The 57,671-nt window shown below is 43.9% G+C and carries 50 protein-coding genes, 1 other RNA gene and 2 pseudogenes (1 of these 53 only partly in view); 23 read left to right on the forward strand and 30 right to left on the reverse strand.

The window, feature by feature from the left end:
* The first annotated feature begins 139 nt into the window (after positions 1-139).
* The 6 genes from CLIN57ABFB40_RS10995 (at position 140) to CLIN57ABFB40_RS11020 (ending at position 10,381) form a co-directional block, all read left to right on the forward strand.
* Entirely contained in the window at positions 140-703 is a 564-nt protein-coding gene (locus CLIN57ABFB40_RS10995) for an RNA polymerase sigma-70 factor (protein WP_175630082.1), read from the forward strand.
* A gap of 78 nt (positions 704-781) precedes the next feature.
* Positions 782-1,786, forward strand: a complete 1,005-nt coding sequence (locus CLIN57ABFB40_RS11000) for a FecR family protein (RefSeq protein WP_175630083.1) — start codon at positions 782-784, stop codon at positions 1,784-1,786.
* Between the two features lie 118 nt (positions 1,787-1,904).
* Complete coding sequence (locus CLIN57ABFB40_RS11005; RefSeq protein ID WP_175630084.1) at positions 1,905-5,348, forward strand: TonB-dependent receptor; 3,444 nt, start codon at positions 1,905-1,907, stop codon at positions 5,346-5,348.
* 13 nt (positions 5,349-5,361) lie between these two features.
* Positions 5,362-7,218 (forward strand): RagB/SusD family nutrient uptake outer membrane protein, encoded by a 1,857-nt coding sequence (locus tag CLIN57ABFB40_RS11010; protein WP_175630085.1) that lies wholly within the window; start codon positions 5,362-5,364, stop codon positions 7,216-7,218.
* 100 nt (positions 7,219-7,318) lie between these two features.
* Positions 7,319-8,878, forward strand: coding sequence for a beta-N-acetylhexosaminidase (locus CLIN57ABFB40_RS11015; RefSeq protein ID WP_175630086.1), 1,560 nt, complete (start codon positions 7,319-7,321; stop codon positions 8,876-8,878).
* 12 nt (positions 8,879-8,890) lie between these two features.
* Complete coding sequence (locus CLIN57ABFB40_RS11020; protein WP_175630087.1) at positions 8,891-10,381, forward strand: arylsulfatase; 1,491 nt, start codon at positions 8,891-8,893, stop codon at positions 10,379-10,381.
* Between the two features lie 88 nt (positions 10,382-10,469).
* Here the strand turns inward: CLIN57ABFB40_RS11020 and CLIN57ABFB40_RS11025 are convergent, their stop codons facing one another.
* From CLIN57ABFB40_RS11025 to CLIN57ABFB40_RS11060, 8 genes are all read right to left on the reverse strand, one after another.
* The gene (locus CLIN57ABFB40_RS11025; protein WP_175630088.1) at positions 10,470-11,342 is read right to left on the reverse strand and encodes a pyridoxamine kinase; all 873 of its coding nucleotides are present in this window, start codon (positions 11,340-11,342) and stop codon (positions 10,470-10,472) included.
* Between the two features lie 33 nt (positions 11,343-11,375).
* Positions 11,376-12,623, reverse strand: a complete 1,248-nt coding sequence (locus tag CLIN57ABFB40_RS11030) for a tetratricopeptide repeat protein (RefSeq protein WP_175630089.1) — start codon at positions 12,621-12,623, stop codon at positions 11,376-11,378.
* On the reverse strand, positions 12,613-13,425 hold the full coding sequence (locus tag CLIN57ABFB40_RS11035) for a hypothetical protein (protein ID WP_175630090.1): 813 nt from the start codon (positions 13,423-13,425) through the stop codon (positions 12,613-12,615). The genes CLIN57ABFB40_RS11030 and CLIN57ABFB40_RS11035 overlap by 11 nt, the downstream gene beginning before the upstream one ends.
* Positions 13,426-13,498: 73 nt before the next feature.
* Entirely contained in the window at positions 13,499-14,128 is a 630-nt protein-coding gene (locus CLIN57ABFB40_RS11040; RefSeq protein ID WP_175630091.1) for a lactate utilization protein C, read from the reverse strand.
* Positions 14,125-15,510 carry a lactate utilization protein B gene (locus CLIN57ABFB40_RS11045; protein ID WP_175630092.1) on the reverse strand — a complete coding sequence of 462 codons (1,386 nt, stop codon included), beginning with the start codon at positions 15,508-15,510 and terminating at the stop codon, positions 14,125-14,127. Before CLIN57ABFB40_RS11045 ends, CLIN57ABFB40_RS11040 begins: the two co-directional genes overlap by 4 nt.
* Positions 15,507-16,247: a (Fe-S)-binding protein gene (locus CLIN57ABFB40_RS11050; RefSeq protein WP_175630093.1), complete on the reverse strand. Its 741-nt coding sequence runs from the start codon at positions 16,245-16,247 to the stop codon at positions 15,507-15,509. Before CLIN57ABFB40_RS11050 ends, CLIN57ABFB40_RS11045 begins: the two co-directional genes overlap by 4 nt.
* A gap of 51 nt (positions 16,248-16,298) precedes the next feature.
* Positions 16,299-16,844 carry a 7-carboxy-7-deazaguanine synthase QueE gene (locus tag CLIN57ABFB40_RS11055; RefSeq protein WP_175630094.1) on the reverse strand — a complete coding sequence of 182 codons (546 nt, stop codon included), beginning with the start codon at positions 16,842-16,844 and terminating at the stop codon, positions 16,299-16,301.
* Between the two features lie 20 nt (positions 16,845-16,864).
* Positions 16,865-17,221 carry a 6-pyruvoyl trahydropterin synthase family protein gene (locus CLIN57ABFB40_RS11060; protein WP_175630095.1) on the reverse strand — a complete coding sequence of 119 codons (357 nt, stop codon included), beginning with the start codon at positions 17,219-17,221 and terminating at the stop codon, positions 16,865-16,867.
* A 127-nt stretch (positions 17,222-17,348) separates the two neighbouring features.
* Here CLIN57ABFB40_RS11060 and CLIN57ABFB40_RS11065 point away from each other — a divergent pair, with 127 nt between their 5' ends.
* The gene (locus CLIN57ABFB40_RS11065) at positions 17,349-17,708 is read left to right on the forward strand and encodes a YbaN family protein (RefSeq protein ID WP_175630096.1); all 360 of its coding nucleotides are present in this window, start codon (positions 17,349-17,351) and stop codon (positions 17,706-17,708) included.
* Here CLIN57ABFB40_RS11065 and CLIN57ABFB40_RS11070 read toward each other — a convergent pair.
* Positions 17,678-18,244 carry a nucleosidase gene (locus CLIN57ABFB40_RS11070; RefSeq protein WP_175630097.1) on the reverse strand — a complete coding sequence of 189 codons (567 nt, stop codon included), beginning with the start codon at positions 18,242-18,244 and terminating at the stop codon, positions 17,678-17,680. The two genes, CLIN57ABFB40_RS11065 and CLIN57ABFB40_RS11070, sit on opposite strands and share 31 nt — an antisense overlap.
* Before the next feature lie 198 nt (positions 18,245-18,442).
* On the opposite strand from CLIN57ABFB40_RS11070, the gene CLIN57ABFB40_RS11075 reads away from it, so the two are divergent.
* The 4 genes from CLIN57ABFB40_RS11075 to CLIN57ABFB40_RS11090 all read left to right on the forward strand — a co-directional run bounded on the left by CLIN57ABFB40_RS11075 (position 18,443) and on the right by CLIN57ABFB40_RS11090 (position 21,568).
* Positions 18,443-18,736: a hypothetical protein gene (locus CLIN57ABFB40_RS11075; RefSeq protein ID WP_128824435.1), complete on the forward strand. Its 294-nt coding sequence runs from the start codon at positions 18,443-18,445 to the stop codon at positions 18,734-18,736.
* Positions 18,737-18,747: 11 nt separating this feature from the next.
* On the forward strand, positions 18,748-19,038 hold the full coding sequence (locus CLIN57ABFB40_RS11080; RefSeq protein ID WP_175630098.1) for a cell division protein ZapA: 291 nt from the start codon (positions 18,748-18,750) through the stop codon (positions 19,036-19,038).
* 118 nt (positions 19,039-19,156) lie between these two features.
* Positions 19,157-20,692: a ribonuclease Y gene (gene rny, locus CLIN57ABFB40_RS11085; RefSeq protein WP_175630099.1), complete on the forward strand. Its 1,536-nt coding sequence runs from the start codon at positions 19,157-19,159 to the stop codon at positions 20,690-20,692.
* 126 nt (positions 20,693-20,818) lie between these two features.
* Positions 20,819-21,568, forward strand: a complete 750-nt coding sequence (locus CLIN57ABFB40_RS11090; RefSeq protein WP_175630100.1) for a copper homeostasis protein CutC — start codon at positions 20,819-20,821, stop codon at positions 21,566-21,568.
* Positions 21,569-21,581: 13 nt separating this feature from the next.
* Here CLIN57ABFB40_RS11090 and CLIN57ABFB40_RS11095 read toward each other — a convergent pair whose 3' ends face one another.
* From CLIN57ABFB40_RS11095 to CLIN57ABFB40_RS11110, 4 genes are all read right to left on the reverse strand, one after another.
* Positions 21,582-22,796: a sodium ion-translocating decarboxylase subunit beta gene (locus CLIN57ABFB40_RS11095; protein WP_175630101.1), complete on the reverse strand. Its 1,215-nt coding sequence runs from the start codon at positions 22,794-22,796 to the stop codon at positions 21,582-21,584.
* Positions 22,797-22,813: 17 nt separating this feature from the next.
* Entirely contained in the window at positions 22,814-23,242 is a 429-nt protein-coding gene (locus tag CLIN57ABFB40_RS11100) for a LapA family protein (protein WP_175630102.1), read from the reverse strand.
* A 126-nt stretch (positions 23,243-23,368) separates the two neighbouring features.
* A complete protein-coding gene (locus CLIN57ABFB40_RS11105) occupies positions 23,369-23,746 on the reverse strand; it encodes a hypothetical protein (RefSeq protein ID WP_254871741.1) in 378 nt (125 codons plus the stop codon).
* A gap of 121 nt (positions 23,747-23,867) precedes the next feature.
* On the reverse strand, positions 23,868-26,627 hold the full coding sequence (locus CLIN57ABFB40_RS11110) for a transglutaminase-like domain-containing protein (protein ID WP_175630103.1): 2,760 nt from the start codon (positions 26,625-26,627) through the stop codon (positions 23,868-23,870).
* Positions 26,628-26,927: 300 nt separating this feature from the next.
* On the opposite strand from CLIN57ABFB40_RS11110, the gene CLIN57ABFB40_RS11115 reads away from it, so the two are divergent.
* Both CLIN57ABFB40_RS11115 and CLIN57ABFB40_RS11120 read left to right on the forward strand, forming a co-directional pair.
* Positions 26,928-27,065, forward strand: a complete 138-nt coding sequence (locus CLIN57ABFB40_RS11115) for a hypothetical protein (protein ID WP_004301914.1) — start codon at positions 26,928-26,930, stop codon at positions 27,063-27,065.
* 97 nt (positions 27,066-27,162) lie between these two features.
* Positions 27,163-28,341, forward strand: a complete 1,179-nt coding sequence (locus CLIN57ABFB40_RS11120) for an aminopeptidase C (protein WP_175630104.1) — start codon at positions 27,163-27,165, stop codon at positions 28,339-28,341.
* Positions 28,342-28,431: 90 nt separating this feature from the next.
* Here CLIN57ABFB40_RS11120 and CLIN57ABFB40_RS11125 read toward each other — a convergent pair whose 3' ends face one another.
* The 3 genes from CLIN57ABFB40_RS11125 to dinB all read right to left on the reverse strand — a co-directional run bounded on the left by CLIN57ABFB40_RS11125 (position 28,432) and on the right by dinB (position 32,321).
* Positions 28,432-29,133, reverse strand: coding sequence for a DUF4627 domain-containing protein (locus tag CLIN57ABFB40_RS11125; RefSeq protein WP_175630105.1), 702 nt, complete (start codon positions 29,131-29,133; stop codon positions 28,432-28,434).
* A 54-nt stretch (positions 29,134-29,187) separates the two neighbouring features.
* Complete coding sequence (locus tag CLIN57ABFB40_RS11130; RefSeq protein WP_175630106.1) at positions 29,188-31,122, reverse strand: heparinase II/III family protein; 1,935 nt, start codon at positions 31,120-31,122, stop codon at positions 29,188-29,190.
* A 110-nt stretch (positions 31,123-31,232) separates the two neighbouring features.
* Entirely contained in the window at positions 31,233-32,321 is a 1,089-nt protein-coding gene (dinB, locus tag CLIN57ABFB40_RS11135) for a DNA polymerase IV (protein WP_175630107.1), read from the reverse strand.
* A 144-nt stretch (positions 32,322-32,465) separates the two neighbouring features.
* Between dinB and CLIN57ABFB40_RS11140 the strand changes: the two genes are divergently transcribed.
* From CLIN57ABFB40_RS11140 to CLIN57ABFB40_RS11150, 3 genes are all read left to right on the forward strand, one after another.
* Complete coding sequence (locus tag CLIN57ABFB40_RS11140; RefSeq protein WP_175630108.1) at positions 32,466-33,344, forward strand: Rpn family recombination-promoting nuclease/putative transposase; 879 nt, start codon at positions 32,466-32,468, stop codon at positions 33,342-33,344.
* Between the two features lie 451 nt (positions 33,345-33,795).
* Positions 33,796-33,993: a hypothetical protein gene (locus CLIN57ABFB40_RS11145; protein ID WP_175630109.1), complete on the forward strand. Its 198-nt coding sequence runs from the start codon at positions 33,796-33,798 to the stop codon at positions 33,991-33,993.
* Positions 33,994-34,024: 31 nt separating this feature from the next.
* A complete protein-coding gene (locus CLIN57ABFB40_RS11150) occupies positions 34,025-36,247 on the forward strand; it encodes a RagB/SusD family nutrient uptake outer membrane protein (RefSeq protein WP_254871742.1) in 2,223 nt (740 codons plus the stop codon).
* A gap of 219 nt (positions 36,248-36,466) precedes the next feature.
* Here the strand turns inward: CLIN57ABFB40_RS11150 and CLIN57ABFB40_RS11155 are convergent.
* Both CLIN57ABFB40_RS11155 and CLIN57ABFB40_RS11160 read right to left on the reverse strand, forming a co-directional pair.
* Positions 36,467-36,775, reverse strand: a pseudogene (locus tag CLIN57ABFB40_RS11155) (transposase); the annotation flags it as partial.
* Between the two features lie 38 nt (positions 36,776-36,813).
* Positions 36,814-37,131 (reverse strand): annotated as a pseudogene (locus CLIN57ABFB40_RS11160) (DNA polymerase IV); the annotation flags it as partial.
* A 144-nt stretch (positions 37,132-37,275) separates the two neighbouring features.
* Here CLIN57ABFB40_RS11160 and CLIN57ABFB40_RS11165 point away from each other — a divergent pair.
* Complete coding sequence (locus CLIN57ABFB40_RS11165) at positions 37,276-38,178, forward strand: PD-(D/E)XK nuclease family transposase (RefSeq protein WP_024988478.1); 903 nt, start codon at positions 37,276-37,278, stop codon at positions 38,176-38,178.
* A gap of 345 nt (positions 38,179-38,523) precedes the next feature.
* Here the strand turns inward: CLIN57ABFB40_RS11165 and ssrA are convergent.
* Positions 38,524-38,920: a transfer-messenger RNA gene (gene ssrA, locus CLIN57ABFB40_RS11170) on the reverse strand.
* 254 nt (positions 38,921-39,174) lie between these two features.
* Between ssrA and CLIN57ABFB40_RS11175 the strand changes: the two genes are divergently transcribed.
* From CLIN57ABFB40_RS11175 to CLIN57ABFB40_RS11185, 3 genes are all read left to right on the forward strand, one after another.
* The gene (locus CLIN57ABFB40_RS11175) at positions 39,175-39,615 is read left to right on the forward strand and encodes a DUF6078 family protein (protein WP_175630111.1); all 441 of its coding nucleotides are present in this window, start codon (positions 39,175-39,177) and stop codon (positions 39,613-39,615) included.
* A 396-nt stretch (positions 39,616-40,011) separates the two neighbouring features.
* The gene (locus CLIN57ABFB40_RS11180) at positions 40,012-42,852 is read left to right on the forward strand and encodes a beta-glucosidase (RefSeq protein WP_175630112.1); all 2,841 of its coding nucleotides are present in this window, start codon (positions 40,012-40,014) and stop codon (positions 42,850-42,852) included.
* Positions 42,853-42,875: 23 nt separating this feature from the next.
* Positions 42,876-44,027, forward strand: a complete 1,152-nt coding sequence (locus tag CLIN57ABFB40_RS11185; RefSeq protein ID WP_175630113.1) for a lactonase family protein — start codon at positions 42,876-42,878, stop codon at positions 44,025-44,027.
* Between the two features lie 399 nt (positions 44,028-44,426).
* Here CLIN57ABFB40_RS11185 and CLIN57ABFB40_RS11190 read toward each other — a convergent pair whose 3' ends face one another.
* The 6 genes from CLIN57ABFB40_RS11190 to hpt all read right to left on the reverse strand — a co-directional run bounded on the left by CLIN57ABFB40_RS11190 (position 44,427) and on the right by hpt (position 50,644).
* On the reverse strand, positions 44,427-46,652 hold the full coding sequence (locus CLIN57ABFB40_RS11190) for a beta-N-acetylglucosaminidase (RefSeq protein ID WP_175630114.1): 2,226 nt from the start codon (positions 46,650-46,652) through the stop codon (positions 44,427-44,429).
* Between the two features lie 40 nt (positions 46,653-46,692).
* On the reverse strand, positions 46,693-47,358 hold the full coding sequence (locus CLIN57ABFB40_RS11195) for a B3/4 domain-containing protein (RefSeq protein ID WP_175630115.1): 666 nt from the start codon (positions 47,356-47,358) through the stop codon (positions 46,693-46,695).
* 56 nt (positions 47,359-47,414) lie between these two features.
* Positions 47,415-48,227: a peptidoglycan editing factor PgeF gene (gene pgeF / locus CLIN57ABFB40_RS11200; protein WP_175630116.1), complete on the reverse strand. Its 813-nt coding sequence runs from the start codon at positions 48,225-48,227 to the stop codon at positions 47,415-47,417.
* Positions 48,224-49,390 carry a GTPase ObgE gene (gene obgE / locus CLIN57ABFB40_RS11205; protein ID WP_175630117.1) on the reverse strand — a complete coding sequence of 389 codons (1,167 nt, stop codon included), beginning with the start codon at positions 49,388-49,390 and terminating at the stop codon, positions 48,224-48,226. Before obgE ends, pgeF begins: the two co-directional genes overlap by 4 nt.
* Before the next feature lie 115 nt (positions 49,391-49,505).
* The gene (locus CLIN57ABFB40_RS11210) at positions 49,506-50,075 is read right to left on the reverse strand and encodes an adenylate kinase (RefSeq protein ID WP_175630118.1); all 570 of its coding nucleotides are present in this window, start codon (positions 50,073-50,075) and stop codon (positions 49,506-49,508) included.
* Between the two features lie 32 nt (positions 50,076-50,107).
* A complete protein-coding gene (gene hpt, locus CLIN57ABFB40_RS11215; RefSeq protein WP_175630119.1) occupies positions 50,108-50,644 on the reverse strand; it encodes a hypoxanthine phosphoribosyltransferase in 537 nt (178 codons plus the stop codon).
* Positions 50,645-51,082: 438 nt separating this feature from the next.
* On the opposite strand from hpt, the gene CLIN57ABFB40_RS11220 reads away from it, so the two are divergent.
* The 3 genes from CLIN57ABFB40_RS11220 to CLIN57ABFB40_RS11230 all read left to right on the forward strand — a co-directional run bounded on the left by CLIN57ABFB40_RS11220 (position 51,083) and on the right by CLIN57ABFB40_RS11230 (position 54,043).
* Positions 51,083-52,594 (forward strand): NAD(P)H-hydrate dehydratase, encoded by a 1,512-nt coding sequence (locus tag CLIN57ABFB40_RS11220; RefSeq protein ID WP_175630120.1) that lies wholly within the window; start codon positions 51,083-51,085, stop codon positions 52,592-52,594.
* 73 nt (positions 52,595-52,667) lie between these two features.
* Positions 52,668-53,735, forward strand: a complete 1,068-nt coding sequence (locus CLIN57ABFB40_RS11225) for a DUF4831 family protein (RefSeq protein WP_175630121.1) — start codon at positions 52,668-52,670, stop codon at positions 53,733-53,735.
* 23 nt (positions 53,736-53,758) lie between these two features.
* A complete protein-coding gene (locus CLIN57ABFB40_RS11230; RefSeq protein ID WP_175630122.1) occupies positions 53,759-54,043 on the forward strand; it encodes a hypothetical protein in 285 nt (94 codons plus the stop codon).
* Positions 54,044-54,052: 9 nt separating this feature from the next.
* On the opposite strand, the gene CLIN57ABFB40_RS11235 is transcribed toward CLIN57ABFB40_RS11230, so the two are convergent.
* The 5 genes from CLIN57ABFB40_RS11235 to lptE form a co-directional block, all read right to left on the reverse strand.
* Complete coding sequence (locus CLIN57ABFB40_RS11235; protein ID WP_175630123.1) at positions 54,053-54,403, reverse strand: PqqD family protein; 351 nt, start codon at positions 54,401-54,403, stop codon at positions 54,053-54,055.
* Between the two features lie 7 nt (positions 54,404-54,410).
* Positions 54,411-55,799 carry an MFS transporter gene (locus CLIN57ABFB40_RS11240; RefSeq protein ID WP_175630124.1) on the reverse strand — a complete coding sequence of 463 codons (1,389 nt, stop codon included), beginning with the start codon at positions 55,797-55,799 and terminating at the stop codon, positions 54,411-54,413.
* A 258-nt stretch (positions 55,800-56,057) separates the two neighbouring features.
* Positions 56,058-56,453, reverse strand: a complete 396-nt coding sequence (gene secG / locus CLIN57ABFB40_RS11245; protein ID WP_175630125.1) for a preprotein translocase subunit SecG — start codon at positions 56,451-56,453, stop codon at positions 56,058-56,060.
* A 6-nt stretch (positions 56,454-56,459) separates the two neighbouring features.
* Complete coding sequence (locus tag CLIN57ABFB40_RS11250; RefSeq protein WP_175630126.1) at positions 56,460-57,218, reverse strand: tetratricopeptide repeat protein; 759 nt, start codon at positions 57,216-57,218, stop codon at positions 56,460-56,462.
* A gap of 5 nt (positions 57,219-57,223) precedes the next feature.
* Positions 57,224-57,671, reverse strand: the 3' portion of a protein-coding gene (gene lptE / locus CLIN57ABFB40_RS11255; RefSeq protein ID WP_175630127.1) for an LptE family protein. 80 nt of this gene lie beyond the right edge of the window; the window shows 448 of its 528 coding nt (coding positions 81-528); its start codon lies beyond the right edge, outside the window; it ends in the stop codon at positions 57,224-57,226.

The raw sequence follows: 57,671 nt of genomic DNA on the forward strand, positions 1-57,671 counted from the left end.
ACTTTTTAGAGCACCTCATTCATATACATACTGGAACTTTCATTTCACTGTAAAAAATATTTTTTTGTTAATAACAGGATATAGATATAAAAATTACTTATTTTTGCGCAATTGATAGTATTCACCCAACCTCAACAGCATGCAACCTTTTAATGAAAAACAACTTTTAGAGGCTATCAGCAAAGGAGACGAGAAGGCTTTTGAAACCTTCTTCCTTCACTATTATCCACAAGTCAAAGGATTTATCACCGGATTATTGCAATCGCCGGAAGAAGCGGAAGATATATCGCAGGATATATTTCTAATGCTGTGGGGCAACCGCTCATCCCTCAATACAATCAACAATTTCAAATCTTATCTTTTCCGTGTCTGCAAAAATGCGGTATACCGGCATATCGAACGTGCGTTACTATTCAAAAACTACCAGCAAAAACAAGCCGAGAAGATTGTTTCCACACCGGAAAGCAACGAAACTGACGACAAGATACAACTCAAGGAACTTGAACTACTGGTAGCAATGGTTGTGGAAAAAATGCCTCCGCAACGGAAGAAAATATATAAGATGAGCCGGGAATCAGGAATGAGCAGTGACGAAATAGCCCAAACGTTAGGCATCAATAAACGAACTGTCGAGAACCATCTTTCACAAGCCCTCACAGACATACGGAAAGTGCTATTTATTGCCTTTTTTCTATTTTTCTAAAAAAAATATGAATTCAGACCGTGCGTAGTTGACCAGCTACGTATCTTATATAAGAAACCATCACCATAAAACATTAATATGTCGAATACCTATAAAATAATTAAAATTTTTATTTCCGACAAGTTCAGTCCCGAACTTAAGGAAAAGACATGGAGATGGATCATTGACTCCGCTGGACAGGACAAGAAGGAAGAAGCAATGATGCAGGTATGGGAAGAACAAGAATTCAAAACCGATGCAAGCACCATACGTTCTTATCAGGATTTCCGCAAGAAGCTGCCACATTCACAAAAAACAGTCGTTTCTTATACGTTGCGCAAATGGGGACAAGTAGCGGCAGCATTACTCATCCCTCTGCTGTCCATTTGGATAGCTTACCTGTATATGCAATTTGATGAAAAACCTGTAGAATTGGTAGAATACTTTGTACCTAAGGGAGAACAGAGGCAAATCACTTTGCCCGACGGTTCCATAGCGCATCTCAATTCAGGGACATTGTTAATATATCCACAGAAATTTGCTAATGACATGCGTTCCGTATATCTGATGGGAGAAGCTAATTTCGATGTAAAGAAAGATAGCCAACATCCGTTCATTGTCAAGACCGGCCATCTGAAAGTTAAAGTTTTGGGAACCAAGTTCAACGTATACGCCTATCCGGAAGATGAAAAAACAATCGCCACTCTTGAATCAGGCTCAATTGTTGTTCAGAAATCGAACGATGAGGACATCATTACCCTGACACCCAATGAGCAACTTGAATATGACAATCCAACCGGAGAATTCAATAAAAAAATCATTGACGCTTCCTTATACTCCGGTTGGACCAAAGGTGAATTAAACTTTGCCGGAATGACTCTCAAAGACATTTTCACTACAATAGAAAGAATATATAATATACAGATCATCGTTCCTCCACATCTAGCCACGACGGATGTATATACGATCAAATTCAAACATAAAGCTCCTATCAAAGATATCATGAATATTGTAACAAAAGCGATAGGAAGCATCGATTATAAAGTAGAGAACGAGAACGTGCTTTTAATTTATTCACCCCAAAACAAGAAAGGAGGCAGATAGACAGAGAAAAGGAAGTCGGTATTTCGCGGATACCAACTCCCCTAAATCAATCAAAATTACTTCATTCAAATTTGTAGTATACACTTAAATTTAGTATTAATGATTAACTCACAGAAGTATGAAACTTTATAAGTTATCGGGGAAGAATTACCTCGTAAAAATTCATAAAATTTATATATTGTTATTTGCTTTATGTTTTTGTAGCAGTGTCTTTGGACAGAGCCAGCAGATAACAGTATCTATGAAAAACCAACCTCTATTAAAAGTATTTGAAAGCATTGAAGCACAGACGGATTTAAGCATCGCTTATAATCAGACAAAGTTGGACGTGAAACAAAAGGTAAGTGTTGACTTTACCCAACAAACTGTTTCCTCTGTTTTGAATTCCATATTAAAAGGAACCGGATTTACTTACAGAATGGAAGGTAAACATATTATCATTATACCTGTTCAACCTAAAGAAGAGCCATCTTCCGATAATAAGAGTAAGAATATATCCATTCGAGGAACGGTCACAGATATACAAGGCGAGCCTTTGATTGGTGCCAACGTTCTTGTAGAGGGTAGCAAGCAAGCTACTATTACCAACTTCAACGGAGAGTTCTCATTGGAAGTTCCGGCAAATGGCAAACTCCGAATCACTTATATCGGATACACCGCACAAGAAGTTCCTGTGAAAAACCAGACATCCTTCAACATACAATTACAGGAAGACACACAAACGATGGAGGAAGTCGTAGTTATCGGATTCGGTACACAGAAAAAAGTGAATATGACCGGAGCCGTAGGAGCCGTAAACGTCAAGGAATCCTTAGGCGACCGTCCTATAACCAATGTATCGGCAGCTTTGCAAGGTGCTGTGCCCGGTTTGAAGATTGAATCGGCCACAGGTGCTCCCGGCGATGACATGACATATAATATCCGTGGAACAACTTCCATCAACGGAGGTGAACCTTTGGTGCTGGTCAACAACGTACCGATGGATATCAATATGATTGACCCGCAAGATATTGAAACCGTGTCTATCCTGAAAGATGCCGCTTCGGCAGCTATCTATGGAGCGCGTGCCGCTTTCGGTGTTATCCTGATAACGACGAAACAAGGTAAAAAAGATATGGCTCCCAAATTCAACTACAATAACAACTTCTCCTTCTCGAAAGCATTGGAGTTGCCGCAAAAAGCCAGTCCGCTGGAGTCGGTATTGGCCTACAAGGAGATGGGATGGGCGAATGACACGTATGTGGACGGAAAAAACATCACCCGGTGGGAATCATACATACGCGACTACCAAAGCGACCCTTCCAAATATCCTAACGGTTATATATTTGACGACAAAGGCAATTTGTTCTTAATGCGGGAAAACGATATGTTTGCCGACATGATGGAAGACTTCGGCTTCATGCAGAACCACAGTTTCTCCGTTTCGGGAGGTAGCGAACGCACCAATTACCGCTTAAGTTTAGGATACACCGGCGAAGACGGAATTCTGATAACAGACAAAGACAAGTTCAACCGTATCAATATGTCCAGCTTCCTCAGCGTGGATATCAACAAATGGCTTACCACTCAGTTGGATATCAGATATGCCAACTCTACTCAAAACAAAGTAGAGCAAGGCGGCCGCAACGGTGTGTGGGGAAGTGCGATGGCTTTGCCATCTTACCATAACATCCTGCCGTATGAACAAGACGGCGTAGTATATCCCGCCGAAACATCGGCTACTTATGTACGTTATGGCGAACCGAGAGTTATCAAGAAAAACGACCTGCGCACATTGGGACGTGTTATCATATCTCCGTTAAAAGGATTGAAAATAACGGGTGAATATACATTTAACCGCACCACCGAATACAACCGGATGTATATCAACAAATACCAATACATCGGTTTCAACTTTGCGGGAGTCCTGAACAGTACAGAAAACTCAAGTTATGCCCTGACACAAGGATTCACCAACTACAATGCCGTCAACGTATTTGCCAATTACGACTTCTCCATAGGCAAACACGACATTGCCATCATGGGAGGATACAACCAGGAAGAGAGCCACAAGGAATCCCAATGGTCGGAACGTAAGGACGTATTGTTGGAAAACCTGCCTTCTCTTTCAGGTTCGACCGGTACGACTTCTATCAGCGACAGCTTTGACGAATATGCCATCAGAGGTTTGTTCTACCGTGTCAATTACGCATACGCCGGCAAATATATGCTGGAAGCCAACGGACGTTACGACGGAACTTCCCGTTTCCCGAAGAAGAACCGTTTCGGATTCTTCCCGTCTTTCTCAGCCGGATGGAGAATCTCGGAAGAAGCATTTATGGAAAAAACAAGAGACATTCTTTCCAACCTGAAACTGCGCGCTTCGTGGGGTTCTATCGGAAACCAGATTATCCTGAAGCCTGACAATACCCCCGAAAACTATCCGTACATTCCTTCCATGGCGCCTTATCTCACAGACTGGTTAGTAGACGGACAGAAAACCACTACACTGGGAGTTCCTGCAATGGTAAGCAACAATTTCTCATGGGAGAAAGTATATACACTGGACTTCGGCGTCGACTTCGGATTCTTCAATAACCGCCTGAACGGTACTTTCGACTGGTATCGCCGCGACACCAAAGGAATGTTGGCTCCTGGTATGGACCTTCCGTGGGTAATCGGTGCTACTGCTGCCAAACAGAATGCCGCCGACCTGAAAACCTATGGTTGGGAATTGGAATTGAACTGGAGAGACCGTATCAACAAAGACTGGAGCTACCGGATTGGCTTCAACCTGTACGACTCACAAAGCGAGATTACGAAGTACAACAACGAAACTAACCTGTTGGGTGATAAGATTTATCGTAAAGGTATGAAAATAGGAGAAATATGGGGATACGTCACCGACCGTTTCTACACCGTAGACGACTTCAACGAAGACGGAACATTGAAAGCTGGTATTCCTAAACCGAAAGGAGCCGGAAAAGTGTATCCGGGAGATATCCTATACAAAAACTTCGACGATGACACGGAAACCATTTGGAGCGGACAGGGAACGGCAGACGATCCGGGCGACCAACGCATCATCGGTAACTCAACACCGCGCTTCCACTACGGTATCACCGCAGGAGTAAGCTGGAAAGGATTTGACTTGTCTATTTTCCTACGCGGCGTGGGCAAACGCGATTACTGGCGTACCGACCAGATTGCATGGCCTACCGGAACTTGGGGTAGCTTGTTTAAGGAAACGCTCGACTTCTGGACACCCGAGAACACGAACGCATACTTTCCGCGCGTATATGCTAACAATGCAGTAAACACCTCCTACAACCGTTGGAAACAGACCAAGTATCTGGCAGATGCATCTTACTTGAAACTACAGAATATCACACTTTCGTACACGTTGCCCAAAACGTGGTCGCAACGCATCTATTTCGATGAGATGAAAGTATTCTTCAGTGGAGAAAATCTCTATACTTGGGACCACTTGCCTGAGGGATTGGAAACCGATATGTTGCAGAAAGGCATTTGGGAATATCCGTTTATGAGAAAATTCTCTCTTGGTATCAATGTTACATTCTAATAACCCATGCATTATGAGAAAATATTTATATCTGATATGTACGGTTTTACTGACCGGCTGTCTTAATAATGATTTCCTGGAAAGGTATCCTTTGGGAGACCCGACCGCTGAAACAGCTTTTAAAACATACGACAACTTCAAGGCTTACGCCTGGGGACTATACGAAACCCTGCCTTCATTGGGATACGATTCGGAAAACTCTACGGACGACATCTCGTTCAATCAGACAAGAGGTTCGAGCGAAAGTAACTGGATTCGGAAATTAGTGACTATTCCCGATAAAAAAGACAATACTGTATGGAGTTACTACAGCTATATCCGCCGCGTGAACTTAATGCTCGACCGCATCGAAGGCAGCGACATGACGGATACGGAGAAAAAACACTGGCGTTCTGTGGGATATTTCTTCCGCAGTTACCGCTACTTCTCTCTCCTGTCGGCCTATGGCGGCGTGCCCTGGATTGACCACGTATTGAGCGATGATGAGACAGAACTAATAGAAGGCCCGAGAGCATCGAGAGATGAAATAGCCGAACATATCCTGAACGATTTGAAAGAAGCCGAAAAGGGCATCAATGAAAACGGCGAAGGGGCAAACACCATCAACAAAGCCTGCGTACAAGCATTGTTGTCGCGTTTCTGCCTGTTTGAAGGTACATGGCGCAAATACCACGGTTTGAGTAATGCCGAAACCTACCTGCGGGAATGCAAGCGGGTATCTGCCGAACTGATAGAGAAGTATCCCAACGTGGCCGACTGCTACGACGACTTATTCTGCTCGCTGGAACTGAAAGACGTTCCGGGTGTGATTTTATACAGAGAGTATTCGAACGCTGTCGGTGTGGTACACGCTGTAAGTATTGGCGGAACCACTGCCTCATCGTTCTACAATCCAACCCGCGATTTGGTAGACAGCTATCTTTGCTCAAACGGTAAGCCGCGCTGGAACAACCCGTTGTTTTTAGGTGATGAAGATCCGTACAAAGAATTCAGCAACCGCGACCACCGTTTATGGTTACACGTCACTCCGCCTTATACTATAGACCGTAGCAAATCGCAAAATGCATGGGACAACAAATGGGAATTTACCGACAATCCTAAAGACAGAAGTTTCATCGACAGCCTCACCACGCGTATGGGAATAGGATACGGCAGTCCCAAAGAGCGGCAGAAAACGTTGCCGTTCCGTCAAGGATATGCTGAAGGTATCTTAGGAGCCGTACCACACTTCGACTTCTTCTTGAACGACCAGCCGTGGTATAAATCAGCTTTCGGATACAACAACTGGAAATACTACTGCTGCTATCTGGAGATGGGTAACCAACGAAACGAGGAGACGGATATGCCCATCTTCCGCATCGAAGAAGTAATGCTGAACTATGCAGAAGCCATGTGCGAATTGGGCGAATTCAACCAGTCCGTAGCCAACCTCACCATCAACAAACTGCGCCCGCGCGCCAACGTAGCTCCGATGATTGTTACGAATATCGATGCTTCTTTCGACCCGAAGCGTGACAAAGGAAACTCCGATTATTCGGGCGACTACGAAGTAAATCCCCTGTTGTGGGAGATTCGCCGTGAGCGACGCATCGAGCTCTTCTCCGAAGGTTTCCGTTTCGACGACCTGAGAAGATGGAAGAAATGCCACTATGCACTGAAAAAGAAACTCGGACAATATGTACGGACATCTGACTTCCCGGCAGAAACCAATGTGACAATTGATGGCGGCGCTGCCGAAGGATATCTGGAATTCCATCCTCAACAGACTCATTTGTGGCCCGACTATTATTATCTCTACCCCATCCCACGCAACGAACGGGTGCTGAACCCCCAACTTGAACAGAACCCCGGCTGGGAAAGTGAGAATTAATAAATAGACCTTAATCAATTGAAACTGTCCAAAGTGTTTGGCACTTTGGACAGTTTATTCTTAACTTTGCCTACAACTAACCATTATCAAGATAACCTGTATGAAACACCGATTATCCATTCTTCTCCTGCTCGTATCTTATGCAGCCCTCACGTGCGGTCAAATCGTATTCCCCTCCCCCAACCAGGTGGAAATGAAAAAAGGCAAACTCACCTTACGAAAGAACATTTCCATGTACACTGCGGACACTACCGCATTCTACGTAAGCCTTTTGCGCAGCGAAGTACTCCGCGACGCTTCCGTCAAATGGCAATCCAAAGCATCGGCCGCCCACATCTGCTGGATGAACGACCCGTCGCTTCCGTCCGAAGGATATAAGATAAGCATCAATCCGAAACAGATGACCATAACCGCCTCCGGCGAAAGAGGATTCATCTACGCCGTACAGACCTTGCGGCAATGGGTTTCGGGCCCGGCCGGAAAACTTACCTTTGCCTGTGCCGACATCACCGACTCCCCCCGTATGCAATGGCGCTGCTTCTTGCTCGATTCCGGACGCCAATACCAACGGATATCCACCATCAAGAAGTATATCGACATGGCTTCCCTGCTTAAAATGAACTATTTCCACTGGCACCTGACGGAAGGGTTGGGATGGCGGATAGAAATCAAGCGGTATCCGCGCCTTGCTCAAGTAGGAGGTTCGGTAGGAAAGGCAGAAGAACAACACGGATTCTACACACAGGAAGAGATACGTGAGGTAATCAACTATGCCAGCCAGCGCAACATCACCATCGTGCCCGAGATAGATATGCCGGGACACGCGGAAGCTGCTCTTTCCGCCCATCCGGAGTTGGGCTGCTTCGGGCTGCCCGTCGAAGTGCCGCAACAGGGATTCACTCAAAACATATTCTGTGCCGGAAAAGAAGAGGTGCTGACTTTCCTGAAAAACGTATTGGACGAAGTATGTGAGTTATTCCCCTCCCCCTACATCCATTTGGGAGGAGACGAAGCACCGAAGGGGAATTGGAACAAATGCGAAGACTGTCAAAAAAGAATCGTTGCGCTGAACTTGAAAGACAGCCACGACCTCCAACTATGGTTCTCCGCGCAGATGGCAAACCACTTGAAGCAGAAGGGGCGCAAAGCCATCTTCTGGGGAGATGTCGTATATCAGGACGGATATCCGCTGCCCGACAACACAGTCATCCAATGGTGGAACTACCGCGGCCACAAAGACTTGGCACTCCGCAATGCGCTCAAGCACAACTATCCGGTCATTTGCAGTTCAAACTACTATACGTATCTCAACTTCCCGCTCACTCCGTGGCGAGGATACGCCAAAGAACGCACGTTCGACTTGAAAGACTTGTATCTGGACAATCCTTCGAACAAGGCCTACAATGAAAAGAATCCGTTGATTCTCGGCATGAGCTGCGCCTTATGGACAGACGATGTAGTGACGGAACGCATGATAGACCAACGCCTGTTTCCCCGCATCATCGGACTGGCAGAACAGATGTGGCATCAAGGAGAGCCACTGGACTTTACCCGTTTCTACGAACACGTGCTTCAAAAGAAGGAATGGTTTGAAGAGCAAGGGTATAAATTCGGACCAGTTTTAAAAAGCGAAGTACCGCAAGGTTACAAATGGGATTAAAAAAAGAATACCATGAATAAAAGAAACTTATTTATCGGTGTTTCCGCCCTATGCGGCAGTTATCTGCAAGGGCAGACTTTACAAACACAACCCAACATTATTTATATTTTAATGGACGACCTGGGATATGGGGATATCGGTTGTTTCGGACAACAAAAAATAGAAACACCCAACATCGACCGTTTATGCAAAGAAGGCATCAAACTGACACAGCATTATTCCGGTTCGCCTGTATCAGCTCCGGCACGTTGCGTATTAATGACGGGCATGCACTCCGGACACGCACAAATCCGTTTCAATAATGAAATGACCGAACGTGGAGCCGTCAACAACTATGATTCCGTATATGCACATAAAGAACTGGAAGGACAGTTCCCCTTGCAAGCCAACACGATGACTATCGGACGAATGATGCAACAGGCAGGGTATGCTACCGGATGTTTCGGAAAATGGGGACTTGGTTATCCGGGCTCCGAAGGGACGCCCGGCAAGCAGGGCTTCGATCAGTTTTATGGATATAACTGCCAGCGCCAGGCACATACGTATTATCCACCATTTTTATATAAGAATGAAGAACGTGTCTATTTATCCAACAAGGTGACCGACCCTCACCGAAGTCCCTTGGACAAAGATGCTGACCCGAATGATCCGACCAGTTATGCCAAATATACGCAAAAAGAATATGCCAACGACTTAATTTTTGATGAGCTTCTAAAATTCGTCAGTGCCAATCAATCCACTCCTTTCTTCCTGATGTGGACTACTCCCCTACCGCACGTATCCCTGCAGGCTCCTGAACGTTGGGTGAAGTATTATGTAGAAAAGTTCGGTGACGAAAAACCCTATACAGGCAAAGCGGGTTATCTGCCCTGCCGTTATCCACACGCCACTTATGCAGCAATGATCAGCTATTTTGATGAACAAATAGGCGGATTGATAGAAAAATTGAAAAAGGAAAATCTATATGAGAATACACTTATTGTCTTCACTTCCGACAACGGAGCCACATTCAACGGTGGAAGTGATTCGCCCTGGTTCAACAGTGGCGGCCTTTTCAAGTCGGAATATGGATGGGGCAAATGTTTCCTGCATGAGGGTGGAATCCGGGTTCCGGCAATCATGACATGGCCGGGACACATCAAACCGGGCACGGAAAGTGATCATATTTGTGCTTTCCAGGATGTAATGCCTACCTTGGCCGAGATAGCAGGGATTTCTTGCCCGCCGACAGACGGTATCAGTTTCCTACCTACATTACTCGGCAAAAAAGAAGAGCAAAAGCAACACGAATACTTATATTGGGAATATCCCGATCCCAGAATCGGAAACAAAGCAATCCGTATGGGAAAATGGAAGGGAATCATTACGAATATACGGAAAGGCAATACACAGATGCAACTCTATAATCTGGAGAATGACATCAGGGAAGAACATGATGTAGCTGCACAGCACCCTGATATCGTGAAGCATTTCGAACAATTAATGAAAGAGGCTAGCAACTAAATCAGTTTTGACAATTCAACCTTTCTCTCAAAAGAAACAGTGAACATCAAGCGGAACATATTTCCACGATGTTCACTGTTTCTCTATCTTAAATCAGTTCGTAACTAGCCATCTGTATCGGCATATCCAAATTATGAAGCACTTTCTCCAGCAGGATACCCTCGCGGTTATCATATTCATACCCGAAAGTGGCACGAATACCTTGCAGGATAAACTGTGTGGCACGGTCCAACGCCATCGGCAGACTGTCTCCCTGCATCAAAGAACCGGTGATGACACTGGTGAAAGTATCGCCCGTGCCGGGATAATGTGCCGGCAGATAAGGACAGGTCACTTTCCAGTAGCGGTTTCCCTGACGGTTATAAGCATAGACAGACGTTTTATGAGGCTCATCATGTACAGGAACACTGGTGATGATAACCACTTGCGGACCTTTGTCGGACAAAAGACGAAGATATTCTTTCAGCTCTTCATCCGTGTTATCTGCTTTATAGGGTTTATCCAATAAATAAAACAGTTCCGTCAGATTGGGGGTAATCACATCTGCTTTCGTGATTAAGTGGCGCATCTCTTTTATCATTCCTCCATCAAAGTTGGCGTACAACCGTCCGTTATCTCCCAATACCGGATCGGCAACAATCAGGCTATCCGGCCGGCGAAAGTCCCTGATAAAATCAGAAACAATCTGAATTTGTCTTGGGGAACCCAGATATCCGGTATAGATAGCGTCGAACTCTACCTCCAGCCTCTTCCATTGGGCAATAATCTTCGGCATCTCGTCCGTCAGGTCGAGGAAGGAGAAACCGGGATATTGCGTATGATTGGATAATACAGCCGTAGGAAGCGGACAAACCTGAAAACCCATGGATGAAAGAATAGGAATGACAACGGTCAGAGATACGCGCCCCATTCCCGAAAGGTCATGTACGGCAGCTATTTTCTTTACTTTATTGGCATACATATAATTATAATGAAATGTTTTACTACTCTTATCCTATGAGTTTTTATTTATCAGTCGGAGATGCTCTTTTGCCGTATCCAAACCAAGCTCTGCCGCATCTTCAAAATACTCATATCCCAATTCTTCATCTTCCTCTGTGCCACGCCCGAAATAATAGGCTACTCCCAGCGCATTCAGCACCATGGCATTGATTGGGTCCCACAACATGTCAATATCTTCCTCCGCTTCCTGAAGATACTCCAGGGCTATGTCATCATCCTGTATTACACCGAGACCATCCTGATAGCAGATGCCAAGATAGGCTGCCGAACGCACCCTGTTTTTATCGTCACTTTGGGGATTCTGATAGGCTTTCTCAAACCATTCGGCAGCTTTGGCATAATCCTGTTCAATGCTGCCCCATCCATCGAAATAGTAGTATGCCACCTGCCACTGAGCATTAGGATGACCTCCAATAGCAGCTATCTCATAGAAATTGAAAGCCATGTCGACATCTCTTTCCACACCAAACCCCTCATCATAGCAACAGCCAGCATTGAATGTCGCCTGTATATCGTAGCGATGTGCCGCCTTGATGTAATAAGAGAGCGATGCCTCCGGATTATTTTTCTCATGTCCGAGGTAATATCCGTAATTTCCGCAAATCACCGGAGAAATCTCAGCAAGCGCTTGAAAATAAACTTCAAACACCTCCTGCCTGATATCGCAGAGCCCTGACTCACGGATATTGCGATAATTGCCCCAACCGGCACAGATACGCCCGTTAAAGCTGCGTTCGTACCATTCTTTTGCTATCGGATAGGCCCAAGCATTATAATTGTCCTCGGTTTTGAATTGCTTGGCAAGCTCAGGCTCAACAAGCAGATAGTCGCCCCAATAATAAACATTTCCTATCATATAGCAGCAGAACGCATTGCCACGCTCAGCCTGTTTGAGAATCTCCTCAAAAGCTTCCTTGAACGACTCAAAAGGCATCCCACGCTGAACCGCCGGAGTGAAGTTGCCGCTTCGTACGGCACAAAGCACCCCCGTAGCACTGCCCATGAGCGCACTCTTCTGCATAAGTTTTGAGGCATTAGCATCGTCAGTGGCAAAGCCGGCTCCGCTCCATACATACTCCTCGCCCATGAAACAACGTGCGATGAAGCATAATGCGTCTGCATCGCCTTGCTGTGCCGCCTGCATAAGCATCGCGTATCCACGGTGTATCTCTTCCTTGTCGAAACTAGTCCAAATTAAATCTACTGCCTTCACCACCGGCAGACTGTATTTACCGTTCATCTCTTTCCTTCTTATCTAATTTATCCTCTTCATCTAAAAATCTGAAAGCCAATCGCTGAAAATAATCCGTCACATCAAACGTCTCCCATTCGGGAAGCGGGTCGGGATACGTGCGTTCCACTGTGAAATCCCACAGCCAACGGCGTAAAGGGACAACGTCGGACAGGATGAAACGGTATCCTGTCGGTATGGGTTTTGTCCATCTTACCAACTCGACTTTGTACTTTGCCAATCCGTCATTGTCATCACACCGATGAATATTTATATATCCGCCATCCTCATCCGTAAAGTCATGCAGAAGCCATTTTGATTTGCCCTCTATGATATTTTCAAGAGCAGCCATAACATCCGCACAACCGAAATATCTGAAATCCTCGCCATCGACAGTAAGAGTCGATTCCACCTTCCGCGGTGCAGGCTTCAACTCCTCGCATGTCCAGTTTTGTACATCAGGAATCTTCGCCAACTGAAAGAAATCGCACATCACATCTGTTGCATTCTCGACCGAGAAGCCGCTGCGTACCATCCGTAGTATCGTTTTTCCGACCCGGAAATAGGCGGCAATGTGAGAATCCTTATAGAAACTTAGAGCGAAAAGTTCGGCAGAACGGATAAGTCTGACCGGCAGACACTTTTCGATAGTGACATACTCGTGGATATCTACTTTGTACACCGCTTCCATAATTCGCACAACGGTGACATTGCTTGTGCGTTCTTTACCATTCTCGGTAATCAGCACATATTGGGGTTTCATTGCCGCCGTGCCGGAATACGTGCCTCTTGGATGTTTCGGGTCAAACATAGTCGTCATTCGTTTATAGGTAGTTTTATCTCCATTCGCTATTCATTGGTTTGCGCAAAGTTACTGCCTCCACTCAATATCTCCAAGGCGGTTGCAAAATATCTCCCATCTCATTGTCTGTATTTGTCAATATCACTAATACGTCCCGTGCCCCATGCGCTCCCATCACCAACGCCTGCTCAATATCAGCTGTCTTTGACGGACCGGAGATGAACGTTCCGAACTGATATTCCTGTCCGTCCAGTTTGCGGTAGGCATCATACATGGTATCTACAATTTTATTCCGGTCGAGCAGAATGACCAATTTCTCCGAGATAAAATAGATTGCTTTATATTTCACCGTCTGCGGTATCCAAATGGCTCCGTTTTCGGCCACTCCGATTTCTCCTTTCACTACGGCAACATCTGTACCGTCCAGCTCTTTCGGATCATCCAAATTATCGGGATTGAACGTAGCACAGGAAATATCCGGCAATACGGAAGCAATACGCATAGCGTCCGGATAAGTCCGGCGTATGACCGCATTCACATCTTCCCCTTCACCCAACACAACTGCCGTACCACCCACCACACGGCTGATTGCACAGAACTGCTCTATCTTGTCAGGATATGACAATCGTTTCATATCCGCAATATCCGGTTGATCATAACGCGTCTGCGTATGCTGCCGGATGCTGGCTAATATATCTTCTCTGCTGCTCATTTGGATTCCTCCTTTCCTTGTACTTTGTTTTTCTTCCACATTTCATTGAACGACTCGCTGGCAAATTCCGGCAGTTCACGCCCCTTTCCCCAATCGTCGAGATCGTTGTATTTCATGAAACGAGGCAGACCATTTACCACCGGGGCTGCCCACAAGGCTGCGTTGAACAATGCCGGACGCTCCATCAGGAACTTCATACCGCCGGACATGATCTTCTTTCGCGTATTGGCTTTCCCCAGTCCGTCCAAATCCTGACGCCATTTGTAAATCTGTTCTGCCAAATCTACTTTCACCGGACAGACATTGGAACAGGACATGCACAGAGAACACGCTGAAAGATTATCGTAATACTTCTCTGGAGTATGGGCCATACCCAAGTTGATGCCAATAGGTCCGGGGATGAAGTACGTATAAGAGTAACCTCCACTCCGGCGATACACCGGACAGGTGTTCATGCACGCACCACAACGAATACAGTTCAGTGTCTTGATATGGTCGGGCTTGGATAGTAAGGCACTCCGGCCGTTGTCTACGATGATAATATGGTATTCACCGCCTTCGCGGGGACGGCGGTAATGAGAGGTATATGTTGTCACCGGCTGTCCGGTTGCCGAACGGGCGAGTAATCGGGTGAACACGCCTAACGCATCCAGGTCCGGGACGATCTTTTCCATACCGAAAGCGGCAATGTTCAGTTTCGGGTAGGAAGTACCCATATCGGCATTTCCTTCATTGGTGCAGACCACAATGTCACCGGTTGAGGCAACGGCGAAGTTGGCGCCTGTCATGGCGGCTTCGGCGTTGAGGAAGAGATGGCGCAGGTTCTTACGTGCGGCATGAGTCAGGTAGGTAGGATCAAAGTTTCCCTTTTCCGTACCCATCTCCTTTTCGAATAGTTCGCCTACCTGTTCCCGTTTGATGTGGATGGCGGGCAGTACGATGTGGCTCGGTTCGAGATGCATCAGTTGCAGGATGCGTTCGCCCAAATCGGATTCAACGACATCAATGCCCCGTTCCATCAAGAAAGGATTCAAGCCACACTCTTCGGCGAGCATGGATTTGCTCTTGATGAAATGGTGGACGTTATGCTCATTCAGTATCTTGTAGACGATGGCGCAGTATTCATCGGCATCTTTTGCCCAATGTACGATGGCACCGTTGGCGGTAGCATTCTTCTCAAACTCCAGCAGAAGTTCTTCGAGGTGGCTGTTGGAATATAGCTTCAACTCGCAAGCCTTGTTGCGCAACTCTTCCCATTCGGGAACTTCCTTGCTCATCTTGTCCCTTTTGGCACGGACCATCCAAAGGGTTTCGTTATGCCATGCTGCCATCTTGCTGTCCTGCAAGAACTTTTCGGCAGCCTTTGAATGTTTTGTACTCATGATTGCGACGCTAGAATTTCTACAATATGGATAATCTGAATAGGCAGATGCTCCCGTTTGATGACACCTTGCATGTGCATCAGGCAGGAACTGTCCGCTCCGACAATATACTCGGCTCCGGTAGCGATATGATCTTTTACCTTATCACGCCCCATACAGACGGAAACTGACTGCTCTTCTACCGCAAACATTCCGCCAAAGCCGCAACACTCGTCAATATGGCTGGGCTCGAATACTTCGATGCCTTCTACCAGATTGAGCAGGTCACGCAATTTATTGTAATAAGGGATGTTCAGTTCGGTGGGAGCAGAAATCAACAGTTCGCGCACCCCATGACAGCTATTGTGAATACTGACTTTATGAGGAAAGCGTGCCGGAATTTTGGAAGGTTTCAAGACATCGTGAATGAACTCACAAATATCATAAATCTTTCCCGCACTCTGACAAACATGTCCTTCTTTCTTCAAAATCCCCGGATGATTCTCTTTCACAAATGCCACACAACTGGCGGAAGGACCGACGATGTAATCGTATTCCCGGAACAGATCGTCAAAACGGAGTGCCAATTTCATCGATTCATCTTCAAAACCGGCATTTGCCATCGGTTGTCCGCAACAAGTCTGATCCAACGGATAATCGACGTCTACTCCCAAGCTTTTCAATAGCCGATACGATGCCACTCCCACATTGGGGTAAATAGCGTTGATATAACAAGGAATAAACAAACCTACTTTCATATTATGTTCTGTAATAATTTAAGCTTCTTCCGTATCACCCGTCTATTTTGCTCAACGGATGTCGATTAATTTGTGTGTTTGCAAGCTGAGTCTCCATTTGGGATGTCGCATTACACAGTCCACTGTTGAAGCAGTGTTATTACAAGAACAAGGCTGGAGGAAAAAATGTTCGGCGGGAAGTTGTTCAAAAATGCTTATATCTTGTCCTTCATAGACCACTTTCACTTCATCCATCCGGTCGATGGCAAGCTTCGCCCCTTGTTTGGGAGAGCAGGTCACCCAGTCGATAGCTGCCGGCAGGGGGCGTGTACCGTTGGTTTCGATACAAACATATTTACCTGCCCGGTGCAGGCGGTCGATAAATTCATCGTCTATCCACAAAGAGGGTTCACCACCTGTCAAGATGACGGTAACGGCAGGATATTTTTCTACTTCAGAGATAATTTCGTCGTCGGTCATCATTGTTCCTTCTTCGTGTTGTGTATCGCAAAAATCGCATTTCAGGTTGCAGCCGGAAAAACGGACAAAGATAGCCGGGGTTCCGGTGTGGTAGCCCTCGCCCTGCAAACTGTAAAAGATTTCATTAATCTTTCTCATCGTTGTATGTATTTTGTTTGCTACTCTTTCTCTTCTCCTGTTGTAGAGTCTTTCTCGTAGATGACAATGTTTCCTTCCGACTCCTGCACCTCCACTTTATAGCATTGCGGGATTTGTTTGCAAACCCAGCGGGCAATATTCTCGGCTGTGGGATTGAACGGAAGTACTTCATTCAGATTTTGATGGTCGAGTTTCTCCATGACCACTTCTTTGATGCGGGTAAAATCGACCACCATTCCTTCGGAGTTAAGTCGTGCGGAACGACAATAAACGGTGATAATCCAGTTGTGACCGTGTAGACTGGCGCATTTACTGCGATACGGGAGTACCAGCTTATGGGAAGCTGAAATCTCCATACGTTTGATTACTGTAAACATTGCTGTATGTATTTTAATAGTTATACGCATCTAATGTCACCTCGATGCGACGGCAAAGGTAATACAAAAAGAGTTTTCATTCAGCAATGACAGTTATTTTTTCCTATTTTCGTACTATCTTTGCCACATGAAAACTCTGTATATTGTTTTAGGAAGCATTTCCCTGGCACTCGGTATTCTCGGCATCTTTCTGCCGTTACTGCCTACTACCCCCTTTCTGCTACTCACGGCCGCCCTTTACTTCAAGGGTTCGCCCCGATTATATAATTGGTTGTTGAACCATCCGCATTTCGGTCCTTATATCCGTAACTTCCGCGAGAATAAAGCAATTCCGCTACGAGCCAAGATTATCTCACTTGTACTGATGTGGGGGACAATGCTGTATTGCATTTTCTTCCTGATTCCTCTGCTATGGGTAAAGATTCTCCTGGGACTGATAGCCGCAGGTGTTACTTATCATATTCTTTCTTTCAAGACGTTGAGGTAGTTGGAAAGTCCCTGACGGGCATCTGCAAGTTTATCTTCCCAATGTTTCACGGAGTTTTGGCCGATAATGTCAGTGACGTATTTCACGGAGATAAACGGAATTTCCTTCGAGCGGCAGACAAATGCCTGCGCATAGGCTTCCATATCCACCACGTCTCCGGTGACATGAGTCAGTTCGGTCAAAAAGCCATCGCCCGTATTACAGATTCCATTCTCCGTCCAGTGTTCGCAATATCCTTTTGCTTCAAGCAAAGCCGTAGAGTCGATTTCACATTCCATTCCCAATCCTGCGAGCTTCTGCATATCACGGTCTACAAACTTCCGGCAGACGAAAATATCCCCTACCTGATGGTTGACTGTTCCCGCACTTCCGATATTTAAAACCAAGTCGGGTTGCACCTGACGAATCGCTTCTGCCAAATGAAAAGCGGATTTTACTTTGCCTATTCCTGTGCGGATATAGTACGGGTCTACATCGGGCCACTTTATTTCTACAAATTCGCCTTGGACGGCGTAGGTTACTAATATTTTCAACATAGGTTTCCTTCATTTTATTGAAATGCAAAGATATAGTTTTTCCCGAGCAATGCTGGTTTTACAAAGTAATTATTGCCACAGAACTCCCCTCTTTTTCTCGTTCAACCCGCTATTTTGCGCTAAAATGCACATTTTATCCCGAAAAGTTTTTGTAATATCAGAGTTAATCGTATTTTTGTGTACAATTTTGGTGTAGTAATGACAGAAGAAGAAAAAAAGTTATTGAATACCTTTGAGACGCAGCTACGGCATTTGATCTATTTGCACGATGAGTTAAAGCGTGAAAATGCGGAGCTGAAGAAACTTCTTGATATTGAAAAATTAAAAAATGAGAAGGTACAGGCGCAATACGATGAATTGGAAGTCAGCTACACAAACCTAAAAACAGCTACGGCAATCAGCCTTAACGGCAGCGACGTAAAAGAGACGAAGCTGCGATTGTCTAAATTAGTGCGTGAAGTCGATAAATGCATCGCTTTGTTGAATGAATAAGAAGAAGATGTATGAACGATAAAATAAAGATAAACCTGCAGATAGCAGACTCAAACTACCCGTTAACCATCAACCGTGAGGAAGAAGAAATGGTACGGGAAGCTGCCAAGCAGGTAAATATCAGGCTTAATAAGTACCGGGAAGTCTACAAGAACCTCGAACCGGAAAAGATTATTGCCATGGTAGCCTATCAGTTCTCATTAGAGAAACTGCAATTGTTGGAACGTAATGATACCGCCCCCTATACGGAGAAGGTAAAAGAACTAACTGAATTGCTGGAAGATTATTTCAAAGGAGAATAAAATTGACCGGCTATTCGCTGATAAGAGAAAAACAACCACGCACTGCACAATATCCAAGCAAGAATATGCTTTGATATTTGGCGGTGCGTTTTTATTTATATATTAAATTAAATGTAGAATGATAGCAATAATAGCAACAGCAATTGCTTGCTTCATTGTAGGTGGAGTCCTTTCATACATACTATTTAGGTATGCGCTGAAATCCAGATACGACAACATCCTGAAAGAAGCAGAGACGGAAGCAGAAGTAATTAAGAAAAACAAGCTGCTGGAAGTGAAGGAGAAGTTCCTGAACAAGAAAGCGGACCTTGAAAAGGAAGTAGCACTGCGGAATCAGAAGATTCAGCAGGCGGAAAACAAACTGAAACAACGCGAAATGGTGCTCGGACAGCGCCAAGAAGAAATCCAACGCAAGAAGATGGAAGCCGAAGCTGTCAAAGAGAACCTGGAAGCGCAGTTAGTGATTGTCGATAAGAAAAAAGAAGAACTTGACAGACTGCAACAGCAGGAAATTGACAAGTTGGAAGCAATCTCCGGTTTGTCTGCCGAAGAAGCGAAAGAACGCCTGGTAGAATCCTTGAAAGAGGAAGCTAAAACACAGGCTCAGTCATATATCAATGACATCATGGATGATGCCAAGTTGACAGCCAACAAAGAAGCGAAACGTATTGTAGTCCAATCCATCCAACGGGTAGCTACGGAAACTGCCATCGAAAACTCTGTTACGGTATTCCATATCGAATCGGATGAAATTAAAGGACGTATCATCGGTCGTGAAGGACGTAATATTCGTGCATTGGAAGCTGCTACAGGTGTTGAAATCGTTGTAGACGATACTCCTGAAGCGATTGTCCTTTCAGCTTTCGACCCGGTTCGCCGTGAAATTGCCCGCCTGGCTCTGCACCAGCTTGTTACCGACGGACGTATCCATCCGGCACGTATCGAAGAGGTGGTAGCTAAAGTACGCAAACAGGTGGAAGAAGAAATCATCGAAACAGGTAAACGTACAACGATTGACCTTGGCATCCACGGTCTGCATCCTGAACTGATTCGTATTATCGGTAAGATGAAATATCGTTCTTCTTATGGTCAGAACTTGTTGCAGCATGCACGTGAAACAGCCAACCTTTGTGCTGTAATGGCATCAGAACTGGGACTGAATCCGAAGAAAGCAAAACGTGCAGGTTTGCTGCATGATATAGGTAAAGTGCCTGATGAAGAACCGGAATTGCCACACGCATTGCTGGGTATGAAGCTCGCAGAAAAATACAAGGAGAAACCGGATATCTGCAACGCTATCGGCGCTCACCATGACGAAACGGAAATGACGAGTCTGCTGGCTCCTATCGTACAGGTATGTGACGCTATCTCAGGCGCACGTCCGGGCGCACGCCGCGAAATCGTTGAGGCTTATATCAAGCGTCTGAACGACCTTGAACAGTTGGCAATGTCTTATCCGGGTGTGACAAAGACTTATGCAATCCAAGCAGGACGCGAACTCCGCGTTATCGTTGGTGCAGATAAGATTGACGACAAGCAGACTGAAAACCTGTCGGGCGAAATCGCTAAGAAGATTCAGGATGAAATGACTTATCCAGGACAGGTGAAGATTACCGTTATCCGTGAGACACGTGCGGTCAGCTTCGCTAAGTAAGACCAAAGACTTAAAAAAGAAATCAAAGATAGAAGGGCGAAGCAATTCGCCCTTTTTTAATAAATGAATATTCCTTTTTAATAACAGCAAACACTTTTCATTTCTTTCATTTTTATTCATCAACTTATGAAAAAATACCAATTCGAAGTTTGTGCCAACTCAGTAGAAAGTTGCCTCGCTGCCCAAATAGGCGGAGCCAACCGTGTAGAATTATGTGCGGGTATTCCCGAAGGTGGAACAACACCTTCTTACGGAGAAATTTCTATGGCTCGTGAAATACTGGATACAACCCGGTTGCACGTCATTATCCGTCCTAGAGGTGGAGATTTTCTCTACTCGCCTATCGAAGTAAAGACAATGCTGAAAGATATAGAGATAGCCCGGAAACTCGGAGTTGACGGAGTTGTTTTTGGATGCCTGACTGCTAATGGAGAGATTGATTACGCTGCCATGCAAGAGTTAATGCTAGCCTCACAAGGCTTGTCTGTCACCTTTCATAGGGCTTTCGATGTTTGTTGCAATCCCAAGGAAGCACTGGAACAAATTATAGAACTTGGCTGTAACCGGATTCTGACTTCCGGTCAGCAAGCTACTGCAGAACAAGGTATTCCTTTACTCAAAGAGCTGCAGGAGCAAGCAGCAGGAAGAATTATCCTACTTGCCGGATGCGGTGTGAATGAAAAGAATATTGCTCGAATCGCCCAGGAAACAGGGATACAGGAGTTCCATTTCTCTGCCCGCGAAAGTATTAAAAGTGAGATGGAGTACAAGAATGAATTAGTATCCATGGGCGGCACTGTACATATCGACGAATATGAACGGAATGTAACGACCGCCCGGAGAGTTATGGATACGATTCAAGCTATATCTTTATAATTCAATCTATATTTTATAAATAAGGTATGACTGTGATATAGATGCCTGTAATAATAGCCGAAGTAATTACGCCCGAGATATTGGCTCCCAAGGCATCCCCCAAAACAAATGAGTCCGGATTGTCTTTGCTGACAATCTTTTGGGCTACTTTGGCGGTAGTAGGCACACAGCTTACGGCGGCGATGCCAATCACCGGATTATAATTCCCCCGTTTGATAAAGTACATGATATAACCGCCCAGGATTCCACCGATGCCGGAAAGCAGCAAGGCTACGACACCCAAAACTAATAATTTAAGAATCTTCGGGTCGAGTAGTAGATGCGCGTCACAAAGCACACCTAATAATAGTCCCAACATAAAGGTAGAACCGTAAAGCAACGGCCCGCTTACAAAGTCATAAATATGCTTCATACCGGATTCGCGAACAGCAACTCCCAGAAACAAAGAGAAGAATAAAGGAGAAGCAACCGGGAACAAGAAACAAAGAACTGCACAAAGAACAGCGGAGAAAGCCAGCTTCACTTTAGCGTCATAGTTTTTCGGTGCTTTCTTCGTCACCATTTTGATAGCCCGGAAGCGTTTGGGAACCAGGAGTTTCACCAGATAAGGGTAGCCACCGTATGTCAGTCCCAAATAAAGATAGGCTACCACTGTGATAGGAACAAACAGATGTTTTGCCAAAGCCAGTGAAGTAAACAATACCATCGGTCCATCGGCGCCACCTACCATGGCAACAGAGGCACTTTCTTTCAAAGTCAATCCGAGAGCGGCGGCAATAGGCACTGTTAGGAAAGTTCCCAACTCTGCACATAGAGCAAGAAAGATACTTGCAAATGGTTTCTGAAGCAGGAAGCCGACATCCAGCAGTGTCCCGATACCCATAAAGACAAAACAGGCTATCAGCCCGTTACTGAACGTAAGTGTATAAACGGGTTGCAGAAAGTCTATCTGCATCGTATTCATCAATGCGTCGGTATCCGAAAGCATCGGGTCGAGAAAAAGGTTACCCAATGTACCGTCAGGCATAATCAATGTTCCACAGTTGATGGCTACCATCCCCAGTCCCATCGGAATCATAACCATAGGTTCGAGTACACCTTTCCAACCCAGATAAATAAGTAACAAACCAAGAAGTACCAGAAAGATTCTGGCAGAAGCGAGAAACCAGCCGCTTGCCATCATTGTACCAATGCCTTGAAATAAAGTCGCAAAATCTATATTTTCCATAATGAGTGTCTTTTTTATTATTTGTCAGTAGCTGACTTCTTTGAACTTTTCTTGTTGATATGCGCCCGTTCTTCTTCCTTAAGAAAGAACTCCCGGGTATCTCGGGGATAATAATAATCCAGCAGGGTTTCGTCCGAAGCTCCCGGACTCACGCCATGATAATACCCTGCATAACCGGTAAAATTACGATTGATGCCATGGCTGAAGTCTTCACGGTAATCCCCCATAGCTTCTTCCGCTTCAAGCGGTATCTGCCTGACGAGCCTTTCCATTTTCTGACGATGCTGCCGCCAGCGATGCAGACGAAGTAACTCCAACCGATGGGAACTATAAAAATCGAATGAATCGGCAGCATAAGCTATTAATTTAATAACTGCTGCAACAAAAAAGCCTATGAGAAAGGTCAGCCCCATCATAGCTAACGTAGATAGTAATAAATGAATCATAGTAGTATAAAAAACAGATTGTACAATCATTCATGCACACATACGACATGCCCGGATATCTATATCATCCGGACCTGTTAAACATATTTGTGCAAATTCCCAGGAATACTCAGAAAGAAAGAATGGCTAAATCAAGATATGTGCCAAGGTATAAATGTAGTACCTATTAGAATATTTCAGATAATTAGTGTCGGAAAGAAGAATCTTCCTTTTGTCTTCGGGCAAACGGAAAGAGCGTAAACTTAACAATTGGACAATGACAGGAATATCATTAAACTTCAATGTCCGCACAGGAGTGATGTTTCGTGGAAGCGAAAAAGTAGTCAGGATTCCTAAAGAATGGCTTTCTTCCGGGGGTGAAGCGAGTGTTGTAGTAGCTGAAATATCACCATCCACAGAGATTACGGCCGTTTCCCGAAATCCCTGAGCATCTTCCTTATGGGTCAGACTACCCCCAATAAGTAAAAATGCAAGTGACAGTATGCACAAAAGATATTTCATCATAACTCTCCTATAAACGTAACAATTAATTCGCATAAAAGTGCGCTCTATATAGAGAATTAACGATTATTGCATACTGTCACACGATATTACTACCTGCTACTTCTTCTTTATCTATTGCTTTCTACAATCCATGAACGGTTTTCATTAATTGTTCACCCAAGCCGATAGTATATCCTTGAGAAACAAAGACTACACGGTTGAATGTATCGGCGATAATAAATACCGGCAGGCTATTCTTATGTTTTAATTTCATATTTCCCACAATCTGTTTGCAGATACCGTCCGTATCAATACCATAGATAACCGTAGAAGGTAATTCTGGAAACTCTGAAAGAGTAAACTTCTTACACTGGACTTCATCGGGGAAAAGCAATACCATTTTCCTTCCCCATTTCTCCAAATCGGACTTTAAAGCGGCAATATCACGCAAAGCATGATTGGTAGGTTCCTGCCCCGGAGCGAGAACACCAACCACAAAGTAACCACGACCACATGATTGCAACAAACTTTGTTTAGCTAAAGGTGTACTATCCTTTCCTATACCCTCAACCGATGTGAAAAGCGATTCGGAATTGAAATTACCGATAACAGCAACTTTCTCTCCTGATTCACGTAGATGAAAAGGGACTTTAGTTTCCATAAGTTTATCATTTTCTGCTGATAACATAAAGGAAGAAACTCTCGCCAGCACACCACCGCTTGCCAGTCTCGTACCAGTGACCAGCAAATAATATCCAGTATCCAATATACCGGAACACCCTTTTTCCGGATATCTTTCATCAAAACTGATTAATTCCGGTTTTCCATCAACAATCCTGGAGATTGTATATTTGCTGTAATATCTAGCTCTATCATCACCGTAGCCAATTGCCTGTTCTCCATCACATAAATGATAATATCCCTGCGGCGTCCGCACACTCTCCTTTTTCTCAAAATCAGCTTCCACAAACTCACCAGCCGGAGTAAGATCTTCTGTCGGAGGAAGTACATACCCCACACGCCCATCTGTACTCCTCATGCGGGCAAGAATATCCATACTACGTGCCAATGCCACAAAAAAGATATCCCTTGAATGGGAATCCGCAACACGTGAACGCCACACGCCTTCCGGAGAGATAGGAATACGTTGAGAATTGTTTTCTTCATCAATCGCAATATTATTACTTACCCATTCTATCAGTAGTTGCGGACGACTGCGAAAAGAATCAATCTGTGCTTCCGTAAATTTTGATTGGAAAAAAGACCTGTATGGAGTCAACGCTTCCATGGCAATACGTGGATTAAGGATATCATCGACTTCTTCCAACCAAGCATCCATACAAGTCAAACAATCCGACAAAGTACAACCATATAAATATTTGGAGATATCTTTCGTATGGAGAAAATGGTCTAACAACACTTCATAATTTACATCACGACGATCTTTTTCAGAAAGGGTTTGTAATAAAGCAGCAGCCTTCATCAGTTTTCCCTGACGATCCGCTTCCCTAATAAAACGAATCAGCACATCATAATTCCCACGTGAATCTATAATAAATGAACATAGAGCCTTTTTAACACACGGATGTATTTTTTCTTTCAAACCAGACATAACAGAATCAATTTGCGCCATAGTCGGAAAAGTAGCAACATAAGCATTGCGAATCGAATCTTCCTGCTCCAGTCTCCTGTCATTTTCGGCCCGCTGTTCCGGAGTCACTTCAGGTAAAATAGCATTCTCAACCGGAGGAACAATGTCAATATCCACTTCAAAAATATCACCTTCTTTTTTGTCAAGCGCTAATACCAATTCCGATTGCTTCCCAAAAGACAATTTAGAAAAGCCAAATCTCCCCTTGTCAGAAGCCCATACCAGCATATCCCCTCTTCCTGCTGTCAACGAAGCGCGACCGTCCGCATCGGCATATTTGGTAGCTACCGTATAAAACTCAGCATAATTATAGACTTTAAACTCGACTTTAGCACCGGAAACAGGACGACCATCCGTATCGGTCACCGTCACAACCGCCTTAGCCGTAGGAGCATAATTATCAATTACATTAATCTCGGTATAATTCGGAGTTTCAAGCATAATCTCTTCCGGCCCGTTATAACGACCGAACACCTTTGTATGCATCAACATTCCACGGCTTGCAGGCGCATTGAACCAACCGAGGTTCAGCACCGGTTCGGGTTCACAAGCACCAAAGAAATACCACTTGCCATCCGCCCAAGCTTCTACCCAGGCATGATTATCGTCAGTGTGCGCCCAACGAGGAGTATAAACCTGACGTGCAGGTATCCCGACAGAACGTAGCGCAGCAACCGTAAAAGTAGATTCTTCGCCGCAACGTCCATAGGCTGTTTTCACCGACGCCAGCGGTGAACTTGTACGGGCATCACTTGGACGATACACCACTTTCTCATGACACCAATGATTCACCTCCAAAATCGCATCTTTCATCGAAAGACCTTTCACTCGCTCCTTCAACTCTTCGTAAAAAACTTTGCGGGATTCATCCAAGTTTTCGTTATTCACACGGACAGGCAGCACAAAATGCCGGAATAACTCATCGGGAACAGTCTTTCCCCAAGGCATCTCATGGCGAGTCTGCTCGGAAAGACGAATATTTGCCAAATAATATTTCCCGTGATAATCCGTTATATCTCCTATCGGCATATACGCATACAGAAACATCAAAGCTTCACGCTCTGAAAGAGTCAAAGTGCTATCCGAAAAGACAGCAAACAGCTCCCCATTAGGGAGTACTTTCTGTTTCTGCTCAAAATCCTGAAGTACCTGATTACGATAAGCTTCTTCTTTCAGAAAATGGGATTCACTGCATGAAAATAATAGTGCAGAGAAAAACGAGACAAGCAAAAGACGGACGAGTGTTTTCATATTTATGTGTTAATTAAATAAACGAATCATGAAACAAAGGTGCATACTAAAGTATACGTCCACAAAATTACAAGTTTTTTTCAAAAAGACGACACAAGTAACTGTAAATGTATGTAATAGGTTTGTAATATCTACCGTGTTCGAACCTCTTATAAAAAGAAAACTCAGAAGAAAAAGAAGTTTTCTATGTTTTACAGCATATAATTCAAAAACATTTTGTACTTTTGCAGTGTTAATAAAGAAAACAAGATGTAAAACCGCTCTTCAAAACGTGGGGGGCAAAAAAAGAGGAAACAAATTATGAAAAAGAATGCAAATGAAAAAATTATGATGTTACAGTACCGTATTAAACGCTATCAAGCAATGGGAAACGGCGCAATGTGCCAAACCCTGAACGGTAAACTTCAAAAACTGCTGTCACAGCAGGTTGCCATGTAAATAAACACACTAACTATATTAAATTGAGCGAGGAACTTTCGAGTATCCTCGCTTTTTTTATACTTTTGTACCCAGAATATAATGAAACACATATGTCATGAAGAAATTTTTGATTTCGGTTGCGTTGCTCCTGTCAGCCGCAACCTCTTTTGCACAAACACCCGGTTATGAATTCACAACCGTTGTTTCTCACAAAGCGACTCCCGTCAAAGATCAGGGTTCTACCGGAACTTGCTGGTGCTTTGCCACCACTTCTTTCATGGAATCCGAACTGCTACGCATGGGCAAAGGAGAATATAATCTCTCGGAAATGTATATCGTCCGCCAGAAGTACATGAATCAAATGAATGATAATTATCTCCGCCGTGGAAAAGGCAACATCGGAGAAGGAAGTCTGGCACATACATTCACAAATGCCTATAAGCAAGTGGGAATTGTTCCAGAAGAAGTTTATTCCGGTTTACTTAACGATAAAAAAGACCATAATCACGGAGCATTGACACGTTATTTCAAGGCTTTGGTGGACGCTAACATCGCTTCGAAACAGCGTACTCCGGAATTTTATGCCCTCATCAATAATCTGTTCGATACTTACTTGGGCAAGCTTCCCGAAAAGTTCACCTATAAAGGAAAAGAATATACTCCCCAGTCTTTTACAGAAAGCTTGGGATTGAATATGAATGACTATATAGAGCTGACCAGTTTCACCCATAAACCTTATTACGAGACTTTCTCACCCGAAGTTCCCGACAACTGGGAAAACCAGCCGATGTACAATCTTCCGTTGGACGAGCTGATGGCTGCCATCGACCACGCACTGAACAACGGATATACCGTATGTTGGGACGGTGATGTCAGCGAACAAGGTTTCTCTTATAAGAACGGAATTGCCATCAACCCGCAAGTGGAAGATGTGAAAGACTACTCTACTACCGACCGTGCACGTTTTGAAACAATGCCTAAATACCAACGTATGGAAGAAGTATTCAAGTTTGAACATCCTTATCCTGAAATCGACGTGACACCAGAAATCCGCCAGGAAGGTTATGAGAAGTTTGTGACAACCGACGACCACCTAATGCATATCACGGGCATCGCAAAAGATCAGAATGGTACTAAATATTACATTACCAAGAATTCCTGGGGAGCAGACGGCAACAAGTTCGGCGGGTATCAGAATATGTCCGAAAGTTATGTACGCGCTAAAACTATCAGCGTCATGGTACACAAAGACTCTTTGCCAAAGGAACTGAAAAAGAAACTCGGTATTAAATAAAAGATTATTCTCCAAATAGACAGGGCGACAAAGTATCACTACTTAATCGCCCTATCTTTTTATTAACCTACTATTAAAAAACTTTCTTCTTTATTTCTTTCTCAACGTCACATCACTGATTTCTACAACACCACCTTTATTCTGAGCAAGAATGGCTACATAACAATCTTTCAGGATGGCAGCGTCATCATCTGTATCGGACACTTCCAGATCAGCATTGGCTTTCTTACTGCTAATGGCGTTTACCACTTGTCCCATGTCGTAGTAAACCACCACTTTGGTCCATTTATCAGCATCTTTAATCTTGAAGTTGTATTGTGCACCCGAAGCATTCGGCTGAGAATCAGCATCGTAATCCCGACGCATAAAGAATGTAGTATTGTACTTGCCATTATCATTCTTTTCTTCGTTAGTCTGCTTGATATATACACTCACCGGAGTACCTGCTTCTTTAGCTTTTGCGTAGAAAGTGAGAACATAGATACCTTTTTCCAGCCCGTCTGTAACACGCTGTCCCAAGAAAGCCTTATACCAGGAGATGTTCTTTGAAGCACCCGAATTATCAATTTTCATAGCATTAGGATACTTGGCATCACCGGTTTGTTCCCATGCAATGGTAGTCGCTCCGTCAGTCTCATTATTCATAATGAACCATTCGCCTGCGGTAGCCTTGTTGGCATTGGTCACCTTGTTCGTTACTTCTGTGGCAAACTTTTCGTTTTTAATCAGATTTTGAGCGCTTACAGTCACTCCTGCAATAGCCAAAAGGCCGGCAAATAATACTTTTTTCATCTTACTGTGGATTTAATTAATTATACCTATTATTTCTTCTTCTAATTTTAATATCTACTTCACTTGTTGGATAACAAATCCATATTTTCCCGTCACCTTCTTTTCGTCCGTCTTCAGTGTGATGCGGTAAATCTCCTTACCCCATACGTTGGACAAGCGCGGATCATCCAATTTAATAGTTTCCAGTCCGGCTTTAAACTGAGACGGATACTGCATTTCCACCTTTTGGCCTTTTACTTCAATCCGAATCTTTCCAGCTGATGGGAAAGTAACATTCCCCCAAGTTAAGAAATTCACTTGATTAGGGTTAATAGCCTCATCCAAGGTATAAACATCACCGATAATGAGTTTATTATTATCAAGCGTATAAGAACGAACCCAACTCTTCACTTTCGCCTCCGCCGGATAAGCGGCAGCTATATCCGTAGAGAAAACACGTTTCTTCTCGTTGCAAACCGTATTTGTTGCCTTATATTGCTGCCCGAATTTCTGTGGTACACCGTTAATCATCGGCAAGTTGTGATAATTGCTTTGCATCGTCCATATCGTATAACGGTCTTTGCTGAATGTCTGTTTTGTATAAGTACCTACGCCTGCATCAATAATCACAGGAATCGTATTGACATACAAAGAGAATGTTCCTACATCATTATGATTGTGGCTTTCATTATTGAATCCGCCTTTGGCAGCAACAAACATGCCATTCTTATTCTTCATGTAGCAGAATTCCGTTTCGGGATACCAAGTCACGTCCGGCATATCATGTTTCGGAGTTGCTTTCGCCAGGTCATTGCAGCAAAGCAGAGATTGAAGCGAACGGAAAGCATCATTGCCCATTGTAGCATACGGTTTCCTGCCATTCAGCAAGTATGCTGCAAAATGCATCATTTCATCGCTGTTTACGGCTTTACCGAAACGGTAAATCAACAAAGGATCGCCACCGCCTTTTGCCGAAGCATCGGCAAAGTTCACTACCCAGCCATCACCAACGTAAGAACGGGACATATATTCTCCCATGCGGCGAATCATCGGTTCGTTAAAAAGAGATATCTTACCACCTGTACCATCGGAAAGGATTTGAAGATAGTCATAGAGTTTTCCGGCCGCGTGTCCCCAGTAAGATGTTCCCTCTTCGCAAGCACCATCAGATTTCACGAAATTAATGAACTTATCTACCGACTTCATGGAACGATAAACCGCTTTCGCCAATTTCTCCTTATTGTTTTCCATCAGGAAGAAACATTGCAGGGCGTTGGAGTTACACCAAGGATTCCAGTTATTGATAATTTCTCCCGGATTCCAGTTGAAAGCCATCCACCACATTTCATCATCGTTCATATAAGGGTCGAGGATTCGTTCTTTGATGGCTTTACGCATTTGCAAAGATACTACGGGATTAATCTTATCGAATGGCTTGCGGAAGAAATAGTGTACCCAAGCCATCAAAGCTCCGTAACCGCCCGAACCAAGGTCGATAATCTGTTCACGAAAGTCGGGAAGAGAGCGTTTGCTACTTTGCCGGGGTAAATGTGCGGACAAAACCCATGAATTCATTTCACAACTCATATAAGCGCCGTTCAGCAGTTGGTCGATAAAGCGTCCTTTGCCTTCGGCCAATTCGGCAAGCATCAGAGTATTAAGTGCCTGGCGGTTGGCATCATAAGGAACTTCCATCACTTTCCGGTTACCGCTGCGTTCGTATTCCAGATAGGCAGTGGCAGGAATCAGTTGCCATTTGTAGTTGAGGAGTTTTTCGCCGGCTTCGATGAGGCGTTGTTTGTTAGGTCCCATCAGTGAGTCCCAGGCGGCGCGGTCTGTGTAAGCAGGATAAGGCACCCAGGCTTGTTTCATTACTAACACGTTTTTCAACGTAGTTTCGTCTGCTGCCTTTTGCAGCAGGTTGCGTTCGGTGTAAGCGTTTGCCTTGAAAGAAAAACTTCCTAAAGCTGCTACTAAAAGAACACACAGCAAATGTTTCATTCGATTCATGGTATTTTGTTCATTTAAGTATGGCAAAGATAGCGTATCTCTATAAAAATAAGGTGAGCAAATCATACGAACCTAATGACAAAAAAGTACATACTTCAAAAATCATACTATTACCATTCACTAAATTCAAAACTCAACTGCTCCCAAGCACCACGCTGTTCATCTACTTCTTCTTTCGGATTGGAAACGGAAAGTCCGATAAGCCGAATCGGGTGTTGTTCATATTCCACACTTTTCAGCAGTTCTTTTGCTAGTGGAAGTACCCGGTCCAAAGTCGTCAGTTCCTGCGATTGGGTCATACTCCGGGTGATTTGGCTAAAGTCATGAAACTTGATTTTCAAGGTAAGCGTGTTTCCCTTGAATTCTTTATGGTTGAGACGTTCAATCAGTTCCACTGCTACATGATACAGTTCGATAATAACTGAGGAACGGACTGAAATATCCCGTTCCAATGTACGTTCACACCCGATGGATTTACGAATACGGACAGCCTCTACCGGACGCTCGTCAATACCTCGCGCACATTCATAATAAAGAGCTCCCACTTTGCCGAAATGTGCTGTCAACATCTCCAACGAACATTTACGTAATTGAGCCCCATTACTGATTCCGAGCAAGTGCATCTTTTTGGCAGTCACGGGGCCCACTCCCCAAAATGATTCGATGGGAAGACGGGCGATAAAATCCAAAGCCTGTTCCGGATGGATGGTACATAGTCCGTCCGGTTTACGATAGTCAGAAGCTATTTTTGCCAGAAATTTATTATAGGATATTCCGGCAGACGCTACCAAGTTCAGTTGTTCGCGAATTTTCTGTTTAATCTCTTTCGCTATATCCACAGCTAAGGAAATGCCTTTCTTGTTTTCTGTTACATCGAGAAAAGCCTCATCCAAAGAGAGAGGTTCGATAATATCGGTATATTCATGAAAAATCTCATGTATCTGCCGGGAAACGGATTTATAAACGTCCATCCTGCCGGATACAAATATGAGCTGAGGACAAAGACGTTTCGCTTTTTGCGAAGACATAGCGGAACGGACTCCGTAACGCCGGGCTTCGTAACTGGCAGCAGCCACGACTCCCCGCTCTTCAGCATGACCTACAGCTACCGGTTTGCCACGAAGTTCCGGATTATCACGCTGTTCTACAGAAGCGTAGAAAGCGTCCATGTCGATATGTATAATCTTTCTCTGAGTCATTCTTTGGGAATAGCAGAGCAAACTTACTATATTTTTTCGAATAATCATCATTCTTTAGATGACAGACAGGGTAAAATCCATTTATTTTCTTGTCTAAATAAAACTTTATCTGTATTTTTGTAGTAGCCAATATATTAGACAATTATGAATAGCAACAATAAAAATCAGATAATCCGTTTTGACTGGGCTATGAAACGTTTGCTCAGGAACAAGGCAAATTTCAGTGTCCTTGAAGGTCTGCTCACTACGTTATTGGGTGAGAAGATTATTATTCAGAGACTCCTTGAAAGTGAAAGCAATCAGGAGGATGAATATGACAAGTATAACCGTGTCGATATGCTTGCCGAGAACTCCAAGGGTGAACTGGTACTGATAGAGGTGCAGAACAATAATGAATATGCCTACTTCCAACGTATGTTGTTCGGTACTTCCAAGCTGGTGACTGAGTATATCAATAGGGGAGAAAGCTATGACAAGGTGCGTAAGGTATATAGCGTTAATATCGTCTATTTCTCTCTGGGACATGGAACTGATTTTGTTTATCATGGAAAGACGGAATTCAGAGGTATACACACCAATGATCTCCTAGAACTCACTCCATTCCAGAAGCAGACATTCAAGGTGGATACGGTAAGTCAGCTATATCCTGAATATTATATCCTGAAAGTAAACGGTTTCAATCAGGTAGCGAAAAGTCCCCTGGAAGAATGGATCTATTATCTTAACACCGGAGAGATACCTTCCACTGCTACAGCTCCCGGTCTTGAGGAGGCTCGTGAAAGGTTGAAACTGGATAGCATGACCAAGGATGAGCTTGCTGCCTATTACCGTCACTTGGATAATATTGTTATTCTTCGTGATAATATCAATACCGAGCGTGAAGAAGGTAGAGCGGAAGGTCTTGAAGAAGGAGCAAGAAAGAAAGCTATCAAAGTCGCCCGTTATCTAAAGTCATCAGGAACCGCAATGGAATTAATTATTGGAGCTACAGGATTATCTAAAGAAGAGATTGAAAAACTATAATATAAACTTTTTACATAGTATTTAGGAGGAACTATACATATGTATAATCTTTCTCTGAGTCATTCTTTGGGACCAACAGAACAAACTTACGGAAAAAAACTGCGTAATTCTACAAAGGCAAAGCAGAAAACAAAGGATTTAGAATGTAATCTGATAGTATTTGATTAGATTTCAATAAAATTGACTACCTTTGCAAGCGGATAGGGAAACTCTATCCAAGACATATTAGAAAAGAAAGAAGCGTTATGCTTATCTTGTTGTTGAAAACGTAGGAAATTTTCAAAATGAGCAAGGATGGCATAGTGGTTCTCACGCTATAGCGTGGGCTGCTATTACTACATCTGCTCATTAGGTTTTTCCTACGACCTTCAACAAAGACGTGGCATTGCAGTTCCACGCTTCGTAGTTTAATTAGACTTGGTTTAGGAACGGAACCATAAGAGATAATTGTATGAAAGAATTTGCATATTCGTACATTGAATTGGGAGAACAATATTGGTGGGCGTTTCTTATCATTTGGCTCTTGTGGATTATTGTAGCCCACATTCCCAACTTCATAGATTTCCACTATGCGGACATCATTATTCCAATCATTCTTCTGACCATTTGGGGCATATTGAAATTGCTTGTAGTTTTCAGCGCAATATAAATCGTTATCCATCAATAAAATATATACATTTATGAAATTCAAAAAGTATTTTTATTTGTCTGCGGCACTTGCTTTTGTTCTTTGCTCATGCAGCGATGACGATGAAGCAGGTGAAGGCTTTACACCTACAATATTCAACGTGGTGGGTAAAGTCGAAAAAGGTCCGATGATTCGCGGTTCTCACGTAGAAATGCGAACATTGGACGAGTACATGATTCCTACTGGAAGTTCTTATCACGCTACCATTGACAACAACTTGGGGAATTTTAATTATGGCGTACTCAAGATAAACAGTCCGTATGCACAATTAACGGCAGACGGCTATTTTTTTAATGAGGTGAACGGTAAATTATCAGAAAGTGAAATCAAATTGGATGCTATTGTGGACTTGAAAGATAACAGCACTATCAATGTCAATGTATTAACCCATTTGAAAAGCAAGCGCATCCATCATTTGGTTGCCACCAAAGGTCTGACATTCAAGGAAGCTAACGCACAAGCCCAAAAAGAACTGCTTACCCAATTTGGATTACAGCAATTTGCCTCTAAAGATGCGAGCCAATTTTCTCTTACTTCTGGTGATGATGCCTCCGGTACATTGATAGCTATATCGTCTTTGGTATTGACAGATAAATCGGATGCGGAAATCGTTGAGTTTCTATCTATTCTAAGCAATGAGTTTGGTACAGAAGGTGCTTTCACCCAAGAGACAAAGAAAAGAATACAATCCGGTAAGAACTACCTGAATGCAAGATTGGATAGGATTTCCGAAAACATAAAGAACCGTTACAAAGAATTGGGATTAGAAGTCAAAGTCAAAAACTTGGCTTACTATTTCGACTGGGATAATGATGGTATTGCCGGAAATGAATTGGACGAATCAGAATCTGTTACGATTAGTACAACGGAAGTAAATGTTCCGAAAGAAGGCGGCGAATATACCATTACTATTGAATCTGATAAGCCTTATTATTTAAATCCACCTTCTTTTGAATCTGATTCAGATTCCGGTTTTAGAGTTGAAGAAGTACCAGACGAAATGTGGAGTGATTCTCCGGGATTATACGAAGCTAGCGCAAGTATCTCTACTCCTTCGATAAAGCATAACAAAACCATTGATAACAATATCATTACTGTAAAAATAGAACCAGCTTTATTTAAAGAGGATCTATCCACCAACTTTACGGTATATAATGCAAGAGGTAAAGTTGCTGCTACTGTTATCATCAAACAACAAGGAGACAGTAATTATTGGGTTAAGCATGCCCCCGTCAAATTGGGATATGGTGGAAAGTCTGCTGTATTAGCCATTATGAGCGTTATGAGAAATGCTGTATCAGAGCAATTTCATTTACAAAATAATTATACTCACCAAGAAGACTTTAGAAACTCGGTTCCTTTCCATCCTTATGATAGAAAAATAGAAAATACATGGAGATATTACTATAGCGCAATCAATCAGTGGCTCGCGATTAAAGATGTTGATGCAAGCCTATTAAATTGCTACCAATCGTTTATCGACACCCACCTTGCATTGGCATACTATCAGCTGTCTTCTCGTTGGGGCGGTGTACCTTTTATAATGCAGCGTTCAAACGCCCCCTACATATCCCTGCCACGTACAGATGAATCAGAAGTTCTTTCAAGAGTAGAGAATATGTTGTTCGATGCGATGAGGAATTTGGACGAACATCGCTATGACGCTTTCCAAGATGCCAACAACATGCTTTTCGTTTCTAAAGATGTGGCCAGGACATTGCTTGCATTTATCTACTGCAATCAAAAGAAATTCGACAAGGCATTGCCGCTTTTGGAAGAAGTCATCAGAAGAGGTGATTACCACTTGGAATATTCAAAAGCGACTGAATACAAAAATAATGCAGAATGCATTTGGGGCTATCACATACAGACAAGAAACGGAGAAACTTGCCATCCTTGCCTTGATTACAAGGATGTGATACTGACTGCTGCCGAATGCCTGTATCACACAGGAAACGTTTCTAAGGCTAAACAATATATCAATCAAGTATGCGAACATAAGAATCTCACGGTTGACCAATCAGATATTCTGAAAGCCATAGCTTCCCTGCACTATCAAATAAATTCCCCCAGCTATATGAATTTTATCAGAAGAAACGAATTCGGTGAGTCCTTTATGGGACTAAGCCATCACAATCTTTATCAGCTTTTATGGCCTATTCCCTATGATGTAATAGTCAGAAATCCACAAATGACACAGAATCCGGGATATTAGTCCTAGTATATAACGAAAGCCCTGCTGTTTACGGGAGGGCACTAAAAAAGTAAGTGATATTCAGTTTGCCTTCGACGGAGGCTCAACATAAAAAAATTGCCAAGTCTTTATCAGAGGATTTGGCGATTTTTTCATTTATTGCAGTGGAGTGCGTAAAACTGTTTTTTGTGGCATTATATGCGACCTATAGTCAGATATACGATACTCAAAGGGACTATATCAGTTCAATCGGAGAATTCGCTTGATGTTTGCGGCAAAAATCACCATGGCGCCTTGCATACGCATACAGTCCATGCCATACGAGTCTGCCCTGTCGTAACCAAAGACATTTTTTAGTTCTGAGTTTTTAGCCTCTATTTTGTATCCGACCTTAGCTTTGGTCTTGAACCCTTCTGTTTTCTCGAAGTCGGCCTGCTTCTGATGTTCCTCCGACTTGATTTGAACAGCATAAGTTTTACTCTTAGCGCCTTCCTTATAGCACCCGTGTCGTCTGGAGCATACCCGACATTTATCAACGTCAAAATAAAAAAACGAGTGTTTGATTTTTACTTTGGGCACTGAAAAAGTGCCCTCTCCAAAAAGAGAGGTTCGATAATGTCGGTATATTCATGAAAAATCTCATGTATCTGCCGGGAAACGGATTTATAAACGTCCATCCTGCCGGATACAAATATGAGCTGAGGACAAAGACGTTTCGCTTTTTGCGAAGACATAGCGGAACGGACTCCGTAACGCCGGGCTTCGTAACTGGCAGCAGCCACGACTCCCCGCTCTTCAGCATGACCTACAGCTACCGGTTTGCCACGAAGTTCCGGATTATCACGCTGTTCTACAGAAGCGTAGAAAGCGTCCATGTCGATATGTATAATCTTTCTCTGAGTCATTCTTTGGGAATAGCAGAGCAAACTTACTATATTTTTTCGAATAATCATCATTCTTTAGATGACAGACAGGGTAAAATCCATTTATTTTCTTGTCTAAATAAAACTTTATCTGTATTTTTGTAGTAGCCAATATATTAGACAATTATGAATAGCAACAATAAAAATCAGATAATCCGTTTTGACTGGGCTATGAAACGTTTGCTCAGGAACAAGGCAAATTTCAGTGTCCTTGAAGGTCTGCTCACTACGTTATTGGGTGAGAAGATTATTATTCAGAGACTCCTTGAAAGTGAAAGCAATCAGGAGGATGAATATGACAAGTATAACCGTGTCGATATGCTTGCCGAGAACTCCAAGGGTGAACTGGTACTGATAGAGGTGCAGAACAATAATGAATATGCCTACTTCCAACGTATGTTGTTCGGTACTTCCAAGCTGGTGACTGAGTATATCAATAGGGGAGAAAGCTATGACAAGGTGCGTAAGGTATATAGCGTTAATATCGTCTATTTCTCTCTGGGACATGGAACTGATTTTGTTTATCATGGAAAGACGGAATTCAGAGGTATACACACCAATGATCTCCTAGAACTCACTCCATTCCAGAAGCAGACATTCAAGGTGGATACGGTAAGTCAGCTATATCCTGAATATTATATCCTGAAAGTAAACGGTTTCAATCAGGTAGCGAAAAGTCCCCTGGAAGAATGGATCTATTATCTTAACACCGGAGAGATACCTTCCACTGCTACAGCTCCCGGTCTTGAGGAGGCTCGTGAAAGGTTGAAACTGGATAGCATGACCAAGGATGAGCTTGCTGCCTATTACCGTCACTTGGATAATATTGTTATTCTTCGTGATAATATCAATACCGAGCGTGAAGAAGGTAGAGCGGAAGGGCTTGAAAAAGGTAGAGCGGAAGGGCTTGAAGAAGGAGCAAGAAAGAAAGCTATCAAAGTCGCCCGTTATCTAAAGTCATCAGGAACCGCAATGGAATTAATTATTGGAGCTACAGGATTATCTAAAGAAGAGATTGAAAAACTATAATATAAACTTTTTACATAGTATTTAAGAGGAACTATACAATGGATTACGTATGGTTCCTCTTTTTGTTTATGAAACAAGTAATCTACACATAATAATAAAAGCATCAAGTCCCAATCTAATCAAGAAATAAGTTCATTTTTTATGGTATTTAACAGGAAACAGATTAAATGAATATAAACATTATCCATGTCCCGTGGAAGGTTGCCTATGTACCAAATATAAAGCTAAAGGCGTTTACAATAGTGACTGCAAAAATTGTGGTCATCCTAAACATCCGAGCAAATATTAATAAATAATATATTCTAATATAAAATAAGGCTTGTATAATGGTTACAAGCCTTATTCATGTGGAGCTGGAGGGAATCGAACCCTCGTCCAAACGAGGAAATCATAAGCTTTCTACATGCTTATCTTTGCCTAAATTTTCGAGCAGGAACAGAACCAAAGCCATCAATTCCTGCCTTATCCTCTAAAGTTTCATCAAAAGTGCGAGGCCGCCTTTGACTATCCCCGATGTGACTGCACCACTGAACCGGAATGCTTCGGAGCAACAGCTTCCGAGTGATGTCTCGTCCTGGCACCTTGTGCCTGGATTAAGCTAATCTACTATGATTCGATTAAGCAGCAAGAGCGTAATTAGTTTCGCCAGATAAAATTTTGATAACTGAGATTTAAGTGGAAATTACCGACCCACTGCATGCTTACCTACCATTTCTGCCCGCTGTCAAATCCAGTCAACCCCAAATTTTCATTCGTACAGAATAGCAATTGTTCAGAACGCTTTCTGAGGTTGCAAAGATACTAAATATTTTGAATTGGCGAAAAGTCATTAACCAATATTACAAATTCTATATTCCTATAGAAAATAGCTCCGCAGGAAGGAAATTTGAATCCAATAACATAAAAGAAAAAGAAAATCAGACTCTTTCTTGCTCGTTTCCGGCATAGTTTAGTACCTTTGCCGACAATAAATAACCAATCAACATCCATAAAATAATGACTTCTCATTTCGACTTCTCCGAAGTCCCCTACTCCTTCGGCCTATGCGCCGCCGAAAACTGCCCGAAAGCCTCAACCTGCCTGCGCCGGATTGCCATGCAGTATGCTCCCGTCAACAGAATTTTCCTGCCGACGATGAACCCTAACCGGATAATAGCCGGAAAAGGTAAATGTGATTATTATTGTTCGAACGAGAAAACCCGCTTTGCACTAGGCTTTACACGTACGGCAAACGCACTCACCGTGCGAATGGCAAGTACGTTCCGCTACCGGATGATTAGCTACTTCGGACGCAAGAACTACTACTTAAAACGCCGGGGAGCACTGAAAATCACTCCTGCCGAACAGGTACATGTCATAAACGTTGCTAAAGAACTGGGGGTAGTACTGAATGACTACTTCGACGGTTATGTAGAAGAATACAACTGGAACGCTTAGTCGTTCCTGCCATGTCTTCGGAAGAAATTTCCGTTTCTACAGAGAACACTGTTATATCCTTTAGAACTATGGTGGTTTCCCTATAAGGAAACGCTCGTTTCCTCGTAGAGATACGGGTGTATCCCCGTAGGGAAACCATCGTGACCCCGTAGGGAAACGAGCGTGTCCAATAAGGGAAACAACAAGGAAACTGTAACACTCTAACAAACAACTATATATCTTTATCACGCTTTGCCTTGTTCCATGTATTCTTTAAATCTTAAGTTATACAACTTTAAATAGAATCACCGATATTTCGGAATAACTACACTAAAAAATACAAGACGATATTATCAAAATCCTATATCAAAACACTATCTTTACGGGGCAATTTTATTCTTAACACAAAAAGATATCATGAAGAAACTTCTACTTACCGGCTTATTTCTAGGAAGTTGTGCATTCCTCCCGGCACAGAAAACGACTAGAATACCTGATGTTTATAAACCCGTCCGTACGGAAATGTACAAGAAAGGGTGGATAGACTTCAATAAGAATGGTGTTAAAGACACTTACGAAGACCCGGCAGCACCTATCGATGCACGCATAGAAGATTTGCTCAGCCAAATGACACTGGAAGAGAAAACATGCCAAATGGTGACTCTTTACGGATACAAACGGGTCTTGAAAGATGATTTGCCTACTCCCGAATGGAAAAACCAGCTTTGGAAAGACGGTATCGGAGCTATTGACGAGCATCTGAACGGTTTCCAGCAATGGGGACTTCCACCGTCGGACAACGAATATGTATGGCCGGCTTCCAAACATGCCTGGGCGCTGAATGAAGTGCAACGTTTCTTCATTGAAGAAACACGGCTCGGAATTCCTACGGACTTTACCAACGAGGGGATTCGCGGAGTGGAGAGTTATAAAGCTACCAATTTCCCTACCCAACTGGGCTTGGGGCATACGTGGAACCGACAACTTATTCACCAGGTAGGACTGATTACCGGACGTGAAGCTCGCATGCTGGGATATACCAATGTATATGCCCCGATACTCGATGTAGGACGCGACCAGCGGTGGGGACGCTATGAAGAAGTGTATGGGGAATCTCCTTATCTGGTTGCGGAATTAGGAATAGAAATGGTGAAAGGTATGCAGCACAATCACCAGGTAGCAGCTACCGGAAAACACTTTATCGCTTATAGCAACAATAAAGGCGCACGCGAAGGAATGGCTCGTGTAGACCCGCAGATGTCACCACGCGAAGTGGAGATGCTCCATGCCTATCCTTTTAAAAGAGTTATCCGTGAAGCGGGATTGCTCGGTGTGATGAGTTCTTATAACGACTATGACGGCTTTCCAATCCAGAGCAGCTATTACTGGCTGACTACCCGCTTGCGTGGTGAAATGGGATTCCGTGGATATGTGGTTTCGGACAGTGATGCCGTAGAATATCTTTATACCAAACACGGGACTGCCAAAGATATGAAAGAAGCCGTTCGCCAAAGTGTGGAAGCCGGACTGAATGTACGTTGTACGTTCCGCTCTCCGGATTCGTATGTATTGCCGTTGAGGGAGTTGGTGAAAGAAGGCGGATTGAGCGAAGAAATTATCAATGACCGTGTACGTGATATTCTGAGAGTGAAGTTCCTTGTCGGCTTATTCGATAATCCTTATCAGACTGATTTGAAAGGAGCGGATGAAGAAGTAGAAAAGAAAGAAAACGAGGAAGTCGCTTTGCAAGCCTCCCGCGAATCTATCGTACTCTTGAAAAATGATAAGAATGTGCTGCCGCTGGATGCCTCAAGTATCCGAAAGATAGCAGTCTGCGGACCGAATGCGAATGAACGTTCGTATGCGCTGACTCATTACGGTCCTTTGGCAGTAGAAGTAACTTCTGTCCTAAAAGGTATTCAAGAAAAGATGAAAAGCAAAGCGGATGTACTTTATACGAAAGGCTGCGACCTGGTAGATGCCAACTGGCCGGAATCCGAATTGATTGACTATCCTCTGACGGATGAAGAGCAAAAAGAAATAGATAAAGCTGTCAGTCAGGCAAAACAAGCAGATGTAGCTGTCGTAGTGTTAGGTGGTGGACAGCGTACGTGCGGGGAAAACAAATCCCGCAGCAGTCTCGACCTGCCCGGCCGCCAACTTGATTTACTAAAAGCGGTAGTGGCTACCGGCAAGCCTGTCGTACTGGTTCTTATCAACGGACGTCCATTATCTATCAATTGGGCAGACAAGTTTGTCCCAGCTATTCTTGAAGCATGGTATCCGGGGTCTAAAGGTGGGATAGCAGTAGCAGATGTACTCTTTGGAGATTATAATCCCGGTGGTAAACTGACTGTAACTTTCCCAAAAACCGTAGGTCAAATACCCTTCAACTTCCCTTGCAAACCCTCTTCCCAGATTGACGGCGGCAAGAATCCGGGAGCGGACGGCAATATGTCTCGCGCCAACGGTGCATTATATCCTTTCGGATACGGGTTAAGTTATACCACTTTCGAATATTCCGACTTGAAAATCTCTCCGGCCGTTATCACTCCCAACCAAAAGACTTATGTCTCTTGTAAAGTGACCAATACCGGAAAACGGGCAGGAGACGAAGTGATACAACTGTATGTGCGTGATGTACTGAGCAGCGTCACCACTTATGAGAAGAACCTCGCCGGATTTGAGCGGGTACACCTGAAACCGGGCGAGACAAAAGAAATCACTTTCCCCGTCGACCGCAAGGCACTGGAGTTATTGAATGCTGACATGCATTGGGTAGTAGAACCGGGGGATTTCACATTCATGCTAGGAGCCTCTTCTACGGATATTCGCCTGAACGGAACGCTGACTGTTGTTGAACCGGGGCAAACACCTGCCGCAAACACTACCAAAGACAGCAGCCCTGTCAGCGCCAGCACCAACGCAGAAACAGCAGATAATGTAATTGATAATAATTTAACTACGTCCTGGGAAGGTAATAAAGGAGATTACATTACCTTTGCCTTGCAGAACGGAGCCAAAATAGACGGAGTATCCATTGCCTTCTCCCGCGAGAACGGACTGGAGACAGACTTTGAGATACAACTATCCAGTGGCGGCGGACAATTCCTCACTGTATATTCCGGCACTGTGAAAGAGTATAACAAACTATTGGACTTCCGCTTCAAAGGAACTACCGCCAGCGATTTACGCATTGTATTAGGCAGTGACCGGGTGGAAGTAGCAGAGGTAAAACTGCCACAATTAAAAAAGTAATAATCAATACCAAAACAATCCATATGATAAAATTTATCGCCACTATCTGTATAATCAGTATGACCACCATCAGTTGCACATCAAAAAAGACTGCCCGGACTGAAAGTTCCGAACCAGTGAATCAAGAGTTAACAATGCTCGTAGGTACATATACCGCAGGAGACAGTAAAGGAATTTACAGCTTCCGTTTCGATGAAGAAACGGGGACAGCCACTGCACTCAGTGAAGCAGAAGTAGAAAATCCCTCTTATCTCGTATCTTCTGCCGACGGGAAGTTTGTGTATGCAGTCAGTGAGTTCAATAATGAACAGGCTGCCGCCAACGCATTTGCCTTCGATAAGGAAAAAGGGACTTTCAAATTGCTGAACTCACAGAAAACCGGTGGCGAAGACCCTTGCTATATCATCACGAATGGAAAGAATGTGATAACCGCCAATTATAGTGGCGGCAGCATCTCCGTTTTTCCCATTGCAAAAGATGGTTCACTCCTGCCCGCTTCCGATATTATAAAATTCGAAGGTTCGGGAGCCGACAAAGAACGGCAGGAAAAGTCACACTTGCATTGTGTCCGTATTACTCCGGACGGTAAATACCTGTTTGCCGATAATTTAGGGACAGACCAGATACATAAGTTTATCATTAATCCGGACGCAAATGCAGAGAACAAAGAACGTTTTCTCAAAGAGAGTTCTCCTGCCGCTTTCAAAGTGGAAGCCGGTTCAGGCCCCCGACACCTGACATTTGCCCCGAATGGTGACTATGCTTATCTGATAAACGAACTTTCGGGCACGGTAATCGCTTTTGAATATAAGGATGGAAACTTGGAAGAGATTCAGACAGTAGCCGCCGATACAGTCGGAGCAAAAGGAAGCGGTGATATTCATATCAGCCCGGACGGTAAGTTTTTATATGCCAGTAACCGGTTGAAGGCGGACGGTATCGCTATCTTCCGTATCGACTCCGAAAACGGGAAGTTAACGAAAACTGGTTATCAACTGACAGGGATTCACCCGCGTAACTTCATCATTACGCCCAATGGAAAATATCTACTAGTGGCTTGCAGGGATAGTAATGTGATTCAGGTGTATGAAAGGGATGCAGATACGGGATTACTATCGGATATACACAAAGATATAAAAGTAGACAAACCTGTTTGTCTAAAATTTGTGCCGTAACAAGAAGGTCAACTCCTGATAGGGAGAGTTATATTTCAAGTCAACCCATAAAAAAATAGACAACAACAAGTCAACCATTATCAGGGAAGTACACTTATGACATCACTGACGAAAAAGTCAGTCACAGCCTATTCTGACTAAGGATTATCCTCACCCCAGTGGGAAAGTTTTTTCGTTGCAATGAGAAAAAGTGAGGCTATCTAAAAAGTCGTCAGTCACTCTAACTCCCGTCCTTCGGGAAGGTTGCTCCCCCGTTATCGGGGGAGAGCAACCTTCCTGAAGGAGGAGAATGGAAATAGAACCGACTTTTTAGACAGCCTCTATTTGAGAAACTTTTTAATACTGTTTCACTTGAGTGTCGCCACGGGAATACCGCAAGCCGAAGAAATGGTAATTATTTTATTTCCCCTTTTCTATCGTCAGCACGAACTGGCGCAGATACACTTCCTGTTCTTCATTGCCCGTATTTGTAAACCGGACAAACTTCACCGGAGCTTTCTGCAATCCCGCTATAAGCTTGCTGCCCTTTTGTACGAGGTCTATCGCCTTCCATTCTTTGCCGTCTACGGAGATTTCAAAACGTCCCCATGCAGACGGCTCTTTCTTTCCGAAGTCGATTTGTATACTCTCTGCCGGATAAGTATTATCCAGTTCTATTTCAACCATTTTCCCTGCTCCCCATTTCACCACTTCATTGGACGGTGAAATAAGCACCCGGTTCACTTTTATTTGCAACGGCAGATTCTTTATTTGCTCCACATCACTTATAAGCTTGTGCGGCATATAGTCTGTAATAGCATCCAGAGAAGTTCCGTTCTTTTGATTATAGCGTTCGACGGTAATTGCAAAGGTGCGGTCAATCAGTGGTTTTATCACCCTTGTAGCTGTCTTTACTCCCGGTTGGTAGGGGTTCTGATTGTATGTCTGGTCAATATCAAACATCTGTTGCTGCAAGGCTTTCACATGGTTATACTTCCGAAGGAAATAAGAATGAGAGAAGTCATCCCGGCTATTTACCATATTCAATACCTCTTTTCCCGTTTCAGCCAACAGTCTGAACTGATACAGCCAAGGGGTCATCTCTTGAATCAAGGGTTTATTTTCTGTATTAATCAGCAGGATATCAGCAGATTCCTTCATGCGTTCGAATGTATTCTGCAATGCTTCAAAGTCCGCCATTTCATACTTTCCATTCTCTATATAGTTTTTAAGGAAACGTTCGGCAGCAGGCTGAATGTCCTGTGATTCCTCACGACGGTACCGATGTCCGTTCACACCCAAATCGGAATTATGTATAGCGAAACATTCAAGTTCTTCCGCAGCATCCGGCAAGATAGTACGGATGGCATCTTTCCACGTCTGCCAGGTATCATACTTCGTAGGATTCCAAGCATAGCTTGCCACACTGTAAATAGCGATTTTAGATGCTTCGGCATGCTCCATCGGATTTGTGACAAAGCCGGACATTTGTCCGGAAATCGTAGTGTCATTGCCATAAACCGGACCGAGAAGCAGATGGTCGCGTACATAATCGGATACAGGGAAGTTCCACCAAATGTATGCAGGACGTTTAATGCGCTCGTTAATCCAGGAGATACCGTCACGGGTAATGTCGGAGACTACCCGGTCGCCCGTCCACATGATTTGGATAGAAGGGTTCAGTTTCCCTCCTAAGGTAGTCAGGTAGTTGCCTTTCGGGTTCGACCAGCTTTTATTGTACTCGGTGGGGCACATGATAAGCGGAGTCACGTCCGGTTTCGTCTGCACAAAATTCTCATCAATATAGTTCAGAAGTTCCGCCTGCTTCTGCGGATTGGTTCCTTCACCGGAAATATCGTCAAAGAAGACGGCGAATGAACGGACTCCGAGCTGGTACATCTTCTCGAACTTAGCCAGTAGTATATCACGGTCTTGCTGATTCCATTTAATATCCTGTCCCGGATGGATGGCCCATACAAAATCCACTTCATTGTTATTGGCTACCGTTACCAGTTCCTGCAACTGCGCGGCTTCCTTCTCTGGATAAGGCAAACGCCAATTAGGGGCGCTGTGATACGGGTCGTCTTTCGGACCGTATATATAGGTATTCATTTTGTTCTTGCCATAGAACTTCAGTTGGCTGAGACGTGCCTGATGGCTCCAGGGAGTTCCATAAAATCCTTCCACTACCCCACGATAACGGACAGAAGGATAATCCTTAATTTCCACTTCCGGCAATTTTCCATCTTTCAGCAGTTGCGCAAAAGTCTGTAAAGCATAATAGGTGCCCCGTTCGTCACTTCCAGCCAGGACGATTTCCTTGTCGGTCACTGACAGGTAGTAAGCTTCATCGCGATTAGGAATCAGGCGGCTATACTTCCGCACACTCTTGTCTCCTTTCTCACCGATATAGACACGGAGTCCTTGTTTCGTACTTTGCTTTCCCGGAAGCAGTTCTTTAAGGAGTTCCATAGCATGAGGATTTGCTTCTTTTTCACCTTCCAGTTGATAGATGGCAGGCAGAACGATGGTCTTATCACGGGTAATAAGCTCTTGGGGAGCAGGTTGTAAGCTAATATTCTGCGAGAATGCAGTCAAGGCAGACAGGAGACAGGCTCCCAAAAAGTAAATTTTGTTGTTCTTCATAAGTAGTAATATAGAGGTTAGTTATTAGAGGGAGAAATAGTTATTCGAAGAATAAAAGTTCACCGCCGTCCGATTCCGCATAGTCCCTTAATAAAGACTGAATCATTTCAGCAGCTTCTTTCAAACCTTCTTTTCCATTGTAACCGTTGACAATAGCAAGGATATGAGTGGTACCCACGTCCATCTTTGTACGCTCATGGTCGCTTGTAGGTGTTCCGATTCCGCCAAAAGAATCACGATATACGGGCAGCCCTTCGATATTCAACACTCCGCGTCCGATTCCTTCGAACGGTTCTTCCGCCTTTCCGATGCCGAGTTCGAGATGCGTGCCTTGTATCTTATCGGCATCGAAACCACCGATAGAGTGTCCCGTGCGGAGAGAAACAAGATTGATTAGGTCTACCAACGTATCAATCTGATATAAAGGAATCCCGCGCATCAGGCGACGACGCAAAGCTTCTGCCGACGGACGGTAACGTCCGGGGTCTTTTCCGCAACGCTTGTACGCTTCGCGGGTGGCTGCAATTACCGGTTGACGTTTAATGTCTTCCATTTGCGTAGTGGAAGTCAGCTGTTCGGTGAATGCATTGATTTCCTGCCAAAGACCTTCGCAATAAGCAGTGTTCTTCACTGCGGCATATACGGCTGCCCCAGCAAAAACCGGACACGCATCCTTTATTTCCTGAGATACTTTTATTTCAAACATAACTTTATCATAAACCAATTATCAGCGTAAAAAAACAACGTTACAGACGCCGAATCTTACTTTCTTATCATTATTCCCGACAAGATACGGCCGGAATCAATACCCAGCCTGCGTGCCGAAAAGAATTCATCATGATGAATATAGGTGCAGATACCGGCTACTTCAATCTGTTCCGCAGGCACTCCCGCATCAAGCAGTTCAATCCGGTTGGCCTCCCACAGATCTATATGATATTTACCCGTTTCCTTCTTTTTAATAGAGATGGCGGACATGTCAAAGCCGCTTTCCTTAAAAGCTTCATAAACCTCATTACCCACTTCAAAGGATTCAAGCGAGATGCTCGGACCGATACAGGCTACCACATCTTCACCTTGAGTTCCGAAACCCTGGTTCATCTGGTCCATAACATTGGTAACGATATGCTTCACCGTTCCTTTCCATCCTGCATGGACGGCAGCCACTACATGTTGTTTTTTGTCGTACAGCAACACAGGCACACAATCCGCAGTCGTGACGCAGACACAATATCCCGGCACATTGGTAATCAATGCGTCTACTCCCCGCAGAAGGCTCCGTCTTATTTCCAACGAGTCTTCAAAAAAAGATTCATTGATTATCAGACTAGCGCAACCATGCATCTGCTCCGGAATAAATAGTTCCTTAATCTGATGATTCATGATTTGAAACAACCAGCTTTGGTTGCGATAGACATTCATGCATGAGTCATTGGTATAAGGCGAGCAGTTGAATGAGGCATAAGCTCCCGTACTGACACCTTCGTGACGAGTAGTAACGAAATGAGCTACTTCGGGATATACATCCAACGATTTATATCCCTTCAACTCATTATGTTTCGTAAGTGTAATCATTTATCTTCCCAATCTTCTTCTTCGTATTCATAATCGAAGTCATCGTCCTCATCGTCAACATCTTCGTCATATTCATAGTCGATGTCTTCATCTTCGCCCATGTCCTTGAGTTCCTGTTGCAGACGGGTCACGTCCTTCGGACGGTGAACGATTGCTTCTATCTTGTTGCTTTCCTTGTTCAGTTCTTCCCAAAGAATGTCCTTCAATACGGAGATTCCCAAACCGGAAACAGAAGATATGAATACGTGTGGTATGCCTTCGGGCAGTGTAGGTTCAATCTCGTCCATCAATTCCTGGTCGAGCATATCGCTCTTGGTGATAGCCAGCACACGTTGTTTGTCCAGCATTTCAGGATTGAAGGTACGCAGTTCGTTCAGCAGGATATCGTATTCCTTACGAATATCGTCGCTGTCTGCCGGAACCATAAACAGCAGTAATGAGTTACGTTCGATATGACGCAGAAAACGCAGTCCCAAGCCTTTGCCCTGACTGGCTCCCTCGATAATTCCCGGAATATCCGCCATTACGAAAGATTTTCCACCGTGATAGGAAACGATACCCAGATTCGGTTCGAGCGTAGTAAACGGATAATCGGCAATTTTGGGCTTTGCCGCCGAAATGGAAGAAAGCAATGTAGACTTTCCCGCATTGGGGAAACCTACCAAACCGACATCGGCAAGCAGCTTCAACTCCATGATAACGGTCATTTCCTGCATCGGTTCTCCCGGCTGCGCGAAACGCGGAGCCTGACGGGTTGCCGTCTTGAAATGCCAGTTGCCCTGACCACCGCGACCGCCTTTGAGCAGAATCACTTCCTGTCCGTCTTCGGTCACGTCACAAAGATACTCTCCGGTTTCGGCATTGTAAACCACCGTTCCGCAGGGCACTTCTATTATTTTATCCGCGCCGTCTTTTCCGAAGCTACGCCCCTTGCTTCCCGATTCGCCATGACCAGCCATTGCATGACGGTCATACTTCAGATGAAGCAATGTCCAATAATTACGGTTACCGCGCAGGATGATATGACCTCCTCTTCCGCCATCGCCCCCATCGGGACCTCCGTTAGGACAATATTTCTCGCGCCTCATGTGCGTAGAGCCTCTTCCGCCCTTACCCGAGCGACAGTATATCTTTACGTAATCAACAAAATTCGATTCAGCCACGTTATTAGTGATTAGTTGGTTAGTGATTAATATAGTTGAAAGTGATTAGTGACTAGTAATTAAAAAACATGCACTGCATTCTGTTAATCACTAATCACTAAACGCTAATCGTTTATCAAATCTTGTCTACTGCTTCGCAGATTTCTGCAAAGATACCTTCCATAGTACCCAGACCGTTGATATGTTGGTACTTTTTCTCGTTCTTGTACCAGTCAATCAGCGGTGCAGTCTGTGAATGATATACATGCAGACGCTTTTTGATAGTCTCTTCGTTGTCGTCCGCACGACCGGAGTCTTTGCCACGTTTGATAAGACGTACCATCAGTTCTTCTTCGGGAACATCGAGGTCTACCATAACCGAAACATCCTGTCCTCTTTCAGCCAACATTTTCTTTAATGCTTCCGCCTGTGCAATTGTTCTCGGGAAACCGTCGAAAATCACACCTTTGCTATCTTTGAAGCTATCGAATACGCTTGCCAGAATATCAATCATCAATTCGTCAGGAATCAATTGTCCTTGGTCAATGTAGCCTTTAGCTGTTTTACCCAACTCTGTGCCGTTCTTGATTTCAGCACGCAATACATCTCCCGTAGAGATGTGGTTGATTCCATACTTTTCTACAATACGTTCGCTCTGTGTTCCTTTTCCAGAACCCGGAGCACCGAAAATTACAATGTTCAACATCTTTTTACCTAAAAATTAATTTGTATTTGAATTTAATCTACCACTGTATAAATGTCGGGATAATTACGCCCGAAGCCGTCATAGTCGAGTCCGTAACCTACGATGAAGTCATTCGGAATTTCCATCGCCACGTATTCGATGTTGAGGTCTACTTTCAGCTTTTCTGGTTTCACCAGCAGGGAAGCGATATGAATTGATTCGGGATTGCGCGTGCCCAATGTATCCAACAGGCGTTGCATCGTCAGTCCCGTATCCACAATATCCTCTACAATGACCACCGTACGTCCGGTGATGTCCTCATTCAGACCGATAACCTCTTTTATCACTCCAGTGGAAGTCACCCCCTGATAAGAAGCCAGTTTCACGAATGAGATTTCGCAAGGGATTGTGATATGCTTCAATAAATCAGCAGTAAACATGAACGAACCGTTCAACACACTAAGGAAAAGCGGATTCTTACCTGCCAAGTCGCGGTTAATTTCGTTCGCTACGCGAATCACTTCTTTCTGAATATCTTGTTCCTTAATAGAAACGGTAAATAGCTTGTCTTTTATCTGAATGGTATCCATAACCGGTAATTTTAAAAAAGTTGTCGCAAAAATACAATTTTTATTCCACTCCGTGCATCATCTTCTGTAATTTCTTCGAAAAAAGGAACAGAATCAGCGAAGCAATGCCAGACATAATTACGAATAACATAAAGAAATCGTACATCGTGGCAATCTGATAATTAGTTCGGATTCGTCATTTAGTAATATGAGAATGATAACGTTTTGTTTACACTTACTATACAGACTCTAAATTCATCCTTTTCATAGATTTAACTCATCCAACACAGAAATGACCAATTTTCAAGTTGGCTAATTTATCAATAGATAAATAATAACTTATCCAGCAATATCCCACCCCCTATCCAACCGTGATTAACAAGTTTTCTTCCTATAACAAACGGGAAAAGTCAGAAGAATCATGTACATTTGTAGGTCGAAAACTAAAAGAACATTGTAATGAAAATATTTCCAAGCAGCAGTATCAAGAAATTGGACGCTTATACCATTGAGAACGAACCGATTGCGTCAATAGACCTGATGGAACGTGCAGCAACAGTACTAACCAAAGCCATTACAGACAGATGGGGTACGGAAACACCCGTCACTGTTTTTGCAGGGCCGGGGAATAACGGTGGAGACGCCCTTGCCGTAGCCCGCATGATGGCTGAAAAAGGATATAAGACAGAAGTATATCTCTTTAATACGAAAGGAAATCTTTCGCCCGACTGCCAAACGAACAAAGAACTGGTGGAAATGATGGAAGAAGTATCATTCCACGAAATCAGCACGCAGTTTGTCCCACCGGTTCTGACACCGGACCATCTAGTGATTGACGGATTATTCGGCTCAGGACTGAACAAACCGTTGAGCGGCGGATTTGCAGCCGTAGTGAAATACATCAATTCCTCTCCCGCCATGGTAGTAGCTATCGACATCCCTTCGGGACTGATGGGAGAAGAGAATACATTCAACGTCAAAAGCAATATTATCCGTGCGGACGTTACTTTCAGCCTACAACTACCGAAACTTGCTTTCCTCTTTGCAGAAAACACCGAGTTCGTAGGAGAATGGGAATTGCTGGATATCCAGTTGAGCGAAGAGGGAATCGAAGAGACGGAGACAAACTATGAAATGCTGGAGATTGAAGAAATCCGCTCGCTTATCAAGCCCCGCAAGCAATTTGCCCATAAAGGAAATTTCGGTCATGCACTGCTGATAGCCGGTTCGAAAGGGATGGCAGGTGCATCCGTATTGGCTGCCCGTGCTTGTCTGCGCTCCGGTGTAGGACTGCTCACCGTGCACGCTCCGATATGCAACAACGACATCCTGCAAACTTCCGCACCCGAAGCAATGGTAGAAACTGATGCCAGCGAAAACTATTTCGCCGTTCCTACCGACACTGACGATTACCAGGCAGTCGGCATCGGTCCGGGACTGGGACGGAACGAGGAAACGGAAGCTGCCCTTATCGAGCAACTCGAACATTGCCAAACTCCCGTTGTACTGGATGCTGACGCGCTGAACATCCTCGCCAACCACCGTCACACACTCACACATCTACCGAAAGGCTCTGTCCTCACTCCTCACCCAAAGGAATTGGAACGGCTGACTGGCAAATGCCAAGACTCTTACGAACGCCTGATGAAAGCCTGTGAACTGGCGCATGCCGCCCACGTCCATATTATCCTGAAAGGTGCGTACTCCGCCATCATCACTCCCGAAGGCAAATGTTTCTTCAACCCGACAGGCAATCCGGGAATGGCAACCGGTGGCAGCGGTGATGTGCTGACCGGAGTTATCCTGGCACTGCTGGCACAAGGCTACCCCACCGAGGAAGCTGCTAAAATAGGAACTTATATCCACGGATTAGCAGGAGATATAGCCCAAAAGAAACAAGGCATGATTGGATTGATAGCAAGTGATATTGTCACCTGCCTACCCACAGCCTGGCGACTTGTAAGCGAATAAAAGTTAAGAACTTACAGTTTTTTCAATAACTTCATTAACTTTGTTTTCAAAACCAGTTAAAAGAGAACCGAATATGAAAAAGTTGATTATAGCAGCGGGACTACTTATGGCAACTTCCGCTTACGCACAAACCGAAGTACTGACAGGTGTCACCCGTGGAAAGGACTATGGAGTGGTATACAGCCTTCCAAAAACCCAGATAGAACTTGAAATTAAAACCAACAAGGTCAACTATACTCCAGGGGAGTTCAGCAAATATGCCGACCGCTATCTGCGATTGAACAATGTATCCGCCGAGCCCGAAACATACTGGGAACTGACCAGCGTAAAAGTGAAATCGGTAGGAGTGCCGAACAGTGAGGCTACTTATTTCGTAAAACTGAAAGATAAAACAGTAGCCCCCCTGATGGAACTAACAGAGAGCGGGATAGTGAAATCTATCAACGTACCTTACCGCCAAAGCGGCTCCACGAAGAAGACTACCCCGGCCACTCCTGCTCTCCAGAAGAACGCAAATCCCCGCGACTTCCTGACCGAAGAAATTCTAATGGCAAGTTCTACCGCTAAGATGGCAGAACTGGTAGCCAAAGAAATCTACAATATCCGCGAAAGCAAGAATGCCTTATTACGCGGACAAGCAGACAATATGCCCTCGGATGGCGCGCAGCTTAAAATCATGCTCGACAACCTCAATCTACAGGAAGAGGCCATGACCAAAATGTTCTCCGGCATACAGGACAAGGAAGAAAAGACATTTACTGTCCGGCTTACGCCTGACAAGGAATTCAATAATGAAGTTGCTTTCCGTTTCTCTAAGAAACTGGGAGTGGTTGCCAACAATGACCTGGCAGGAACTCCATTCTATATCAGCCTGAAAGACTTAAAAACAGTCAAGATGCCACAAGAGGATGGAAAGAAGAAAAAGGACTTGGATGGGATTGCTTACAACGTCCCCGGACAAGCATTGGTTACACTAACCGACGGCAAGAGAAAGCTATACGAAGGCGAACTTCCTGTCACTCAATTCGGTATAATAGAATATCTGGCTCCGGTATTGTTCAACAAAAACTCTACTATCAAAGTATATTTTGACCCGAATACAGGCGGATTAATCAAAGTAGACAGAGAAGAAGGCAACTAAAAAACTTCTAAAAAGAAAAGAATATGGGCGGTGAAGGACATATGCTCGATATGATACGCCGATTAAGCGAAGGGCGGGAAGCTTCCCGCCTACGGCGCGAACGCACCAGCCAGAGGTTGAAGCAGATGACCCAAGCCGGTGAACATTTCTCACTGCCTGACACAACGCCGGAAGAAATGGAGCGCATTATTAAAGACTCCGAAAAGAAAAAAGAGAAAGACAGCAACTATTTCGTATGGGGAACGCTCATCATTATGGGCACACTGGTTGCAATTGCCGTAATACTTTGGGCTATATTCATTAAATAAAATTCCCATTTATACAATCGGCGTCATCAGCTTTACAAATCCATCTTTCTGCATCTGATAAAGATAAGCAGATATACGCGACTCGTAGCCCGTTTCATTCTGAAAATGGTCTGCGAGTTCTTCTATAATCTCACGAACCGTTCGTTTCCCGTCTATCAGTTCCCATACAGCCGTACCGTGTTCTTCCAAATGCACATGATGCTCTTTCGACATTCCTTTCGGCACAAGGAAGCGTTGCATCCACGAATACTTAAAACGAGGAAAGGAGAGCACAATAGTCTCCCCTTCCCGTTCTGCTGTAATATGTTCACTGCGGCAGGGAATAACCTCTAACAGGTTTATTTTCTCTTTGGCAGCCATCGTTTTATTACTTCTTAATATTTGCTTCTTCCAAGCCGTAGCCTTTCTTCTTGTTCTCTGCCTTCAGCAATAAAGCAACAATCAGCGCCAACACGCCAAAGAGAGCAAAAATACTCATCGGCAACGTATAGTCATAAGTCTGCGCACCGTCTACCACCGGACCTTTGCAATAAGAGTTCAATACCCATCCAATCAACAAAGGTACACCCATCAGTCCCCAGTTCTGTACCCAAAAAATCAAGGCATATGCCGTACCCAACTGTTTTTCCGGAATAATCTTCGGAACAGAAGGCCACATAGCCGAAGGCACCAGTGAGAAAGCAAAACCTAAGATAATCATAATGATAGTGGCAAACCACCATATGTTCAAAATAGGCAAAGCAAACATCGTATGTACGAAAATCAACATGACGGAACCAATTATCATCAGCGTAGCCCCCTTACCGATACGGTCATATAACGAACCGAACAACGGCGTCAATATAATGGCGCCAATCGGCAACAATCCGGGGATGGTTCCTGCCAGTGTCGGGTCAACGTTATATTTCTGCACCATCAAATCGGCAGCATACTTGATAAACGGGAAAACTGCCGAATAGAATAATACACACAACAAGGCAATCAACCAGAATCCTTTGTTTGTGATGATATATACAATATCTTTCATGCGGAACGGTTCTTCCGGTTCCAAACCCTCCGCATCCAAAGACGCATCCAATTTCTTATCATAGAAAGTATAAATGAAGAAGGCAATTGTACCTACACACAACATAATCAGGCAAAACAGAATCGGAGCAGGAATATTGGTGTGGAACGCACCGCTCTCGTCCGCATATCCGAAGAAGTCTGCCAAAGGCACTGTCATCACCATCGCCAAGGTTGTCCCAATACGTGCCGTAGCCATTTCAAGCCCCATAGCCAACGCCATTTCCTTGCCCTTGAACCACTTCACAATAATCTTGGAAACAGTGATACCTGCAATCTCCACGCCAACACCGAAAATTGCATATCCCAACGCAGCCAAAGTGACCTGCGTCTTGAATCCGAAAAGCATGGCGCCTTCCGGGAAGGTGGTAGAAATCGCATAGTATTTCAATCCGCAACCGAATACCATCAACATACATGCTCCCATTCCGGTGAAACGGACACCCATCTTATCCAGAATGATACCACCGAAAATCAGCATCAACAGGAATACATTAAACCATCCGTAAGCACTTGTGAAAAAACCATAATCAAGACTGTCCCATAATAATTCTTTCTCAAGCATGGGTTTTAGCGGAGACATTACGTCGGTGAGGAAATAGCCGCATAGCATAGTAAACGCGACCAATGCTAGAACACTCCAGCGTAATATTGCGGAGTCATTCAATTTCTGTTTAAATTGTTCTGTCATTGTTATATTTTAAGGTAATTAATAATATCATAACGGGCAACAAAGTTAATTAAATCTCCATTGTTTTCATCAAAATAAGATAGTTTTTATTATTATATTTAGGCACGGATTACACGGATTTCACGGTTTTAAGAAATTGATTAATCAAAAACCGTGTAATCCGTGTAATCCGTGCCTATATAAAGAATCATGAGAGAACGTTTCTTGCTCTCTCATGAAAAATGGTTTTACCCAAATATCTCTATAACCCGAAGCGAATTACTCAGCTGCAGGAGCAGGAGTTTCGGCAGCCGATGCCGGAGTTTCCGTAGCAGGTGCGTTAGTAGCAGGAGCTTCAGACTGAGGCGCAGCCGTACCTGCGGGTAAGTTATACGGGTTAGTTTGTTGTTCTTTCTGTGCTTGTTCCAACACTGCGTCTGTAGCAACGGCAGAACGAGGAACAACATAAGCGGTAGCAATGCTCATTACAACCATGAAAATAGCCAGACCCCATGTTGCTTTTTCCAGAAAATCTGTAGTCTTGCGTACGCCCATAATAGCGTTGGATGAAGAAAAACCGGAAGCAAGTCCGCCCCCTTTTGAGTTCTGAATCAGCACGATGAAGCACATCAACAGGGCTGCAATCACCATTAAGATAACGAATAATAAGTACATTTTTAGTTATTTTGAATTAGCGTTAATAATCAATTTCTCCAAAAATCTGATTTGGTCTGCAAAGTAAGCATTTTTTTTTGGATATTTCAAACTTAATTTTTTAATTATTTCAAGTGCTTTCGAATATCGTTGCTGTTTAACATAGATTTTAGCCAAAGTTTCTGTAAAACAGCTATCATCTGCCTCTTCTTCCGCACATGTTTCGTCCGAAGGAGTAACAGGTACTTCGATTTCTTCCCGCAGAGGTTTCATTGTACGGGGAGAGTCACTTTCGCTTTTTTCTATGAAGTTGTCAATCAGTTCAAACCCTTTTAGTTTAGGGGTTTCTTCTGCCGATGTATCCGTAGCGGAAGTCTCTTCGAGCAAGTAAGAAGTATAGTCCATCGAGTAGTCAAATCCGGTTTGGGCGGTTACTTCTTCGGGAGCCGTTGACAGGAAAGCATCAATCAATGCCAGTGTGCGGTCTACGGACGGCTCGTCTTTCAACACTTCCGTCAGTGCCACCCCTTTTTTCCGGGATTGAAGGTCAAAGCGGCTGCCTTCAATCAGTTGGAACAACTTCCGTCGGTCGGCTATGTAAAGAACGGCTTTCCGCAGTTCACCACCGAAATTAATATCATGCAGAATATACAGGTTTTTGAGATACAGCAAGCGAAGCGACTGAAAATACGGATATCTTGCAAGAAGATTGCGCAGTTCGTACAGAGTGTCCCTGTTCAGCGTTTCAGGATGCTGAATCCATTGTTGAAAATTAGCAGAAGTCATTTATATTACCAGTTTGCTACGGTTGCATTAAATATTTGTTCGGTTATCTCTTTAGACATTTCGGCAATTAACCCGTCCTGTACGGCTGTCAACAGTTGGCTGGAGTCGTAGACACGGAAAGCTGAGAATTGTTGTTCGAAGTCTTCGGCATGATTTGTGTTGTTGACAAAGCGTACATTGACTGTAATGGTCAGCTTCGTTTCCGAAGAGTAACCATCAGCGGATACTGCCTGATTGTACTGATTGTATCCAGTGATTTCTCCGTCAATCTGTAGGTCCGCATTCTGGTTCGGTTTCAATAACTGCAAACGGGTCTGGCGGATGAATATATCTTTCAAGTCTTCATTAAACTTCGTTGCCAACGGAGCATATACGTACTCCGACTTTATCGGAAAGTCGGCAATGGAAATCGTCTTCACCTTATCATAATTGATAGACGAACCGTTAAACTTA

This window comes from Bacteroides acidifaciens, from assembly GCF_903181435.1.
Lineage (GTDB): Bacteria > Bacteroidota > Bacteroidia > Bacteroidales > Bacteroidaceae > Bacteroides.

What these genes read in the sequence shown, in the direction of transcription:
- CLIN57ABFB40_RS11015 (WP_175630086.1), top strand. Translation starts at nt 7,319, where the DNA reads ATGAAACACCGATTATCCATTCTTCTCCTGCTCGTATCTTATGCAGCC.
- CLIN57ABFB40_RS11035 (WP_175630090.1), bottom strand. Translation starts at nt 13,425, where the DNA reads ATGTTTGACCCGAAACATCCAAGAGGCACGTATTCCGGCACGGCGGCA.
- CLIN57ABFB40_RS11175 (WP_175630111.1), top strand. Translation starts at nt 39,175, where the DNA reads ATGACTTCTCATTTCGACTTCTCCGAAGTCCCCTACTCCTTCGGCCTA.
- CLIN57ABFB40_RS11100 (WP_175630102.1), bottom strand. Translation starts at nt 23,242, where the DNA reads ATGATTCATTTATTACTATCTACGTTAGCTATGATGGGGCTGACCTTT.
- CLIN57ABFB40_RS11080 (WP_175630098.1), top strand. Translation starts at nt 18,748, where the DNA reads ATGAACGATAAAATAAAGATAAACCTGCAGATAGCAGACTCAAACTAC.
- CLIN57ABFB40_RS11125 (WP_175630105.1), bottom strand. Translation starts at nt 29,133, where the DNA reads ATGAAAAAAGTATTATTTGCCGGCCTTTTGGCTATTGCAGGAGTGACT.
- CLIN57ABFB40_RS11180 (WP_175630112.1), top strand. Translation starts at nt 40,012, where the DNA reads ATGAAGAAACTTCTACTTACCGGCTTATTTCTAGGAAGTTGTGCATTC.
- CLIN57ABFB40_RS11000 (WP_175630083.1), top strand. Translation starts at nt 782, where the DNA reads ATGTCGAATACCTATAAAATAATTAAAATTTTTATTTCCGACAAGTTC.
- CLIN57ABFB40_RS11250 (WP_175630126.1), bottom strand. Translation starts at nt 57,218, where the DNA reads ATGACTTCTGCTAATTTTCAACAATGGATTCAGCATCCTGAAACGCTG.
- CLIN57ABFB40_RS11050 (WP_175630093.1), bottom strand. Translation starts at nt 16,247, where the DNA reads ATGAAAGTAGGTTTGTTTATTCCTTGTTATATCAACGCTATTTACCCC.
- rny (WP_175630099.1), top strand. Translation starts at nt 19,157, where the DNA reads ATGATAGCAATAATAGCAACAGCAATTGCTTGCTTCATTGTAGGTGGA.
- CLIN57ABFB40_RS11005 (WP_175630084.1), top strand. Translation starts at nt 1,905, where the DNA reads ATGAAACTTTATAAGTTATCGGGGAAGAATTACCTCGTAAAAATTCAT.
- CLIN57ABFB40_RS11070 (WP_175630097.1), bottom strand. Translation starts at nt 18,244, where the DNA reads ATGTTGAAAATATTAGTAACCTACGCCGTCCAAGGCGAATTTGTAGAA.
- CLIN57ABFB40_RS11065 (WP_175630096.1), top strand. Translation starts at nt 17,349, where the DNA reads ATGAAAACTCTGTATATTGTTTTAGGAAGCATTTCCCTGGCACTCGGT.
- CLIN57ABFB40_RS11095 (WP_175630101.1), bottom strand. Translation starts at nt 22,796, where the DNA reads ATGGAAAATATAGATTTTGCGACTTTATTTCAAGGCATTGGTACAATG.
- CLIN57ABFB40_RS11060 (WP_175630095.1), bottom strand. Translation starts at nt 17,221, where the DNA reads ATGTTTACAGTAATCAAACGTATGGAGATTTCAGCTTCCCATAAGCTG.
- CLIN57ABFB40_RS11225 (WP_175630121.1), top strand. Translation starts at nt 52,668, where the DNA reads ATGAAAAAGTTGATTATAGCAGCGGGACTACTTATGGCAACTTCCGCT.
- CLIN57ABFB40_RS11040 (WP_175630091.1), bottom strand. Translation starts at nt 14,128, where the DNA reads ATGAGCAGCAGAGAAGATATATTAGCCAGCATCCGGCAGCATACGCAG.
- CLIN57ABFB40_RS11220 (WP_175630120.1), top strand. Translation starts at nt 51,083, where the DNA reads ATGAAAATATTTCCAAGCAGCAGTATCAAGAAATTGGACGCTTATACC.
- CLIN57ABFB40_RS11120 (WP_175630104.1), top strand. Translation starts at nt 27,163, where the DNA reads ATGAAGAAATTTTTGATTTCGGTTGCGTTGCTCCTGTCAGCCGCAACC.
- CLIN57ABFB40_RS11190 (WP_175630114.1), bottom strand. Translation starts at nt 46,652, where the DNA reads ATGAAGAACAACAAAATTTACTTTTTGGGAGCCTGTCTCCTGTCTGCC.
- secG (WP_175630125.1), bottom strand. Translation starts at nt 56,453, where the DNA reads ATGTACTTATTATTCGTTATCTTAATGGTGATTGCAGCCCTGTTGATG.
- CLIN57ABFB40_RS11210 (WP_175630118.1), bottom strand. Translation starts at nt 50,075, where the DNA reads ATGTTGAACATTGTAATTTTCGGTGCTCCGGGTTCTGGAAAAGGAACA.
- CLIN57ABFB40_RS11020 (WP_175630087.1), top strand. Translation starts at nt 8,891, where the DNA reads ATGAATAAAAGAAACTTATTTATCGGTGTTTCCGCCCTATGCGGCAGT.
- CLIN57ABFB40_RS11110 (WP_175630103.1), bottom strand. Translation starts at nt 26,627, where the DNA reads ATGAAAACACTCGTCCGTCTTTTGCTTGTCTCGTTTTTCTCTGCACTA.
- CLIN57ABFB40_RS11090 (WP_175630100.1), top strand. Translation starts at nt 20,819, where the DNA reads ATGAAAAAATACCAATTCGAAGTTTGTGCCAACTCAGTAGAAAGTTGC.
- CLIN57ABFB40_RS11165 (WP_024988478.1), top strand. Translation starts at nt 37,276, where the DNA reads ATGAATAGCAACAATAAAAATCAGATAATCCGTTTTGACTGGGCTATG.
- pgeF (WP_175630116.1), bottom strand. Translation starts at nt 48,227, where the DNA reads ATGATTACACTTACGAAACATAATGAGTTGAAGGGATATAAATCGTTG.
- CLIN57ABFB40_RS11150 (WP_254871742.1), top strand. Translation starts at nt 34,025, where the DNA reads ATGAAATTCAAAAAGTATTTTTATTTGTCTGCGGCACTTGCTTTTGTT.
- CLIN57ABFB40_RS11030 (WP_175630089.1), bottom strand. Translation starts at nt 12,623, where the DNA reads ATGAACGGTAAATACAGTCTGCCGGTGGTGAAGGCAGTAGATTTAATT.
- CLIN57ABFB40_RS11105 (WP_254871741.1), bottom strand. Translation starts at nt 23,746, where the DNA reads ATGATGAAATATCTTTTGTGCATACTGTCACTTGCATTTTTACTTATT.
- CLIN57ABFB40_RS11235 (WP_175630123.1), bottom strand. Translation starts at nt 54,403, where the DNA reads ATGGCTGCCAAAGAGAAAATAAACCTGTTAGAGGTTATTCCCTGCCGC.
- CLIN57ABFB40_RS11230 (WP_175630122.1), top strand. Translation starts at nt 53,759, where the DNA reads ATGGGCGGTGAAGGACATATGCTCGATATGATACGCCGATTAAGCGAA.
- CLIN57ABFB40_RS11025 (WP_175630088.1), bottom strand. Translation starts at nt 11,342, where the DNA reads ATGTATGCCAATAAAGTAAAGAAAATAGCTGCCGTACATGACCTTTCG.
- CLIN57ABFB40_RS11055 (WP_175630094.1), bottom strand. Translation starts at nt 16,844, where the DNA reads ATGAGAAAGATTAATGAAATCTTTTACAGTTTGCAGGGCGAGGGCTAC.
- CLIN57ABFB40_RS11075 (WP_128824435.1), top strand. Translation starts at nt 18,443, where the DNA reads ATGACAGAAGAAGAAAAAAAGTTATTGAATACCTTTGAGACGCAGCTA.
- CLIN57ABFB40_RS11140 (WP_175630108.1), top strand. Translation starts at nt 32,466, where the DNA reads ATGAATAGCAACAATAAAAATCAGATAATCCGTTTTGACTGGGCTATG.
- CLIN57ABFB40_RS11240 (WP_175630124.1), bottom strand. Translation starts at nt 55,799, where the DNA reads ATGACAGAACAATTTAAACAGAAATTGAATGACTCCGCAATATTACGC.
- hpt (WP_175630119.1), bottom strand. Translation starts at nt 50,644, where the DNA reads ATGGATACCATTCAGATAAAAGACAAGCTATTTACCGTTTCTATTAAG.
- CLIN57ABFB40_RS11185 (WP_175630113.1), top strand. Translation starts at nt 42,876, where the DNA reads ATGATAAAATTTATCGCCACTATCTGTATAATCAGTATGACCACCATC.
- CLIN57ABFB40_RS10995 (WP_175630082.1), top strand. Translation starts at nt 140, where the DNA reads ATGCAACCTTTTAATGAAAAACAACTTTTAGAGGCTATCAGCAAAGGA.
- CLIN57ABFB40_RS11145 (WP_175630109.1), top strand. Translation starts at nt 33,796, where the DNA reads ATGAAAGAATTTGCATATTCGTACATTGAATTGGGAGAACAATATTGG.
- CLIN57ABFB40_RS11010 (WP_175630085.1), top strand. Translation starts at nt 5,362, where the DNA reads ATGAGAAAATATTTATATCTGATATGTACGGTTTTACTGACCGGCTGT.
- CLIN57ABFB40_RS11130 (WP_175630106.1), bottom strand. Translation starts at nt 31,122, where the DNA reads ATGAATCGAATGAAACATTTGCTGTGTGTTCTTTTAGTAGCAGCTTTA.
- CLIN57ABFB40_RS11115 (WP_004301914.1), top strand. Translation starts at nt 26,928, where the DNA reads ATGAAAAAGAATGCAAATGAAAAAATTATGATGTTACAGTACCGTATT.
- dinB (WP_175630107.1), bottom strand. Translation starts at nt 32,321, where the DNA reads ATGACTCAGAGAAAGATTATACATATCGACATGGACGCTTTCTACGCT.
- CLIN57ABFB40_RS11195 (WP_175630115.1), bottom strand. Translation starts at nt 47,358, where the DNA reads ATGTTTGAAATAAAAGTATCTCAGGAAATAAAGGATGCGTGTCCGGTT.
- CLIN57ABFB40_RS11045 (WP_175630092.1), bottom strand. Translation starts at nt 15,510, where the DNA reads ATGAGTACAAAACATTCAAAGGCTGCCGAAAAGTTCTTGCAGGACAGC.